52 protein-coding genes and 1 tRNA gene are annotated in these 56,855 nt (G+C 63.9%); 21 read left to right on the forward strand and 32 right to left on the reverse strand.

The genetic code is table 11. The features are described 5' to 3' along the window. Positions 1–148: 148 nt before the first annotated feature. Entirely contained in the window at positions 149–529 is a 381-nt protein-coding gene (locus ACIPY2_RS13770; RefSeq protein WP_400266949.1) for a thioredoxin family protein, read from the reverse strand. A gap of 160 nt (positions 530–689) precedes the next feature. Beyond that, positions 690–2,423, reverse strand: coding sequence for a GDSL-type esterase/lipase family protein (locus tag ACIPY2_RS13775; protein WP_400266950.1), 1,734 nt, complete (start codon positions 2,421–2,423; stop codon positions 690–692). 249 nt (positions 2,424–2,672) lie between these two features. Between ACIPY2_RS13775 and ACIPY2_RS13780 the strand changes: the two genes are divergently transcribed. The 3 genes from ACIPY2_RS13780 to ACIPY2_RS13790 are packed head-to-tail and all read left to right on the forward strand — an operon-like array spanning position 2,673 to position 5,158. Beyond that, positions 2,673–3,383, forward strand: a complete 711-nt coding sequence (locus ACIPY2_RS13780; RefSeq protein ID WP_400266951.1) for a TetR family transcriptional regulator — start codon at positions 2,673–2,675, stop codon at positions 3,381–3,383. Then, complete coding sequence (locus ACIPY2_RS13785) at positions 3,349–4,365, forward strand: ABC transporter ATP-binding protein (protein WP_400266952.1); 1,017 nt, start codon at positions 3,349–3,351, stop codon at positions 4,363–4,365. Before ACIPY2_RS13780 ends, ACIPY2_RS13785 begins: the two co-directional genes overlap by 35 nt. Continuing rightward, the gene (locus ACIPY2_RS13790) at positions 4,358–5,158 is read left to right on the forward strand and encodes an ABC transporter permease subunit (protein ID WP_400266953.1); all 801 of its coding nucleotides are present in this window, start codon (positions 4,358–4,360) and stop codon (positions 5,156–5,158) included. Before ACIPY2_RS13785 ends, ACIPY2_RS13790 begins: the two co-directional genes overlap by 8 nt. A 25-nt stretch (positions 5,159–5,183) precedes the next feature. Here the strand turns inward: ACIPY2_RS13790 and ACIPY2_RS13795 are convergent, their stop codons facing one another. Continuing rightward, positions 5,184–5,729, reverse strand: a complete 546-nt coding sequence (locus ACIPY2_RS13795) for an acyl-CoA thioesterase (RefSeq protein WP_400266954.1) — start codon at positions 5,727–5,729, stop codon at positions 5,184–5,186. A 156-nt stretch (positions 5,730–5,885) separates the two neighbouring features. Here ACIPY2_RS13795 and ACIPY2_RS13800 point away from each other — a divergent pair, with 156 nt between their 5' ends. Further along, complete coding sequence (locus ACIPY2_RS13800) at positions 5,886–6,122, forward strand: hypothetical protein (protein WP_400266955.1); 237 nt, start codon at positions 5,886–5,888, stop codon at positions 6,120–6,122. A 34-nt stretch (positions 6,123–6,156) separates the two neighbouring features. Further along, complete coding sequence (locus ACIPY2_RS13805; RefSeq protein WP_400266956.1) at positions 6,157–6,924, forward strand: potassium channel family protein; 768 nt, start codon at positions 6,157–6,159, stop codon at positions 6,922–6,924. A 72-nt stretch (positions 6,925–6,996) separates the two neighbouring features. On the opposite strand, the gene ACIPY2_RS13810 is transcribed toward ACIPY2_RS13805, so the two are convergent. Together ACIPY2_RS13810 and ACIPY2_RS13815 are read right to left on the reverse strand one after the other, a co-directional pair. Further along, a tRNA-Tyr gene (locus ACIPY2_RS13810) sits at positions 6,997–7,078 on the reverse strand. Positions 7,079–7,207: 129 nt separating this feature from the next. Then, entirely contained in the window at positions 7,208–7,474 is a 267-nt protein-coding gene (locus ACIPY2_RS13815; RefSeq protein ID WP_400266957.1) for a hypothetical protein, read from the reverse strand. A 178-nt stretch (positions 7,475–7,652) separates the two neighbouring features. On the opposite strand from ACIPY2_RS13815, the gene ACIPY2_RS13820 reads away from it, so the two are divergent. The 4 genes from ACIPY2_RS13820 to efeB all read left to right on the forward strand — a co-directional run bounded on the left by ACIPY2_RS13820 (position 7,653) and on the right by efeB (position 11,973). Further along, positions 7,653–8,144 carry a YajQ family cyclic di-GMP-binding protein gene (locus ACIPY2_RS13820; RefSeq protein WP_400266958.1) on the forward strand — a complete coding sequence of 164 codons (492 nt, stop codon included), beginning with the start codon at positions 7,653–7,655 and terminating at the stop codon, positions 8,142–8,144. A gap of 325 nt (positions 8,145–8,469) precedes the next feature. Further along, positions 8,470–9,324, forward strand: a complete 855-nt coding sequence (gene efeU / locus ACIPY2_RS13825; RefSeq protein WP_400266959.1) for an iron uptake transporter permease EfeU — start codon at positions 8,470–8,472, stop codon at positions 9,322–9,324. A gap of 34 nt (positions 9,325–9,358) precedes the next feature. Then, positions 9,359–10,555, forward strand: a complete 1,197-nt coding sequence (efeO, locus tag ACIPY2_RS13830; RefSeq protein ID WP_400266960.1) for an iron uptake system protein EfeO — start codon at positions 9,359–9,361, stop codon at positions 10,553–10,555. Further along, positions 10,552–11,973 (forward strand): iron uptake transporter deferrochelatase/peroxidase subunit, encoded by a 1,422-nt coding sequence (gene efeB / locus ACIPY2_RS13835; RefSeq protein WP_400266961.1) that lies wholly within the window; start codon positions 10,552–10,554, stop codon positions 11,971–11,973. Before efeO ends, efeB begins: the two co-directional genes overlap by 4 nt. Positions 11,974–11,989: 16 nt before the next feature. Here efeB and htpX read toward each other — a convergent pair whose 3' ends face one another. After that, entirely contained in the window at positions 11,990–12,859 is an 870-nt protein-coding gene (gene htpX / locus ACIPY2_RS13840) for a zinc metalloprotease HtpX (RefSeq protein WP_400266962.1), read from the reverse strand. Positions 12,860–12,972: 113 nt separating this feature from the next. Then, on the reverse strand, positions 12,973–14,244 hold the full coding sequence (locus ACIPY2_RS13845; protein ID WP_400266963.1) for an MFS transporter: 1,272 nt from the start codon (positions 14,242–14,244) through the stop codon (positions 12,973–12,975). A gap of 86 nt (positions 14,245–14,330) precedes the next feature. Between ACIPY2_RS13845 and ACIPY2_RS13850 the strand changes: the two genes are divergently transcribed. From ACIPY2_RS13850 to ACIPY2_RS13865, 4 genes are all read left to right on the forward strand, one after another. Then, complete coding sequence (locus ACIPY2_RS13850) at positions 14,331–15,143, forward strand: hypothetical protein (RefSeq protein ID WP_400266964.1); 813 nt, start codon at positions 14,331–14,333, stop codon at positions 15,141–15,143. Positions 15,144–15,173: 30 nt separating this feature from the next. Next, positions 15,174–15,650 (forward strand): Fur family transcriptional regulator, encoded by a 477-nt coding sequence (locus ACIPY2_RS13855; RefSeq protein WP_400266965.1) that lies wholly within the window; start codon positions 15,174–15,176, stop codon positions 15,648–15,650. Between the two features lie 7 nt (positions 15,651–15,657). After that, the gene (locus tag ACIPY2_RS13860; RefSeq protein ID WP_400266966.1) at positions 15,658–17,139 is read left to right on the forward strand and encodes a catalase; all 1,482 of its coding nucleotides are present in this window, start codon (positions 15,658–15,660) and stop codon (positions 17,137–17,139) included. 117 nt (positions 17,140–17,256) lie between these two features. Continuing rightward, entirely contained in the window at positions 17,257–17,892 is a 636-nt protein-coding gene (locus tag ACIPY2_RS13865) for a DUF2461 domain-containing protein (RefSeq protein ID WP_400266967.1), read from the forward strand. An 81-nt stretch (positions 17,893–17,973) separates the two neighbouring features. Here ACIPY2_RS13865 and ACIPY2_RS13870 read toward each other — a convergent pair whose 3' ends face one another. The 6 genes from ACIPY2_RS13870 to ACIPY2_RS13895 form a co-directional block, all read right to left on the reverse strand. Continuing rightward, a complete protein-coding gene (locus ACIPY2_RS13870; protein ID WP_400266968.1) occupies positions 17,974–19,524 on the reverse strand; it encodes an amino acid permease in 1,551 nt (516 codons plus the stop codon). 241 nt (positions 19,525–19,765) lie between these two features. Next, positions 19,766–20,197 (reverse strand): DUF779 domain-containing protein, encoded by a 432-nt coding sequence (locus tag ACIPY2_RS13875; RefSeq protein WP_400266969.1) that lies wholly within the window; start codon positions 20,195–20,197, stop codon positions 19,766–19,768. Then, positions 20,197–21,219 carry an alcohol dehydrogenase AdhP gene (adhP, locus tag ACIPY2_RS13880; RefSeq protein WP_400266970.1) on the reverse strand — a complete coding sequence of 341 codons (1,023 nt, stop codon included), beginning with the start codon at positions 21,217–21,219 and terminating at the stop codon, positions 20,197–20,199. The genes ACIPY2_RS13875 and adhP overlap by 1 nt, the downstream gene beginning before the upstream one ends. A 94-nt stretch (positions 21,220–21,313) precedes the next feature. Next, positions 21,314–22,837, reverse strand: a complete 1,524-nt coding sequence (locus tag ACIPY2_RS13885) for an aldehyde dehydrogenase family protein (RefSeq protein WP_400266971.1) — start codon at positions 22,835–22,837, stop codon at positions 21,314–21,316. Positions 22,838–22,937: 100 nt separating this feature from the next. Continuing rightward, positions 22,938–24,308, reverse strand: coding sequence for a GAF domain-containing protein (locus ACIPY2_RS13890; protein WP_400266972.1), 1,371 nt, complete (start codon positions 24,306–24,308; stop codon positions 22,938–22,940). A gap of 109 nt (positions 24,309–24,417) precedes the next feature. Further along, complete coding sequence (locus ACIPY2_RS13895) at positions 24,418–25,848, reverse strand: FAD-dependent oxidoreductase (RefSeq protein ID WP_400266973.1); 1,431 nt, start codon at positions 25,846–25,848, stop codon at positions 24,418–24,420. Between the two features lie 129 nt (positions 25,849–25,977). Here ACIPY2_RS13895 and rarD point away from each other — a divergent pair, with 129 nt between their 5' ends. After that, the gene (gene rarD / locus ACIPY2_RS13900; protein ID WP_400266974.1) at positions 25,978–27,066 is read left to right on the forward strand and encodes an EamA family transporter RarD; all 1,089 of its coding nucleotides are present in this window, start codon (positions 25,978–25,980) and stop codon (positions 27,064–27,066) included. Between the two features lie 166 nt (positions 27,067–27,232). Here the strand turns inward: rarD and gabT are convergent, their stop codons facing one another. Further along, positions 27,233–28,588, reverse strand: coding sequence for a 4-aminobutyrate--2-oxoglutarate transaminase (gene gabT / locus ACIPY2_RS13905; RefSeq protein ID WP_400266975.1), 1,356 nt, complete (start codon positions 28,586–28,588; stop codon positions 27,233–27,235). Positions 28,589–28,621: 33 nt separating this feature from the next. Then, complete coding sequence (locus ACIPY2_RS13910) at positions 28,622–30,052, reverse strand: gamma-aminobutyraldehyde dehydrogenase (RefSeq protein WP_400266976.1); 1,431 nt, start codon at positions 30,050–30,052, stop codon at positions 28,622–28,624. Positions 30,053–30,199: 147 nt separating this feature from the next. Here ACIPY2_RS13910 and ACIPY2_RS13915 point away from each other — a divergent pair, with 147 nt between their 5' ends. From ACIPY2_RS13915 to ACIPY2_RS13925, 3 genes are all read left to right on the forward strand, one after another. Further along, a complete protein-coding gene (locus tag ACIPY2_RS13915; protein WP_400266977.1) occupies positions 30,200–31,642 on the forward strand; it encodes a PucR family transcriptional regulator in 1,443 nt (480 codons plus the stop codon). A gap of 124 nt (positions 31,643–31,766) precedes the next feature. Beyond that, the gene (locus ACIPY2_RS13920; protein ID WP_400266978.1) at positions 31,767–33,050 is read left to right on the forward strand and encodes an MFS transporter; all 1,284 of its coding nucleotides are present in this window, start codon (positions 31,767–31,769) and stop codon (positions 33,048–33,050) included. Further along, positions 33,047–33,733: a FadR/GntR family transcriptional regulator gene (locus ACIPY2_RS13925; RefSeq protein ID WP_400266979.1), complete on the forward strand. Its 687-nt coding sequence runs from the start codon at positions 33,047–33,049 to the stop codon at positions 33,731–33,733. The genes ACIPY2_RS13920 and ACIPY2_RS13925 overlap by 4 nt, the downstream gene beginning before the upstream one ends. Position 33,734: 1 nt before the next feature. Here ACIPY2_RS13925 and ACIPY2_RS13930 read toward each other — a convergent pair whose 3' ends face one another. The 5 genes from ACIPY2_RS13930 to ACIPY2_RS13950 form a co-directional block, all read right to left on the reverse strand. Beyond that, the gene (locus ACIPY2_RS13930; protein WP_400266980.1) at positions 33,735–35,099 is read right to left on the reverse strand and encodes a rhodanese-like domain-containing protein; all 1,365 of its coding nucleotides are present in this window, start codon (positions 35,097–35,099) and stop codon (positions 33,735–33,737) included. 79 nt (positions 35,100–35,178) lie between these two features. Further along, on the reverse strand, positions 35,179–36,645 hold the full coding sequence (locus tag ACIPY2_RS13935; protein ID WP_400266981.1) for an FAD-dependent oxidoreductase: 1,467 nt from the start codon (positions 36,643–36,645) through the stop codon (positions 35,179–35,181). 100 nt (positions 36,646–36,745) lie between these two features. Further along, on the reverse strand, positions 36,746–38,017 hold the full coding sequence (cobA, locus tag ACIPY2_RS13940) for a uroporphyrinogen-III C-methyltransferase (protein WP_400266982.1): 1,272 nt from the start codon (positions 38,015–38,017) through the stop codon (positions 36,746–36,748). Between the two features lie 103 nt (positions 38,018–38,120). Then, entirely contained in the window at positions 38,121–39,032 is a 912-nt protein-coding gene (locus ACIPY2_RS13945; protein ID WP_400266983.1) for a glutaminase, read from the reverse strand. Between the two features lie 137 nt (positions 39,033–39,169). Then, positions 39,170–40,213, reverse strand: a complete 1,044-nt coding sequence (locus ACIPY2_RS13950; RefSeq protein ID WP_400266984.1) for an LLM class flavin-dependent oxidoreductase — start codon at positions 40,211–40,213, stop codon at positions 39,170–39,172. 264 nt (positions 40,214–40,477) lie between these two features. Between ACIPY2_RS13950 and ACIPY2_RS13955 the strand changes: the two genes are divergently transcribed. Continuing rightward, on the forward strand, positions 40,478–41,035 hold the full coding sequence (locus ACIPY2_RS13955) for a dihydrofolate reductase family protein (protein ID WP_400266985.1): 558 nt from the start codon (positions 40,478–40,480) through the stop codon (positions 41,033–41,035). Positions 41,036–41,150: 115 nt separating this feature from the next. On the opposite strand, the gene ACIPY2_RS13960 is transcribed toward ACIPY2_RS13955, so the two are convergent. From ACIPY2_RS13960 to ACIPY2_RS14000, 9 genes are all read right to left on the reverse strand, one after another. Continuing rightward, entirely contained in the window at positions 41,151–42,089 is a 939-nt protein-coding gene (locus tag ACIPY2_RS13960; protein ID WP_400266986.1) for an ABC transporter permease, read from the reverse strand. After that, a complete protein-coding gene (locus ACIPY2_RS13965) occupies positions 42,079–42,810 on the reverse strand; it encodes an ABC transporter ATP-binding protein (protein WP_400266987.1) in 732 nt (243 codons plus the stop codon). Before ACIPY2_RS13965 ends, ACIPY2_RS13960 begins: the two co-directional genes overlap by 11 nt. A gap of 118 nt (positions 42,811–42,928) precedes the next feature. Further along, on the reverse strand, positions 42,929–44,086 hold the full coding sequence (locus tag ACIPY2_RS13970; protein ID WP_400266988.1) for an ABC transporter substrate-binding protein: 1,158 nt from the start codon (positions 44,084–44,086) through the stop codon (positions 42,929–42,931). Positions 44,087–44,239: 153 nt separating this feature from the next. Continuing rightward, complete coding sequence (gene mmuM / locus ACIPY2_RS13975; protein WP_400266989.1) at positions 44,240–45,193, reverse strand: homocysteine S-methyltransferase; 954 nt, start codon at positions 45,191–45,193, stop codon at positions 44,240–44,242. 97 nt (positions 45,194–45,290) lie between these two features. Then, positions 45,291–46,712 (reverse strand): sulfate adenylyltransferase subunit 1, encoded by a 1,422-nt coding sequence (locus tag ACIPY2_RS13980; RefSeq protein ID WP_400266990.1) that lies wholly within the window; start codon positions 46,710–46,712, stop codon positions 45,291–45,293. Next, positions 46,713–47,672, reverse strand: coding sequence for a sulfate adenylyltransferase subunit CysD (gene cysD, locus ACIPY2_RS13985; RefSeq protein WP_400266991.1), 960 nt, complete (start codon positions 47,670–47,672; stop codon positions 46,713–46,715). Then, a complete protein-coding gene (locus ACIPY2_RS13990; protein WP_400266992.1) occupies positions 47,669–48,382 on the reverse strand; it encodes a phosphoadenylyl-sulfate reductase in 714 nt (237 codons plus the stop codon). The genes cysD and ACIPY2_RS13990 overlap by 4 nt, the downstream gene beginning before the upstream one ends. Then, positions 48,379–50,121, reverse strand: coding sequence for a nitrite/sulfite reductase (locus ACIPY2_RS13995; protein WP_400266993.1), 1,743 nt, complete (start codon positions 50,119–50,121; stop codon positions 48,379–48,381). Before ACIPY2_RS13995 ends, ACIPY2_RS13990 begins: the two co-directional genes overlap by 4 nt. 151 nt (positions 50,122–50,272) lie before the next feature. Further along, the gene (locus ACIPY2_RS14000; protein ID WP_400266994.1) at positions 50,273–50,971 is read right to left on the reverse strand and encodes a sirohydrochlorin chelatase; all 699 of its coding nucleotides are present in this window, start codon (positions 50,969–50,971) and stop codon (positions 50,273–50,275) included. Between the two features lie 62 nt (positions 50,972–51,033). On the opposite strand from ACIPY2_RS14000, the gene ACIPY2_RS14005 reads away from it, so the two are divergent. The 3 genes from ACIPY2_RS14005 (at position 51,034) to ACIPY2_RS14015 (ending at position 53,477) form a co-directional block, all read left to right on the forward strand. Then, positions 51,034–51,693, forward strand: coding sequence for a trimeric intracellular cation channel family protein (locus ACIPY2_RS14005; RefSeq protein WP_400266995.1), 660 nt, complete (start codon positions 51,034–51,036; stop codon positions 51,691–51,693). A 13-nt stretch (positions 51,694–51,706) separates the two neighbouring features. Next, positions 51,707–52,129, forward strand: a complete 423-nt coding sequence (locus tag ACIPY2_RS14010; protein WP_400266996.1) for a hypothetical protein — start codon at positions 51,707–51,709, stop codon at positions 52,127–52,129. Positions 52,130–52,610: 481 nt separating this feature from the next. After that, entirely contained in the window at positions 52,611–53,477 is an 867-nt protein-coding gene (locus tag ACIPY2_RS14015; RefSeq protein WP_400266997.1) for a type IV toxin-antitoxin system AbiEi family antitoxin domain-containing protein, read from the forward strand. Between the two features lie 93 nt (positions 53,478–53,570). On the opposite strand, the gene ACIPY2_RS14020 is transcribed toward ACIPY2_RS14015, so the two are convergent. The 3 genes from ACIPY2_RS14020 to ACIPY2_RS14030 are packed head-to-tail and all read right to left on the reverse strand — an operon-like array spanning position 53,571 to position 56,809. Further along, positions 53,571–54,674, reverse strand: coding sequence for a polyprenyl synthetase family protein (locus tag ACIPY2_RS14020; protein WP_400266998.1), 1,104 nt, complete (start codon positions 54,672–54,674; stop codon positions 53,571–53,573). 9 nt (positions 54,675–54,683) lie between these two features. After that, positions 54,684–56,027, reverse strand: a complete 1,344-nt coding sequence (locus ACIPY2_RS14025; protein ID WP_400266999.1) for a geranylgeranyl reductase family protein — start codon at positions 56,025–56,027, stop codon at positions 54,684–54,686. An 11-nt stretch (positions 56,028–56,038) separates the two neighbouring features. Further along, positions 56,039–56,809 carry a demethylmenaquinone methyltransferase gene (locus ACIPY2_RS14030; RefSeq protein WP_400267000.1) on the reverse strand — a complete coding sequence of 257 codons (771 nt, stop codon included), beginning with the start codon at positions 56,807–56,809 and terminating at the stop codon, positions 56,039–56,041. Positions 56,810–56,855 lie beyond the last annotated feature (46 nt).

Consider the following 56,855-nt stretch of genomic DNA (forward strand, 5'->3'; position numbering starts at 1 on the left):
CCACCGCAGACCCACCGCGCCAGGAATACCACCCACCGCCGGAATCAACCACAGAAAAACCACCCAGCTGTCACAAACAGCTTGATATATACCGATTTTCCGGCGGCCTTGATACGTTTCCAGCGACCTCGTGGATCGCGGGAGAGGACTAGTTTTCTTCGGCCTGCGCTGCACGCTGCTTGGCGACGTGGGCGTGGACCTCTTCCATGTCCAGGCCCTTCACGGCCTCGATGACCTGCTCAAGCTGAGGGCCGTTGAGGGCTCCGGGCTGCGAGAAGACGAGGACCTTCTCGCGGAACGCCATGAGTGTGGGGATGGAGGTGATTCCGGCTTCGGCGGCAAGCTGCTGCTCGGCCTCGGTGTCCACCTTCGCGAAGAAGACGTCGGAGTGCTGGTCCGACGACGCCTGGTAGACGGGCGCAAACTGGCGGCACGGGCCGCACCATGCTGCCCAAAAGTCCACCAGGACAATGTCGTTGCCCTCGATGGTCGATGCGAACTGTTCTCCAGTGATGTCAACTGTAGCCATGTTTCCACGGTACGCGACCCTGCCCACGAAGTCCCGTGGAGAGCACTGCTGTTCGCTTCACGCGTCACCGGGAATAACCACGGAGTCCACTCCGTTGCGTGGCCTGCTTTGCGCGCCAAGAGTGCTTCTGAGCGCGCAAAGCAGGCCCCACAACCGCATGCTATTTGCCGAGCACGTACCTCAGCGCCGATGCGTAGAGGGGAGCCACCTTGTTGTGCCCGGCTTGGTTCATGTGGATGTTGTCCAGGTAGTTCCCGTCGGCTCCGGCGATGGTTGCCGTGCCGGCCATCGAGATGTGCGGCCAGCCACGGAGTGCCGCCTCACGCATCAACATGCCGTCAACCCATCGGCGCTGGAAGTGGCTGGAGTCGTAGCGCGACAACACCCCGTTCACCAGGATGGTGCTGCGCGGGTACTTGCGCCGGAGTTCATCCCACAGCTTGTTTGCTTGGGACAGGATCGCGGCGTCGGTCGCGAAGATCCTGGCATCGTTGCCGCCAAGGTTCACTACCACCAGGCCCGGGTTGCCTTGCGGCAGGAGGATCCGGTCAAGGAGCACCGCATCGGTCGCCGAGCCGACTGAGCTTCCGGAGACGTAGCCGATCCCGCCAATACTCCGGACCACCTGCCGCGGATAGCCAGCGGCCCGGGCTCCTTGCTCCACCCAGGAGTCCAGGTCCAGCTGCGAATCTCCGAGCAGCACCACGGTAGAGGCGTCGACTGTCTCGGCCGAATACAGCTCCTGGGTGGAGTCGTTCCAGATGGTTTCCAGCTTTTGGAATGCAACGTGGGCACCGCGGGCGTCCGTCCAGCTGTCTTTCAAGGGCCAGCCAAAGTCTCCGGGGTTGACGGACCACACTTTGTAGGTCGCATGCCCCACTATTTGCGTGCCGGTACCCGGCCCCCAGACCAGCCAACCATTGGCAAACTGCTGCACCGAACCCCCGGCACGCGGAAGCTTGTCCGTGAGCGGCAGTCCTAGCCGGCCGGCTGCGCCCCCAAGGGCTACATAGCGGTTGTGGATGTCGCCGTGGGTGGTGGAATGCGCCCCAGTAGCAGCCGACCAGTAGACCGTCCCGCCTTGGAACTGCTGGTAAACGAAGTTCGACTGGCGGTATTCCTCGCTGACGGGGTAGCCGAGGGCTCCGTCTTGACCGCCCGTGGAATTCCAATAGGTCCGGATGGCACCCGTCAGAGCCCGTGCTCCGCTCGCCGGCGACCACACGATGCTTCCATGTTGGTATTGCTGCGCCGAGCCTCCGTTCTTCAACCCCGGGGCTTCATCGCTGGTTGGGTATCCAAGTTCTCCGCTTTCAAGCCCCGATTGCCTCCAGCGTTCCCGGATGGCTCCCGTGGACGGGTGTGCTCCCGAGCCCGGCGACCACACGATAAAGCCGCGTTCGTACGCCTGGAAAGCGCCGCCGTCGGGCAGGCCGGCACGTTCCCCGGTGACGGGGTAGCCAAGGTAGCCGGACTCGGAGCCGGAGCGGAGCCACGCCAAGTGGATGGAACCGGTGGTTTGTTGGGTGCCGGTGGCGGGAGAGGAAATGATGGCCCCACGTTCGAACACCTGCTTGGTGCCACCGTTACGCAGTCCGCTCGCAGTGTCGGAGGTTGGGTAGCCGTGGGAGCCAAAGGGACCCCCTGCGTCCCACCAGGCCGTGCGAACCGCGCCATTGACCACTACCCGGGCGCCGGTCCGTGATGACCAGGCAATGTCTCCGCCGGCGAATTTCTGGACGCAACCGGTGACGGTGCACTGCTCGGATCCGGTAGGACGAAGCAGGACGCTGCGGGCCCATGTACTGGTGTTGTACAGCTGCCCAATGGCGCCGCTGACCGTGGGCGCCGGGACCTCCGTGACGGCCTGCCCCGCCTGCGCGGGCAGAATCATCAAGAATAGAGCGGCCGTTGCCGTGGCGATTTTGTGCCGGAATCCTCCGGTGACTGATCCTGTGGATCCCATACTGCTACCCCATAAAAATGCGGGCGGATTGCCCTGCCGCTGCTTCCCCGCCGGAAACACTCAGCCAAGTATCCGCGACGCCGGCACGCACCTGAACGGAGACGCGGCCATTGCTGCTACATCGTTATTTTCCGCAGCCTCTTGCCGTCCATTGAACAAGTGTTTAGTCTTTGAAACATGCGTTCAACCGCAGAAGATTTGACCACCCGGGCACGGATACGGGATGCAGCCATAGGCCTGTTCGGCCGTGAGGGATTCGCCCGCGCCACGGTACGTTCCGTTGCAGCTGAGGCCGGAGTGAGCCCCGCCCTGGTGATCCACCACTTCGGCAGCAAGGCCGGCCTGCGCGAGGTCTGCGATCACCATGTCCTCGCCCAAACAGCCAGCCAGGGCCACGAGAAGGCAGACCCGCGAGCCACCCGGCTCCTCATCCAGGACTATTTGAACAACCCGCGCCAGTACGCCGACGAAATCGCGTACATCCGCCGCGCCCTTGGGGACGAGTCCGACGCCGCTGACGCCTTCTTTGACGGAGTGGTCAGCCAAACCGAGGACATCATCCACACGGGCATCAAGGCCGGCACTATCCGGGCCTTCGACAATGTCCGGGCCACCGCCGTCGTCATTGCCTCCAACAGCCTGTCCATGCTGATGCTGGGGCGGCACGTTTCGCGCGCATTGGGCACTCCCGTATTAGAACCACACAGGATCGGCCCGGAACTGCTGAGGCACCTGACCCTCCCCGCGCTGGACATCTACACCAACGGTTTCTACACAGACTCGCGGTTCCTGGATGCAGCCCGCGAAGCCCTCCAACAACAACAACCAAGCACCACCGAAGGGAGCATGCCCCGTGACCCAGGCAATCGTCGTCGAGGGGTTGCGTAAGAAGTTCGGGCACCGCGAGGTCCTCCACGGACTGGACTTCAAAATCGAGGCCGGCACAGTGTTCGGCGTCATCGGGCCGAACGGCGCCGGCAAGACCACCACCATGCGCTGCCTTCTGGACATCATCAGGCCAAGCTCGGGCTCTATTTCAGTCCTGGGCCAGGACCCGCGGCATGGAGGTACCGCACTGCGCAGGCGGATCGGGTACCTGCCGGGGGAACTCCACCTGGAAAACCGGACCACCGGGCGCCGTGTGGTGGAACATTTCGAAGCCATCAGCGGACCCGTGGACCAAAGCCATGTGAAAGCCCTTGCCGAACGGCTGGACCTGGACCTGGACCGGCAGACGCGCAAGCTATCCAAAGGCAACAAGCAGAAGCTGGGCCTGCTCCAGGCCTTCATGCACCGGCCGGAACTGCTGGTGCTTGATGAGCCCACCAGCGGACTGGATCCCCTGGTCCAGCAGGAGTTCCATGCGATGGTCCGCGAAGCGGTGGAGGGCGGCGCCACCGTTTTCCTCAGCTCCCACGTCCTGAGCGAAGTCCAGCAGGCCGCTGATTCCGTGGCGATCCTGCGCGACGGCGGCATCGTCACCATATCCACCGTGGAGGCGCTGCGTAACGCTGCCGTCCGGCAGTTGAAGTTCAACGCCACCGGAACGGAAGCGCACGACGTCGGCGCACTGCTGGCCGGGGTGCCGGGGGTGGCCAACGTGGTGCTGCGGGAACTCCCGGCCGAAGGCGCCTACGGCATCTCCGTGGAGGCGACAGCCACGTTGTCCGGTGCTGTCCAGCCCCTTGTCCAGGAGTTGGCTCGCCTGCAGCTCACGGACCTCGTCCTGGAGGAGCCCGACCTCGAAGAAGCCGTGCTGAAGCTGTACACCGGTTTCTATCCGGTCGGCAGCAACGGCCACCGCGCCAATGGTGCCGATGCAGCGCGGCGCAGCGTTTCCGCATCCAAGGAAGAAGCCCATCATGCCTAGGGTCCTGCCCCTCTTCACCAAAGCGCTGACCGACTCCTGGCGTTCAACCCTGGCCTGGGGCCTCGGGCTGACGGGAGCAACCATGCTCTACTTGCCGCTCTACCCTTCGATCGGCGGCAGTTCGCAGATGCAGCAAATGATCGATGCCCTGCCCCAGGGAATGACCAAGGCCTTGAACTACGACCAGATCGCTACGGGTACCGGCTACACGCAGGCCACCCTGTTCGGCCTGATCGGATTCCTGCTGATGTCCATGGCATCGGTTGGCTGGGGTGCCGCGTCCGTGGGCGGCGACGAGGAGTCCGGGCTCCTGGAACTGACCCTCGCCCACAGTGTGACCCGAATCCAAGTGGTCCTCGAGCGTGCCTTTGCGCTGGTTGTCCGGGTGGCAGCGCTCGCGCTCCTGGTCTTTGTCCTGGTGCTGGTACTGAACGGACCCGCCAAACTGCAGATCGACGTCGGACACCTCGCTGGAGCCGTGGTGCTGTTCGCCGGCTTGGCCCTGCTGAGCGGAACGGCCGCTTTGGCTGCAGGCGCCTTGACCGGCCGGAAGGTGTACGGCATCGCCGCAGGTGCAGCTGTGGCGGTCCTGGGCTATGTCTTCAATGCCGTGGGCCGGCAAAGCCCCAAAATGGACTGGCTGTTGAACCTCTCCCCATACCACTGGGCCTACGGGAATTCGCCCGTTACCAACGGCGCAGACTGGGGCGCCGCGATTGGCCTGCTGACCATCTCCGCTGCCTTGATAGCCGTGGCAGCTGTTGCCCTGCAGCGTCGTGACGTGGGGGTCTGACGAGGCAATCCGTCGGGCTTGGCGCTCAGCCCCAGACGTGCGGGGCTGGCCGCCGGGCCCCCGGGAGCGCATTGTTTTCGCGCCATTCATGGACCCACTCGGGGAGGATCAGGTCAGCCGGCGGAGCACCGAATTCCGCGATGATGTCCTCCTGGCTCACAGGCCGTCCCTTGCTCACCAGCCGGGTGGCAATGTGGGCACGGGCGTAAATCTCACCGTCCACCACCATGCGCTGCTCGAAGTAGATGGCCTTGGTGTCCAGCCCGATGATGCGGGTCTCCACCGTGTAGCGCTGCCATAGCTGGAGCGACTTGCGGAAGGCGATGGTCTCCCCCGCAGCCACGGGGGTCCAGCCGCGCTTGCGCATCTTCCGCCAGATCCCGCTGCGCACCATCAGGTCGAACCGCCCCAGGTCCATGAGGGAGAAATACATTCCGTTGTTGACGTGCATGGCGATATCAATGTCCGTGGGAAGGACACGCAAAGGGAGCGAGGACGTATCCCACGCACCCAGCGGCGAGCGCTTGGCCGACGTGAAGAGCAGCATAAGGGTCCGGAGAAGCAGGTGCATGGGCTAAATGTTACCCGTGGGTAACATTCCAGGGAACCGCTGGCCGCATGGCGGACTTTATGTCCAACGATTGCACAAACGTTTACCGCAGGTTCATGAAAAGCATGCACAATATCTGGAACTCGAGAACACAGAAGAACAAACAGGGGGACCCCTTTGAGCGCACTGAACACCATTACAGCCGGCGGCGACGTTTGGCCGGAACTCGCCATCAGCCAGGAAGTCGTCCTGGCCGATGTCCGCGGCAACCGCATCGAAGGAACCATCGATGGCATGACCAACGATCGCAGCACCCTCTGGGTTCAGCTCAAGGGCGGACTCGGCCGCCAACTCGTCCATCACCTCGACGGGTACTGGCTGGAAACACCCGCCGTGGAAACACCCGCCGCCTGATAAACACCGCCTCGGGGCTGGCTAGTATGCCCCTATGACGCAAGCGCGATACCGGGACCTTGTTGAGTGGCCCCTCATGGGCACCGCCCTGATCTTTCTCGCTGCCTACGCATGGCAGGTGATCGGGCGGGTGGAAGGTCCCGCAGCCCAGCCGTTCGAGACAGTCCTGTGGATCACCTGGGGCATCTTCGCCCTGGACTACGTGGCGAACCTCTGGCTGGCCGAAGACCGTAAACGCTGGTTCATCTGGAACCTGCATGAGCTCCTCATCGTGGTCCTCCCCTTCTTCAGGCCGCTCCGCCTCCTGAGGCTCGTGACACTCCTGTCCGTCCTGCACAGGACCGTGGGGGAAACCCTGCGCGGACGCATCGCAACCTACGTGGCCGGATCAGCCGCCATGCTGGTCCTGGTTGGGGCCCTCGCAGTGCTGGACGTCGAACAGAGTGCCCCAGATGCGAAGATCCAGAACTTTGGAGACGCCGCCTGGTGGGCCATTACCACCATCACCACCGTGGGCTACGGCGACCTCTACCCGGTCACCCCCATCGGTCGGGTGGTGGCAGCCGCCCTGATGATGAGCGGCATCGCCGTACTGGGTATTGTCACAGCCTCGATCGCTTCCTGGCTGGTGCAGCGGATCGAGGAGAATGCCGAGGACGTGGCCGCGGCTGCCGGCGACAAGGCAATCGCAGCTGAAGCACCGTTGCGGGCCGAGATCGCCGGGCTCCTCGCCGAGATCTCCGCCCTGCGCCAGGAAGTGACCCACTTGCGCGAAGCCATCTCACGGGACCCGCAGCATTGAGCACGAATCACCTGCCCTCTTGATACACAAAAAATCCCCGGAACCAGTGGTTCCGGGGATTTTCCGATTGAGTGGCAGATGAGGGATTCGAACCCCCGTAGGCAGTGCCAGCTGATTTACAGTCAGCCCCCTTTGGCCGCTCGGGTAATCTGCCGAACTTCAAAAGAAGATCACTTCCGGAAGACCGTTTCTTTCGATCCGGCAACCGAAGGCAGAGACAACCTTACAGAACTTCCGGCCAAGAATCTAATCGAGGCAATTTGGCCCGAACCAGCCCGGAATTTCAGGCTTCTCCGAGGATCCGGCCCGCAAGTTTGGCCTCGAACCTGGCAGCCTGCTCGGCGGTGATCTGGTTGAGCTCCACGGCACGCTGGAGGTCTGCGTGCACGCCGTCCATTCGGGCCTCCGCATTGGGTACCGGGCTCAGTACCACCGACGCTGCGACGGCAGCTGCGGCCACTGCGCTTGCCGCGGCTGCCGCTGCAGTTCCGATGGACCCGGCAGCAGCTGACGCGGACTTGCTGACATAGTGGACGGCCTTGTTGCTCATGCTTACCTCCGAGGTGGCTTTTCCAACAGGTACAACTCTCGGATGCCCGTCTCGGTTCCAACCATGCGTGTGCTGTGAGCGAACTGTGAAAGGTAACTCCGGCCCCATCGAGGCGCTTCCGTATTAGGCTTGATGCCAGACAAACCGCCCTTACCGGGCCCCCAAACCAAGGAGAGTCATGGCAGGCGAATCAACATTCGACGTCGTAAGCAAGGTAGACAAGCAAGAGGTCGCCAACGCCCTCAACCAGTCGCAGAAGGAAATCGCGCAGCGGTACGACTTCAAGGGCGTCGGCGCGGAAATCGACTTCAGCGGCGAGAAGATCCTCATGAAGGCCAACTCCGAGGACCGCGTACTGGCCGTCCTGGACGTCTTCCAGTCCAAGCTGATCAAGCGTGGCATCTCGCTTAAGTCCCTTGACCAGGGCGAGCCGTTCCCCTCAGGCAAGGAATTCCGCCTTGAGTGCACCATCAAGGAAGGCATCGCCCAGGACATCGCCAAGAAGATCAACAAGATCATCCGCGACGAAGCACCCAAGTCCGTCAAGTCCCAGATCCAGGGCGACGAACTTCGCGTGACCTCCAAGTCCCGCGACGACCTCCAGGCCACCATGGCGATCCTCAAGAACTTCGAGGAAGCGGATCTGCAGTTCGTGAACTTCCGCAGCTAAGTACGCACCTTCACGCGAAATTGAGGACCGCAGCGATCATTCTGATCCTGCGGTCCTCGCTTTAATCTGGACCGACCGCAGATAGGCCACGAAACGAAGCCCCACTTGGGATGCCAACCCACCTGCCCCCCGGAGGATGAGGAGTACGTTGCGCAGCTTACTGAGACGAGGCACTGCACCCCGGCTTCTTCATGCACGTAAGTCCATCGACCGCCGTAATGGAGGGAACTATTTAGGGCACAAAGGTTTTGCGTAATCGCCAGCGGCCAGTATTCTTCTTGCTTAGGCGAGCCTAACTAAGGCTTCCTGAACGAAAGAAACCCTTATGACCGCCAACTTCCTGATCGGCCTGCGCGAAGGCCTTGAGGCCTCACTCGTCGTGGTCCTCCTCATGGCCTATCTCATCAAGACCGGCAGGAGTTCGCTGCTGCCTAAGTTATGGGCCGGCGTCGGCCTGGCCGTGGCAATCTCGCTCGGCTTCGGGGCCCTGTTGACCTTCGGGCCGCGCGGCCTCACCTTCGAAGCCCAGGAAGCAATCGGCGGCGGGCTCTCGATCGTTGCGGTTGGCCTGGTCACCTGGATGGTCTTCTGGATGGCCCGGACGGCGCGCAGCCTCGGCAGCGAACTCCGTTCGCACGTGGACAAAGCGGCCGACGGCGCCGCATGGGGCCTGGTGCTTGTGGCGGCGCTGGCCGTTGGCCGCGAAGGACTCGAAACCGCCCTGTTCATCTGGGCCGCGGCACAGGCCACCGGCGAAACCACTCTTCCGCTGCTTGGCGCCCTCCTGGGCCTGCTGGCCGCAGCCGGACTGGGCTACCTGCTGCACCGTGGCGTCCTCAAGGTCAACCTTGGCAAATTCTTTACGTGGACCGGTGTTGGGCTCATCGTCATCGCTGCCGGTGTGCTTGCCTACGGCGTCCACGATCTCCAGGAAGCGGGAATCCTCCCCGGCCTGCACAACCTCGCGTTCGACGTCTCAGCGGCCATCCCGCCGTCGTCCTGGTACGGCACTTTGCTGAAAGGCACGCTGAACTTCTCCCCCGCCACCACGTGGCTGGAAGCAACTGCGTGGCTCCTCTACGTCATCCCGGTGCTCTTCCTTTACATCAGGGCCAACCGCTCCGCGAAGCCCAAAGTGTCCAGCGCCAACCCTGCTCCTGCTGTCACGGCACACCCGTAACCGCCAACAGCCTCCCCCAACAAAGGACATCCCCATGCCCGGCATATCCCTGCGCCCAAGCGCTTCATCTGCCTACCGCAAAACGCTCGCCGTTATTGGCGCCGCCGCCGCCGTTCCACTGGTTCTCAGTGGCTGCACGGACAATGCAAAGCCGTCGGCCGCTTCCGCCGATGGGCCCATCCAGGTCAGCAGCACCTCAAGCGAATGCAAGGTTTCTTCGGCAACGGCGCCGAGCGGCAACCTGACCTTCCAGGTAAAGAACGACGGCAACGAAGTCACCGAGTTCTACCTCCTGGCTGAGGACGGCCTGCGGATCATCGGTGAAGTGGAGAACATCGGACCGGGCATTTCACGCAACCTGGTGGTTACGGCTCCCGCCGGAAAGTACACCACGGCCTGCAAGCCGGGCATGCAGGGCGACGGAATCCGCGCCTCGTTCGAAGTCAAGGAATCCGGAAACAAGTCCAGCGTCGACGCAGATTTCCAGAAACTCCTGGACACGGGGACCCGGCAGTACGCCGCCTACGTGAAGGACCAGGCCGAGCAGCTCGTCACGGGCACCAAGGCGTTCGCCGACGCCTTTGCGGCCGGAGACGCAGCCAAGGCACGCGATTTGTACGCGGCCACGCGAATGCACTGGGAACGAATCGAACCCGTTGCGGAGTCTTTCGGCGACCTCGATCCCAAGCTCGATGCACGTGAAGCTGACCTGGAGCCCGGCCAGGAATGGACCGGCTGGCACCGTGCGGAGAAAGACCTCTTTCCGCCGGCCGGCTACAAAGCCCTCACCGAGGCCGAGCGCAGCGCCATAGCCAAGCAGCTCGTCGCCGATACCGAGGACCTCAGCCAGCGCACGCGCAGTGTGGAACTCACCGCAGACAAGCTGGGCAACGGCGCCAAGGAACTCCTGGACGAGGTTGCGACCGGCAAGGTCACGGGCGAAGAAGAGATCTGGTCCCACACCGACCTTTGGGATTTCCAAGCCAACGTGGACGGAGCCCGCATCGCGTTTGAGAGCCTCAAGCCTGCCCTCCAACAAAAAGACGCCGAGCTGTCCAAGTCCCTCGATGATAAGTTCACCGCACTGCAGGCTGAATTGAAGAAGCACGCCAAGGGCGATGGCTTCGTGTACTACAACGAGCTCAGCCCTGAACAGGTCCAGGCTTTGGCCTCGCTGGTCGACTCGCTGGGTGAGCCCCTGTCCAAGCTCACCTCAGCCGTGGTCCTGTGAGCGGCTGCCCCTTCGGGCACACCGGCGAGTCGGCGCGCCCCGGGCAGCTGAATGCGGCCACCCCTGCGGGTGACGCTGCCGCCGTCGTGCCCCCTGCAGAGGCCGGTAACGGCAAGACGCCCGACGGCGGTGCTGCCGCAGAGGGCCGCAGTCGGCTATCGAGGCGTGGGCTGCTGTCCCTCGCCGGAGTCGGTGGCGCCGGAGCAGTTGCAGGGCTTGCCGCAGGGTTCCTTGGGCACGATGCCGTGACCGCGAACGCCGCAGTTCCTGCCGCTTCGCCCGTGATTCCGTTCTTTGGCGAGCACCAGGCAGGCATCACCACGCCGGCCCAGGACCGGTTGCACATGGCCGCCTTCGATGTGACCACTGAGGACCGCAAAGAGCTGATCAAGCTCCTGAAGGACTGGACCGCAGCGGCAGAAGCGATGACGGCCGGCCGCGCCACGGGTGAGACGGGCGCCGTCGACGGCCCTTATGATGCCCCGCCCGAAGACACGGGCGAGGCACTGGACCTCGAGGCAGCCAAACTGACGTTGACTTTCGGCTTTGGGCCGGGCCTGTTCGAAAAGGACGGCAAGGTCCGCTTTGGCCTGGACGGCAGGCGGCCCGAAGCCCTGATCGACCTCCCGCATTTCCCCGGCGACGACCTGCAGGCTGCGCGAACCGGCGGTGACCTGGTGGTGCAGGCGTGCGCCGATGACCCGCAGGTTGCTGTCCACGCGATCCGCAACCTTGCCCGGATCGGTTTTGGGAAGGTCCGGGTGCGCTGGTCGCAACTCGGCTTTGGCCGGACATCCTCCACGTCCCGGGCGCAGGTCACGCCGCGAAACCTGTTCGGTTTCAAGGACGGTACCAACAACCTCAAGGTTGAGGACAACTCCCTGCTGGACGAGCATGTGTGGGTACCGGCAGGCGGCAGGCCCCAGGAAAACTGGATGAGCGGCGGCAGCTACCTCGTGGCACGCCGCATCCAAATGCACATCGAGATCTGGGACCGCACCTCTCTGCGCGACCAGGAAGGGCTGATCGGCCGCACCAAGGGCGCCGGCGCTCCGTTGTCCGGTGGCGACGAGTTCACGGCTCCGGACTTCAAGCTCGCGGGGCGCAACGGCGATCCGCTCATCCCCCTGGACTCGCACGTCCGGTTGGCGCATCCGGAACAAAACGGCGGCGTCCGGATGCTGCGGCGTGGCTACAACTTCACGGACGGCTCGGACGGATTGGGACACCTGGATGCGGGCTTGTTCTTTATCGCTTTCGTCAAGGATCCGCGGACGCACTACGTGCCCATGCAACTGGCCCTCGCGAAGAACGACGCCCTCTCCGTCGAGTATTTGAAGCACACGGGCTCGGGGCTGTTCGCCGTGCCACCGGGCGTCAAGAAGGGCGGATTCATCGGCGAGGGGCTCTTCGCCTAGCACGCTTTTGGCAGGCTTACGAGAGCGGCCGGCCGGCCATCTGTTCGAGCCGCCTGATCCTGTCCGCCATGGGCGGGTGGGTGGAGAACATCCGCCGCATCCCGCCGCCGCGGAACGGGTTGGCGATCATGAGGTGCGAAGCGTTGACCAGGCGCTGGTCCGGCGGCAAGGGCAGCTGTGAGACACCTGACTCGATCTTGCGCAGCGCTGAGGCGAGCGCCAGCGGGTCACCGGTCAGTTCGGCACCGTCCTCGTCGGCGTCGTACTCGCGGGTCCGTGAGATGGCCATCTGGATAAGCGAAGCCGCGAACGGCGCCAGCAGCGCCATGGCGATCATTGCGAGCGGGTTGGCGTTCCGCCGGTCCCCTCCTCCGAAGAACAGCAGCATCTGGCCGACGGACGTGATCACGCCGGCAACGGCCGCGGCTACTGAGGACGTCAGGATATCCCGGTTGTAGACGTGCATCAGCTCATGCCCCAGCACGCCGCGCAGTTCCCGGGCGTCAAGCAAGTGCAGGATGCCTTCCGTGCAGCACACGGCCGCGTTCTTGGGATTGCGGCCCGTGGCGAAGGCATTGGGCGTCATGGTGGGCGACACGTAGATCCGCGGCATCGGCTTGTTGGCCCGAACGGAGAGCTCACGGACGATCTGGTAGAGCTGGGGTGCCTGTGCCTCGGTCACAGGGTATGCGGCCATGGAACGGATGGCGATCTTGTCGCTGTTCCAGTAACCGTAAGCGGTAGTGCCCACACCGATCAGGGCCATGATCACAATGGGCGTGGAGCTGCGGGTACCGGCGCCGATGATGGCACCCAAACCCAACAGCACAGCCCACAGCACACCGAACAGGGCGGCGGTTTTGAGTCCATTGTTGTGTCTGTGCACGATGTCCTATCGCTTTCTACGGCTTTTGAGCTGGAGTTCTGTATGGATTAACGCCGACGGCGGTTCCCATGTTCCGCCCTTCATCTCACCGCCCAGCGAGGATGGCTGGAGACCTACGGCAAGGGGTGTTTCGCGTCATACCGAGTGAACCCGGGCTGCATCCGTGATGCCACCCACGCGAGGACCACGCAGAGCATCCCGCCAAGGAGCAGCACCCCGCCCTCACTGAGGAATTGTGTCACTCCACCGGCCAGCAGGTCGCCCACCCTGGGTCCACCTGCCACCACCACGATGAACACTCCCTGCAGCCGGCCCCGCATGTGGTCAGGGGTTGCTGCTTGGAGGATGGTGGTGCGGAAGACGGCACTGATGGAATCTGATATCCCGGCGAGCGCACAGCAGGCGGCAGCCGGGACCAGCCAAAGGGTCACACCGTTCCGCCCGGAGTCCCCTGCCATCAGCACCACGGCACCAAACGCTGCGATCGACGCACCCCAGCCCACCACTGACAGGACCACCGCCGTGCCTTGGCGGCGAACACGGCCCAAGGGCCCGGAAAACAGCCCGGCCAGGAAGGCACCAACTGCGGTGGACGCGAGCAGCACACCCACTGTGGTTTCCCCGCCGCCGATCATCACGGCGCCAATGGCCGGCATGAGCGCGCGGGGTTGCGCGCAGATCATGGCAATGAGGTCGATGATGAAAGTCATCCGGACGTTGGGCCGGGTGCCGAGGAACCTGAACCCCTCCACCACCGACCGCAGCCCCGGACGCACTGCATCCTTGGAGGGCGGCAGCGGAGGAAGCTTGAGGAGTCCCCAGAGGGCGAACGTGAAGCTGACGACGTCGATGGTGTAGGTCCAGCCAAAACCGATCGTGGCGACGAGCACGCCCGCGAGGAGGGGTCCCGCCGTCATGGAAAGACCGAACGTCAGCATGTTCAACGCATTGGCCGCGGGCAGCAGGTCCTTGCGGACAAGCAGCGGGATGATGGCGCTGCGCGCCGGACCATTGATTCCCTGGGCTCCGCTCTGTACGGCCACCAAGGCGTAGAGCAGCCAAATGTTGCCAACCTCCAGCCATGCCTGCAGCGCGAGGCCCGCGGTGGTGGCCCACAGGACGAGCGACGCCACGAGGGCTACTTTCCGGCGGTCGTAAGCGTCCGAGACCGAGCCGCCATAAAGCCCCGCAATGACCAGGGGCACCAGGGCGAAGATGCCCAGGAGTCCCACGTAGAGGCTCTCCTGGGTGAGCCGGTACACCTCGAGGCTGACGGCCACCAGGGTCAGTTGGGTACCGACTGCAGCAACAGATGCTCCAAGCCAGAGACGACGGAAAGCGGGGCTTTCCCTGAGGGGAGTGATGTCTGCCAGGAGTCTTGCCACCCAGCAACCCTACCCAGTGGCCACGGCCTCCAAGTCTCCCGGCGTAACCACACCCTTGGTAGGCTCACCCCGGGGAAGGAGCAGACATGGTGATATCACGGCAGTTGTTGTTCCGTTCCGCCGTCTGGGAGATCGCCCGGCCACGCCATCCCCTGACTGCCGGCCACGTGCTCATTCGGCTGTCCGACCCCTCCACGGAATTTTCCGGTCCGTCCGCCGCGGACTGGCTCCGGTGCCACAACCTCGCCCGTGCCGCCCTCCGGGACGTGCTCGGCGCCGCCAAGGCTGTGGTGATGTTCGCTCATCGCTGGCACCCCCTCGGCGCGGCCCTCGGCGAGCCAGTTGCCGAGTCCTCAACCCCCACCTTCCATCTGTTTGCCCGCTGGGCGGATGAAACCACGACGCCGGGCCGCCAGCTGGCGCTTCCGGCCCACCGCCGCCTTGCGGTGCCTGAACCGGTCCTCGGGGACCTCGACGAGGAACTCCGCGAATCGCTTCGATTCTTCGCCGACGGCCCGTTGGCGGACGTCGCGCCGGAAGCCGGGCATTTCGATCAGGCGGGCTTCCAGCGTGGGCCGGCAACCGGCGTCGTACCTTTTACGGTGGAGGCGCCGCTTCAGGTTGGACTTCATGCTCCCGGCCGCCACTGCTTGATAAGGCCTGCAAGCGGCGCCGGTTCCATCGCCGCTTTGCGTCCGGACGAGCTGCTGGGGATCGCCGACGCTTTGGCTGGTCTGCCCATGCCCGGCGGGGTCAGCGGTCTCAGTTGCGTCGCCGTGGAAGCAGAATCTTCGGGAGAGGCCCTAAGCATCCATGCGGTGGGGCGATCAGGCGCCGAACCGGCGAGTCCCCTGTTGGATTTGTTCCGTTTGCCGGAAGTTAGCGTCGCCTTATTGTGAACTTATCAAAATAAGTGCTTCAATGGATGCATGACCGATCACACAGCCGACCAGGACGCATGGGCCGCTGCCCTGCGCGCCCATGGACGGCGCGTGACCAAGCAGCGGCTGGCAGTATTGGCTGCGGTCCAGCATCATCCGCATTCTCCGGCAGAGGGTATTCTCGCTGCCGCCCGGGAGGAACTGCCTGAACTGACGGCGCAGTCGGTTTATGTAGTGCTCAGCGACCTCACGGACCTGCAGATGCTGCGGCGCTTCGAACCTCCGCACTCCCCGGCACTCTATGAAACCAGGGTGGGCGACAACCACCACCACGCCGTGTGCATCAGTTGCGGCAGAGTGGAAGACGTGGACTGCGCAGTGGGACACGCACCGTGCCTCACACCGCATTGGGATGAAAATTCCAAGCCAATGACCATCCAGATCGCAGACGTCCTCTACCAAGGCATCTGCCAGGACTGCCAAGCCAAACAACAGCTTCCCGTACTACCCGCAACCCAGAAATAGGAGAACAATGACTGCCATTTCCACAACACAGTCAGGTGCCCCCGTAACGTCGGACGCGCACTCCAAGTCCGTCGGCGCCGACGGTGCCATCATCCTCACCGACCACTACCTGGTTGAAAAACTCGCGCAGTTCAACCGCGAGCGCGTTCCGGAGCGCGTCGTCCACGCAAAGGGTGGCGGCGCATTCGGTACCTTCAAGACCACCTCGGACGTCTCCAAGTACACCAAGGCCGCTTTCCTGCAGCCGGGTGCCGAGACGGACATGCTGATCCGCTTCTCCTCCGTGGCCGGCGAGAACGGTTCCCCCGATACCTGGCGCGATCCCCGTGGTTTCGCAGTCAAGTTCTACACCACCGAGGGCAACTACGACCTCGTGGGCAACAACACCCCGGTCTTCTTCATCCGCGACGGCATCAAGTTCCCGGACTTCATCCACTCCCAGAAGCGCCTTCCGGGCACCCACCTGCGCGACGCCGACATGCAGTGGGACTTCTGGACCCTGTCCCCCGAGTCCGCACACCAGGTCACCTGGCTCATGGGCGACCGCGGCCTGCCGGCTTCCTGGCGTGAAATGCAGGGCTACGGCTCGCACACTTACCAGTGGATCAACGCCGAAGGCGAGCGATTCTGGGTGAAGTACCACTTCAAGTCCAACCAGGGCGTCAACTCCATCACCGGCGAGCAGGCTGAGGCCCTGGCCGGTTCGGATGCCGACTACTACATCCGCGACCTCCACGAGAACATCGAGGCCGGCAACTTCCCGTCGTGGGAACTGCACGTCCAGGTCATGCCTTACGAGGATGCCAAGACCTACCGCTTCAACCCGTTCGACCTCACCAAGGTGTGGCCGCACGCTGACTACCCGCTGATCCACGTGGGCACCATGGAGCTGAACAAGAACCCGGAGAACTACTTCGCGCAGATCGAGCAGGCCACCTTCGCGCCGTCGAACTTCGTACCGGGTATCGCTGCTTCGCCGGACAAGATGCTGCAGGCCCGTATCTTCTCCTACGCAGACGCACACCGCTACCGCGTAGGCACCAACCACGCCCAGATCCCCGTGAACCAGCCCAAGAGCCCGGTCCACAACTACAGCCAGGATGGCCAGGGACGTTACCTGTTCAACTCCCCGTCCACTCCGGTCTACGCACCGAACACCGTTGGCGGTCCGGCTGCCGTTGAGCCGGCTTCCCCGGCCGGTGGCTGGGAGAACGACGGCGAGCTCACGCTCTCCGCACACTCCCTGCACGCTGAGGACGACGACTTCGGCCAGGCCGGTGCCCTGTACCGCGAGGTCTACGACGAGGCCGCCAAGGCCCGCTTCCTCGACACCATCACCGGTGCCGTCGGCGGCGTGAAGAGCGCCGACATCAAGGAACGCGCCATCCAGTACTGGACCAACGTTGACGCCGAACTCGGCGCCAAGCTGCGCGCCAACCTCGGCGCCGGCGAAGGCTCCTCCGACGCAGAAGCAGCCAACAAGCTCTAAGCGTCAGCCTTGATGGGAACACCCCGCTGCGGATCGTCTCCGCGGCGGGGTGTTTTCTTTCCACATAGGCTTTTCCGGCTATGGCTTCCCTTGGTGCGGCGTCCCTAGGATCCTTGCATGAGCACATTCGAAGGGATTCCCACGGCCGCGTTCCGTTTCTACGAGGAACTGGAAGAAAACAACAACCGTGAGTGGTGGCTGGAGCATAAAAAGACGTACGACGCCGAGGTACGGGAACCGCTGACAGCCCTCCTTGCGGAGCTGGAACCGGAGTTCGGGCCGGCCAAGATTTTCCGGCCCAACAGGGATGTGCGGTTCTCCCAGGACAAGTCGCCATACAAGACGGCCCAAGGCGCCTTCGCCACGAGCAAGGAAGGCGTAGGTTTCTACGTACAGATCAGCGCCGACGGACTGCTCATCGGGGGCGGCTACCATTCCCACACTCCTGCCCAGCTGGCCAGGTTCCGTGCGGCTGTCGACGCCCCCGCAAGCGGTGAAGAGTTGCAGCAGATCGTGGACGCCGTGGCTGCTTCAGGGTTCGCTATTGAAGGTGAAAAGCTCAAGACCGTCCCGCGCGGCTTCGATAAGGACCATCCACGTGCCGAGCTCCTGAAGCACAAGTCCTTGTCTGCCGGCGTCGAAGTGGGTGAGCCGGACTGGCTGTCCACACCTGCAGCCCGCGAGGAGATCGCCGCGCGCTGGGAGACTTTGCGGCCCTTGGTGGAGTGGGTCAGCGAACACGCTGCCCCCTAGCGTCACAGCTCCATTGCCGGGCAGACGCAAAGCGCCCGGAAACCTGTGGTTCCCGGGCGCTTTTGCTTGCCTTGATCGAACTTAGACCTTGGTGAAGGTGTCCTCGTCCGCGTCACCCTTCGGCTCGCCGCCAGGGGTGTTCACTGCAGCCCTGGCTTCGGCGAACTTCTCATTCAGCCGGGAGTGGCGCTGGCCGTAGGCGAAGTAAATGGCCATGCCCACTACCAGCCAGATGCCGAAGAAGATCCACGTCTGGACAGCCAGGTTGGTCATCAAGTAGAGGCAGAGGATCGCCGAAACCCACGGCAGGACCTTGCCGAACGGGACTCGGAAGGCAGGCTTCAGGTCCGGGCGCTTCTTGCGCAGCACCAGGATGCCCAAGCTCACCATGACGAACGCGGACAACGTGCCGATGTTGATCATTTCTTCGAGCAGGTCCACGGCCGTCAAGCCTGCCACGAGGGCCACTGCCGCGCCGCAAATGATCTGCAGGCGGGCCGGAGTGGCACGCTTCTCGCTGGTCTTGGACAAGGCGCGGGGCAGCAGTCCGTCGCGGCTCATGGCCAGCACCACGCGGGCAAGGCCCATGAGGAGCACCATGATCACGGTTGTGAGGCCCACCAAGGACCCGAAGGCGATGACCTTGGCGGCATCGTTGTTGCCCACCGCTTCGAAAGCCGTGGTCAGCGTCGGGGCCTTTTCGGCCGCCAGCGTGGTGTAGGAAACCATGCCGGTCAGGGCCAGCGAGACCAGGATGTAAAGGATGGTCACCAGGGCCAGGCCACCGAAGATGCCACGGGGCAGGGTCTTCTGCGGGTTCTTGACCTCTTCGGCGGACGTGGCCACAACGTCAAAGCCAATGAAGGCGAAGAACACCAGGGCAGCACCTGCGAAGATGCCAAGCGTGCCGTACTGCGCAGGGACAGCGCCGGTCAGGAAGCCAAAGAAGGACTGCTTCATGACGTCTTCCACCCCACTGCCGGCGGTCGGCTGGGACGCGGGAACGAACGGGGTGTAGTTGGAGAACTTCACGTAGGTGAAGCCAACCACGATCACGAACAGCACTACGCCGATCTTGATCAGCGTGAAGATGTTGCCGACTCGGGCGGACAACTTTGTCCCCAGCACCAGCAGCACCGTAAAGATAGCGACAATGAGGAACGCACCCCAGTAGAGGTCAACACCCCCGATGCTGAGGGCCGGCGGCAGATCCACACCCATAAGCCCGAAGACCTTGCTCAAGTAGATGCCCCAGTACTTGGCGATCACGGCCGCAGCAGTAAAGAGTTCGAGGATGAGGTTCCAACCAATGATCCACGCCAGCACCTCGCCCATGGTGGCGTAGGTAAAGACGTAAGCGGAGCCCGCCACTGGAATGGCCGTCGCGAATTCGGCGTAGCACATGATGGCAAGCGCACAGGTGACGGCGGCGACCACGAAGGAGATGGTGACGGCAGGGCCGGCGAAGTTCGCGGCAGCCTTTGCACCAACGGAGAAGATGCCGGCGCCGACGGCAACGGCGACGCCCATGATCATCAGGTCCCAGGTGCTCAGGCTTCGTTTGAGCTTGCGACCGGGCTCATCGGCGTCGGCGATCGACTGCTCGATTGATTTGGTCCTGAAAATGTTCATAAATGTGCCACATTCTGGATGGGGGTGGTATGGGACCTATCAAGGATAGTGTCCGACCAATGGACGGCCATATTTGTCCCAAATAATGAGACGATCCCGGGGTCAGCGATACTGCTGTGGCGGATGTGATTCGCTCCGTTGCCTGCATCACATCCAGCGGAAAGGCCCCGTTCCGGTGTGAAACCACCGTTACGGGGCCTTCTGCCCGAATAATGGAATCGATCAACGGTTCCCGGCGCTGTCAGACACCCGGAACCGGCCAGTCCATGAGGGTGGAGCGGATCAGGAATCTTTTGCCTTCCGGCGCCTCGACCGAAAACCCGCTGCCCCGCCCCTGCACAACGTCCACTGTCAGATGGGTGTGGGACCAATACTCGAACTGTTCCCTGGACATCCAGAACTCGAGTGGCCTGGATTCTCCGTCCTGCGGGCCGATGTCGAAGCGGCCCAGGAGCACGTCCGAGTCTCCGGTGAGGAAGTCACCGGCCGGGTAGCACATGGGTGCCGACCCGTCACAGCAACCACCGGACTGGTGGAACATCAGGGGGCCGTGCTGTTCCCACAGCTTGCGCAGCAGCTCGAGGGAGGCCCGGGTGAGTGCCACCCGGGAGAAGTCCTCTCCCGGAACGGTGACAGATGCTTCCAGCAGGTCCGGGGCTGCGTGCGGATTCATCAGAACTTCAGGACCACTCGGCCGTCGATCTTGGCGTGCTTCATCTCGTCGAAGACAGCGTTGACCTCTGAGAGTTCGCGGGTGGAGACCGTTGGCTTGATCTTTCCCTGCGCATAGAACTCGAGGGCTTCCTGCAGGTCCTGGCGTGTGCCCACGATGGAGCCCCTGACGGTCAGTCCCTTCAGCACGATGTCGAAAATGGGAGCCGGGAAGTCTCCCGGAGGCAATCCATTGAAGACGATCGTTCCACCGCGCCTGGCCATGCCGATCGCCTGTCCGAAGGCCGAGGGGTGAACGGCAGTGACCAGGACACCATGGGAGCCGCCTGTTTCCCGCTGGATAACCTCGGCCGGGTCCTCGTGGAGGGCGTTGACCGTCAGTTCGGCGCCATGCTGCCGGGCAAGGACAAGTTTGTCGTCCGCGATGTCCACTGCAGCCACCCGGAGCCCCATGGCGACGGCATACTGCACCGCAATATGTCCCAGCCCGCCAATACCGGAAATGGTGACCCACTGGCCAGGCTTGGCTTCGGTCATCTTGAGGCCCTTGTAGACAGTGACTCCCGCACAGAGCACCGGGGCGACCTCCACCGGGTCCGAGCCCTCGGGAATCCGGGCAGCGAAGCGGGTGTCCACCAGCATGTACTCCCCAAACGACCCATCAATGCTGTAACCGCCATTCTTCTGGGCCTCGCATAGTGTCTCCCAACCAGTGCGGCAGTATTGGCAGTCTCCGCAGGCGGACCAGAGCCAGGCATTGCCAACGAGGTCTCCCACAGCAACGTCGGTTACGCCTTCGCCCAGTTCCACCACTTCGCCCACTCCCTCATGTCCGGGGACGAACGGGGGTGTTGGCTTCACCGGCCAGTCGCCTTCAGCGGCGTGCAGGTCGGTATGACAAACCCCCGACGTAAGGAGCCTGACCAACGCCTGGCCGGGACCCGGCGTCGGACGTTCAACCTCCATCACCTTCAGGTCGGTTCCAAATTCGGTTACTACTGCTGCTTGCATGGTCGTCGACATTGACGATCTCCCTTTTTGAAATGGACAACAGGATGGTTTGTGCACGGCAGCCGGCCGCGGCATCCCGCGGAGGGCGACTGCCGTGCACGGTTCTTTAGAAGAAGCCGAGTTTGTTCTCGTTGTAGCTAACCAGCAGGTTCTTGGTCTGCTGGTAGTGGTCCAGCATCATGGCGTGGTTCTCACGGCCGATGCCCGATGACTTGTAGCCGCCGAAGGCAGCGCCTGCCGGGTAGGCGTGGTAGTTGTTCACCCAAACACGGCCGGCCTGGATTTCGCGGCCGGCCCGGTAAGCGACGTTGCCGTTGCGGGACCAGACGCCGGCGCCGAGGCCGTAGAGGGTGTCGTTCGCGATGCCAATGGCGTCGTTGTAGTCGCTGAACTTGGTGACGGACACTACCGGGCCGAAGATTTCCTCTTGGAAGATGCGCATCCGGTTGTGGCCCTCGAAAATGGTCGGCTGCACGTAGTACCCGCCGGCCAGGTCCCCGGAGAGCTCAGCACGGCCTCCGCCGGTGAGGAGCTTGGCGCCCTCCTGCTTTCCGATGTCGATGTAGGACAGGATCTTCTCCAGCTGGTCATTGGAAGCCTGGGCGCCGATCTGGGTTTCGGTATCCAGCGGGTTGCCCTGGATGATCTTGTTGGTGCGGGCCACCACATCGGCCATGAAGGAGTCGTAGATACCTTCCTGGACGAGGGCCCGGGACGGGCACGTGCAGACCTCACCTTGGTTGAACGCAAACAGCGTGAAACCTTCCTGGGCTTTGTCATAGAACGCATCGTTCTGTGCGGCGACGTCGTCGAAGAAGATGTTGGGGCTCTTGCCGCCAAGCTCCAGCGTGACCGGGATGAGGTTGTTGGAGGCGTACTGGCTGATCAGGCGGCCGGTGGTGGTCTCGCCGGTGAAGGCAATCTTTCGGATGCGGGGGCTGGAGGCCAGGGGCTTGCCGGCCTCCACGCCGAAACCGTTGACCACGTTGACCACGCCGGCCGGAAGGAGGTCCCCGATGAGTTCCATGAGGACCAGGATCGAGGTGGGCGTCTGCTCCGCCGGCTTCAGGACGACGGCGTTTCCGGCAGCCAGCGCGGGAGCGAGCTTCCACACGGCCATGAGGATCGGGAAGTTCCACGGGATGATCTGCCCCACGACGCCGAGCGGTTCATGGAAGTGGTAGGCCGTGGTGTCATCGTCGAGCTGGGAAAGGTGGCCTTCCTGGGCGCGGATCGCCGAGGCGAAGTAGCGGAAGTGATCCGCAGCGAGCGGGATGTCGGCGTTGAGGGTTTCGCGGATCGGCTTGCCGTTGTCCCACGTTTCGACGACTGCGAGCAATTCAACGTTCTCGTCGATGCGGTCGGCGATCTTGTTCAGGATGGCCGCGCGTTCAGCTGCCGAGGTCTTGCCCCACGACGGCGCCGCCTTGTGTGCCGAGTCCAGTGCCAGCTCGATGTCCTCGGCCGTGCCGCGGGCAACCTCACAGAAAGCCTTGCCCGTGACGGGGGTGATGTTCTCGAAGTAGCCGCCCTTGACCGGGGCAACCCATTCCCCGCCGATCCAGTTCTCGTACCGGTCCTTGAAGGTGACCTTCGAACCCTCGGCACCCGGCTGTGCATAAACGGTCATTGCTAGCTCCTTTGCTGCGAATCACTGTGGCTGTCGCCATTGATCCGAGCCTAGGAGCGGGAAGGTTGCAGCTACGTTGCAACCATGTGAGTCACGTCACTCAAACGGCCAGTTCGTCTTCCAGCCTTTCCAGATCCGCGACGACGGCGGCCCGCTTGGGCGAGCGCGGCGGAAGCAGCTTCAGGATCGCAAGGCGGAGTTCGACGTCGAACCTTGCCTCCGGCAGCTCAGCGTACTTGAGGAGCGTGTCGGCGCTGCCGTCGCTCAACAGGGCCTCGCGCAACAGATGCGAAACCCGCTCGCGCAACTGAACGACGCCGGGCGCCTCCGAACGCGGCAGGACCGCGCCCTTGTAGATCTCCAGGGCGATGCGGTGCGCTCCGCGCTGCAGGCAAGTGAGCACTTGGCCCGCATCGGGAAGGAGCTCCACGGGCAGACGGTACGGCCGGGATTCCGGGACTGCCTCGGGACTGAGTTCCTGAATGACTTTGCGGAGCCTGACCATCTCGGCCCTGAGGGTTACTGCCGAGCCTTCGCCTGGATACAGCTGGGCGCACAGGTCATCGGCGCTGAGCCCGGACGGATGGCTTCCCAGGATCGCCAGGATTTCGCTGTGGCGTGCGGACAACGTGACGGTCCTGCCGTCGATACTTAGCAAGGCCTGGTCGCGGCCCAACAACTGGAGGCTGTTGCGGTAGAGGGAGTTCTTGTTTGGCGTCTCCCCTGAACTGCTGCCTGCGGCGGACGGTGAGCTCCGGCGTCGTGGTTTTGCTTTTGCTGCCGCCGCAAGTTGCAGGCGTTCAATACGCAACTGCGCCTGGGCCGCTGCGACCGTGGCCTCCACGAGCGAAACCGTATGCGGCGCCACAGCTGTCTCCGTGCCGGTGATGTCCACAACGCCCAGGAGGGCGCCGGAATCGGGATCATGGAACGGGACCGCCGTGCAGCTCCACGGGTGGACCGAGCGCTTGAAATGCTCGGCGCCGGAAATCTGGATGCTGCGGTCCAAGGCCAGAGCGGTACCGGGAGCGCTGGTCCCGACGGATGCCTCCGACCAATCCGCGCCCGCGACGAACATCATGCTTTCCGCACGGCGCTGCATGACGGGGTCACCGTCAACCCACAGCAAACGGCCGACGTCGTCCCCCACCGCGACCAGCAGGCCGCTGTCGTGGCTGGGCTGGACCAGGAGCTTGCGGATCACGGGCATGATCGTGGCGAGCGGGTGCTGGCGGCGGTAATCCTCAAGCTCGTCGCGGTCCATCGCCAGCGGCGCCTCGGCAACATCCGGGTTGGCCAGGAGCTGCGCAGACCGTTGCCAGGATTCGCGCACCAGGCTCCGGAGACCCAAAAGCTCTTCGCCATGGCGGGCGTGCAGGTTGTCCAGGTGTTCATGCCCCGCCAAGGCACGCCGCTGGATGAGCTTCGCGGCATCACTGCCGGAAAGCGAGGGGTGGATCGGGCTCTTCATCGAACTCCCTGGCTGCGGTCACGGGGCAACGCTGTCGGCGGGCGGTACGGGCCAGTCTAGTTCGGCGTCGGCGCTTTGTGTACAGCCCGGGCTGCCTCCTCCGCAGACCCTAGCCTCGGGAGATGCGGATCATTTCCTCGCGCGGGACCACCTTGATGCGTTCGCGGGAAACTGCCTCGCCGTTCCCCTCCGAGCTCCACGACTCGCCGAGGGCAAGCTCATGCGCGTCCAGGCGGTTCCAGCCCTCCCAAGTGGTGTATTCGATGCCGCGTTCTTCCAGCAGGTCGATGATGGCCTGCGGATCCGGGTTTTCCGCCGGAGGCAGGGCCAGCCGGTCCTCCAGCAGGCAGCCGATGGTTTCCAGCGCGTCACCCTTGGTGTGTCCGATCAGGCCGACGGGCCCGCGCTTGATCCAGCCCGTGGCATAGATTCCCGGCACGGGTTCGCCGTCGGCATCCAGGACGCGGCCGCCGTCGTTCGGAATGACACCGCGGCGGGCGTCGTACGGAAGCTCCTCAAGGGGCGAGCCGTGGTAGCCGATGGCCCGGTACACAGCCTGGACCTGGTACTCGATGAACTCACCGGTGCCCTTGGCGTTGCCGGTGCCGTCGAGTTCCATGCGCTCGAATTTGATCGCCGCTACCTTGCCGGGCCTTTCCGGAGAGTCGAGGATTTCCACGGGGCTGTGGAGGAAATGGAGGTGCAAGCGCCGGGAGGACGGCTGCTCGGACTCCGCGTGTTCCTCCACCAGCCAGTTGGTCAGGGTATTGACCATGGTCTTGATCTGGTTATTCGTGCGGATGGCCTCATCGGAGGCGTCGTCGAACTCGAAGTCTTCCGGATAAAGGACAATATCGACGTCCTTGCAGTGTGAGAGCTCGCGCAGCTCCAGCGGGGTGAACTTCACCTGGGCCGGGCCCCGGCGGCCAAACACGTGAACATCGGTGACCGGCGACTTCTTCAAGCCCTGATACACATTGTCCGGAATCTCGGTGACCAGAAGTTCCTCGGGGTGCTTGGCCAGCATGCGGGCCACATCCAGGGCCACGTTGCCGTTGCCGATGACTGCGATTTCCTTGGCTTCCAACGGCCAGTCCCTGGGCACATCCGGGTGGCCGTCGTACCAGGAGACGAAATCCGCCCCGCCGAAGGAGCCGTCCAGGTCAATGCCGGGAATGTTCAGGTCCGCATCCTTGATGGCTCCCGTGGAGAAGATGACGGCGTCATAGAAGGCGCGGAAGTCATGGAGGGTCAAATCCCGGCCATAGGTCACGTTGCCCAGGAAGCGGATGTCGCCACGGTCCAGCACCTTGTGGAGGGCGTTGACGATCCCCTTGATGCGCGGATGGTCCGGCGCGACGCCATAACGGATCAAGCCGTAGGGTGCAGGATATGCCTCGAAAAGGTCGATGCTGACCTCTACGTGCCCATCCTTCACCTCGTTCGACTTGGTCAAGATGTCGGCGGCATACACGCCGGCCGGACCTGCACCAACAATGGCAACGCGAAGCGGACGATTGGTTGCGGCTGAGTCAGACACCGTGGGCCCTTCCGAAGCAGTAAGCCACGCCCTTGGTGGGGCGCGCAGATTTCCAATTCTAGGTTGCGGCCCAGCAGCACGTGGCCCATATGGCACGACTCACACAATTTCCTAACCTCCGAGGGAATATTGCGGAATATTGCGTCCACTCGGGGTGTTGGCGCCTTTGTGTCGACACCCGAGCAAACCACCGCAGCCTCATCTGTTTCGAACCAGCCCACGACGGCGTCAGCCACGGGCGGCGGTGAAGGGGCGGTCGGTTCGCCTGCCCGGCCGGGGAAACCAGTGCGCAGTGAGACCACCACCGGCGTCCTTTTCGGCATCGGAGCCTACGGCCTGTGGGGCTTGCTGCCCTTGTACTTCTTTGTGCTGCAGCCGGCCGGAGCCGTCGAGATCGTGGCCAACCGGATTGTCTGGTCGCTGATTTTCTGCGCCCTGCTCATCACCATCACCCGCTCATGGGGCATGCTTGCGCGCGCAGTCAAGGACCGTTCCGTCATGGGTCCGCTGGCGCTTGCCGCAGGCCTCATCGCCGTCAACTGGCTGACCTACACGTTCGGTGTCACCACCGGGCATGCCGTGGAGACGTCCCTGGGCTACTTCATCAACCCCCTGGTTTCAGTGCTCCTGGGCGTCTTTGTCCTGAAGGAAAAGCTCCGACCGCTGCAGTGGGCCGCAGTGGGTATCGGCTTCTTCGCGGTGGGTGTCCTGACGTTCTCCTACGGGCAGCTGCCTTGGATCGCACTGCTCCTGGCCTTCAGCTTCGGCCTGTACGGCTTCGTTAAGAAAAGGGTTGGTCCCAAGGTGGACGCGCTGACCAGCCTTTCTGTCGAGACCATAGTGCTTGCACCTTTTGCTGCCATCACCATGGTGGTCCTCGGTGTGTCAGGGGTTGCCACCCTCACCACTCACGGGGCCGGACACTTCTGGCTGATCGTCGCCTCCGGCGTGATCACGGCCGTGCCGCTGCTTTTCTTTGGTGCATCCGCACGGCGCCTGCCCATGACCACCATTGGCCTGCTCCAGTATTTCGCCCCGGTTCTCCAGTTCATCGTGGCATTGACTGTCTTTAACGAAACCATGACCACGGCCCGCTGGATCGGCTTCTGCGTGGTCTGGCTTGCCTTGGTGCTCCTGACCATCGACATGCTCCGGACCGCGAGGAAGAACTCGGTGCTCCGGAAGCAGGCGAGGCTCGCCGCCGTCGTCGAGGCCTGATTCCCGACGCCGACTATGTTGCCACCGCGCGAAGTCGCGGGAACGCTGCCAAAACCCCCGGAACCTTCCCTGCGAATTGGCAGCATTCCCGCGAACCCGCACCGACGTGGCCAAACGAAAGAGGCGGGCCGGGGAAATTCCCCGGCCCGCCTCTTCTGTTAAGACGTTACGCGTTCGCCTTGATGGCCTTCGCCAGGACCTCCAGGCCGTCGAGCAGCAGTTCGTCGCTGATGACCAGCGGCGGGAGCAGGCGGATCACGTTGCCGTAGGTGCCACAGGTGAGGATGATGACACCTTCCTGGAGGCAAGCGGCTGCAACGGCCTTGGTGAGCTCGGCGTTGGGTTCCTTGGAACCGGCCTGGACCAGTTCGATGGCGAGCATGGCGCCACGGCCACGGACGTCGCCAACCACGGAAACTTCTTCGGCCAGTTCGCGGAGTTTGCCCAGGGCGAGCTCTTCGATGTGGCGGGCACGGCCGTTGAGGTCGTGCTGTTCCATGGTGTCGATCGCTGCCAGTGCTGCGGCGCAAGCAACCGGGTTGCCGCCGTAGGTGCCGCCGAGGCCGCCGGGGTGAACGGCGTCGAGCAGGTCGGCGCGGCCGGTGATCGCGGACAGCGGCATGCCGCCGGCGATGCCCTTGGCCATGGTGATGATGTCCGGGACAACACCTTCGTGATCGACGGCGAACCACTCACCGGTGCGGCAGAAGCCAGACTGGACCTCGTCGGCGATGAAGACAATGCCCTTTTCCTTGGCCCAGGCGGACAGCGCCGGGAGGAAGCCTTCGGCCGGAACAATGAAGCCACCTTCACCCTGGATGGGTTCGATGATGATCGCGGCAACCTGGTCGCCACCGATTTGCTTCTCGATCGCGGTGATGGCGCGCTTGGCAGCCTCGGCGCCGGTGATCTCCGGGTTCTCTTCACGGAACGGGTAGCTCATGGGCATGCGGTAGACCTCGGGCGCGAACGGGCCGAAGTTGGTCTTGTACGGCATGGCCTTGGCGGTCAGTGCCATGGTCAGGTTGGTGCGGCCGTGGTAGGCGTGGTCGAAAGCTACGACGGCGTCGCGGCCGGTGGCCAGGCGGGCAACCTTGATGGCATTCTCAACGGCTTCGGCGCCGGAGTTGAACAGCACGGTGCGCTTGGCGTGGTCGCCCGGGGTGAGGCGGTTGAGCTGCTCGGCAACTGCGACGTAGCCCTCGTACGGGGTCACCATGAAGCAGGTGTGCGTGAAGTGCGCGGCAGCTTCCTGGACAGCGGCGACGACGGCGGGATCGGACGCGCCGACGCTGGTCACGGCGATGCCCGAGCCGAGGTCGATGAAGGAGTTGCCGTCGACGTCGCGGATGATGCCGCCGTCGGCGTCTTCAACGTAAACGGGCACGCCCGAGGCGACACCGGCAGCAACGACGGCGGAGCGGCGCTCGGCCAGTGCCTGCGACTTGGGGCCGGGGAAGGTGCCGTTGATGTTGCGCTTCTGCTCAATGCGGTACGAGAGTTCGTTCGCGGTGGTGGTCATGAGGGGTTTGCCTTTCTAAAAACGGGGAAATTCTTAGGCGTCGAGCGCGGACATGACGTGCTTGATGCGCGTGTAGTCCTCGACGCCGTACATGGAGAGGTCCTTGCCGTAGCCGGACTGCTTGAAGCCACCGTGCGGCATCTCTGCCGTGAGGAGGATGTGGGTGTTGATCCAGACGGCACCGAAGTCCAGGTCGCGGCTCATGCGCATGGCCGTGCCGTGGTCGGTGGTCCAGACGCTGGACGCCAACGCGTATTCGACGTCGTTGGCCAGCTCAAGCGCTTCGGCTTCCGTGCTGAACTTCTGGACCGTGATGACCGGGCCGAAGGTTTCCTTCTGCACGATGTCGTCGCTCTGCTTGGCGCCGGTGATGATGGTGGGTTCGAAGAAGAAGCCCTTCTCGCCAGCGCGGTGACCGCCGGTGACGATCTTGCAGTCCTCCGGCAGGTTCTCCACCACCGAGGTGACCGCGTTGAAGTGGTTCACGTTGTTGAGCGGGCCGAAGTAGTTGTCTTCGTCGTTCTGCGAACCGGTCTGCAGGGTCTTGGTGTGCTCCACCATGGCCGCCACAACGTCGTCGTGGACCGATTCCTCAATGAGGACGCGGGTAATGGCCGTGCAGTCCTGGCCTGCGTTGAAGAAGGCAAACTCGGCGATGGCCGCAGCGCTCTTCTTGATGTCCGCGTCCTTGAAGACGATCGCGGGAGCCTTGCCGCCGAGTTCCAGGTGTGCGCGCTTGAGGCCCTTGGCTGCGCCGCTGGCAACCGCGATGCCTGCACGGACGGAACCGGTGATGGACACCAGGCCGGGGACCTTGTGCTCCACCATCAGCGAGCCGGTTTCGCCGGTACCCAGGACAACGTTGAGGACTCCGGCGGGGAAGATCTCGCCTGCCAGGCGGGCCAGGACCAGGGTGGATTCAGGGGTGGTGTCCGAGGGCTTCAGGACAACGGTGTTGCCGGCGGCCAAGGCGGGGCCGATCTTCCAGATGGCCATGAGGAACGGGTAGTTCCACGGGGCAACCTGCGCTACGACGCCGATCGGTTCGCGGCGCACGTAGGAGGTGTGGCCCTCGAAGTATTCACCGGCGGACTTGCCTTCAAGGAGGCGTGCGGCACCGGCGAAGAAGCGGAGCTGGTCGGCGCCGGCGGCAATTTCCTCGGATGCGATGAGGGAACGGACCTGGCCCGTGTTGCGGTGCTGGGCTTCAACGAGCTCGTCGCTGTTGGCCTCGACGGCGTCGGCAAGCTTGAGCAGCATGAGCTGGCGCTGGCCGGGCGTGACGTGCTTCCAGGTCTTGAAGGCTTCCTTGGCTGCGGTCATGGCGGCGTCGACGTCTGCCTGCACCGAAATGGGTGATTTGGCGACGATCTCCCCGTTGGTGGGATTCACGACATCCAGGAGACCCGTACCTGACGGCGTAACGAACTCGCCGTTGATGAAGTTCTGCAAGGTTTGAACCACGGTGTGCAACCCTCTTTCGGTGTGTTGGCATGGGCTGGTTAGCTGATCAGAGCCTATGCCAGCAGGGTGTCCCAAGGAATAGTCAGCTGCACACTCCCAGACCCGGCTCTTAGTGCGCTTGCCCAGTGCCGGGTTACCCTTGTATCCATGGCCATGTCCCTCGCTTCGCTCCTTGCTGTCCCCTCCCTGAAACTCCGGAAAACGGGGGCGGCGGAGACTACATGGAACCAGGACATCAGCTGGGTCGCCGTGACCGAACTTGAGGATCCGCAGCGGTTCCTCAGCGGCGGCGAACTGGTACTCACCACGGGCCTGCGCCTCAAGAGTGCCGCCGACCAGCGACGATTCGTCCGCCAGGTCCAGCGGGCAGGCGCCGTGGGGATTGGCTTCGGCATAGGCCTCACCCACGAATCCGTTCCGGAAGCCTTGATCGCCGAGGCCAACCGGTGGGGACTTCCCTTGGTTGAGGTGCCCTACGAGATTCCGTTCATCGCCATCGGAAAGCTCGTTGCAGAGTCCCATTCCGCGGACCACTATTCCAACCTGGAACGCCTCCTGGCCGGCCACCAGATCCTTGCCCGTTCGCTCCTCACCGGTGGCGGCCTGGCCGAACTCCTCAAGCAACTGGGCAGCATGCTCCGCACGGACGTGGTGCTCACCCAGTTCAGCGCGCAGCTCTACAACAGCGTTCCCGGAAAGCCGGCCCCGACGGCGGAAGGCTGGGCTTCGTACCCGATTCCCACCGGTCGCCGCGACGCCTGCACGCTGTGGTTGCGGCAACCCTTCATCGACTCCGGGATCGTCAGCTACGCGCAAAACCTCATCAGCGTCGAGCTCAACAACATGGTCAAGCAGCGGCAGGCCCAGCGTGCCATGGCCGGCCAGGTGTTGGACGACGTCATCCACGGCACGCTGGAGACCATTGAGGCCGCCCGCCGTTTGGCCGGGGTGGGCATCAACAGCACCCGGAAGAACGTGGTGCTGGTTGCTGAATCCACAGCACACCACAAGCAACTGGTCAGCATCTCGCTGCCCCAAGCGCTGGAAGGTGGCGTGAGCGCCGTCGTCGGGAAGGATCTGGTCACCGTGGTGACCGACGACGGCAGCTCGGCCACCGCTCTTGCCAAGAGCCTCAGCGATCACTTGCAGGAGGCCGGCATCCACGCGGTGATCGGCATTGGCGGCGCCTACACCAAGCCGAACGGCCTGCGCTGGAGCTACTTCGAGGCCCGCGACGCCGTGGCCCATGGCCTGCCCGTCAATGAGCCTGAGCGCCTCAGCCTGACCTCGTTGCTGCTCGCGAGCGAGGACGTGCCCTTGGCGGATATGGCGAGCGAGTCGCTCACTCCCCTGCGCAAGTTCGACGCCGCCCACGGTGCCGAACTGGTGGCCACGCTGGAGAGCTACCTGAACCACAACGGCTCGGTCGCGGCTGTTGCGGAAGCACTCACGCTGCATAGGAACACCGTCCGCTACCGGCTGGCCCAGATCACCGAGCTCACCGGCTACGACCCCTCACAAACCCAGGACCGCGTCCAGTTATGGCTGGCTTTGGCGGTCCAGCGCCTGGGCTCCCGAAACCCGCGGTAAGCGTACGACGGCGGCCACCCCTCCGGGTGCCGCCGCTCACCGTTTGAGCGGCGTGAGTTGAGCGCCGCGGAGAGATTCGCCACAGAAGTGTAGACATTAGACGTCAAACGTCTAACCTTTAGATATGGCTACGACGACTCCACTAACGACGACAGGAAACATCCCTACGATCTCCCCCGGCGCTGCCGCGAGTGCAGCGAATACCGCCGCCAAGGCACCCAGGTCACGAGTCGTCGTCGTGGTTGGCATCATTGCCGTCGTCCTTATTGGCCTGAACCTTCGCGCCGGCATTACCAGCGCAGCTGCCCTCTTCCATGACCTGCAGCAGTTCCTCGGCTATGGCGCCCTGGTGGCCTCGATCCTGCCGTCCATTCCGTTGCTGTGTTTCGCGGTTGCCGGGCTGGGGACCTCCTGGCTGACGCGCCGGGTGGGCGTCGAGAAGGCCATCTTCATCGCACTGGCCCTCCTGGCCGCCGGGCTCCTGGTCCGCGGTGTTCCCGTGACCGGCGCACTCCTGGGCGGCACCGTCCTGGCCATGTCCGGGCTGGCGGTGTGCAACGTAGCCATGCCGTCGCTCATCCGTGAGCATTACTCGGACCGGACCTCCATGATGACCGGTGTCTACACCTTCACGATGTCCGGTGGTGCCACCTTCGCCGCGGCAGTCAGCGTGCCCCTCGCGCAGCAGCTTGGATCGCCATCCATGGGCCTGGCTGCTTGGGGCCTCCTGGGGGTCGCGGCCTTGCTCGGATTCCTCCCGGTAGTCCTGCACAGCCACAGGAACTCGGCCAAGTCCGACCGTCCCCGGGTTTCCATGTGGCCGCTCCTGAGGACCCGTTTGGGCCTCCTGATCACCGCGATCTTCACGTTCCAAGCCTTCCTTGCCTACGCCGTGATGAGCTGGTTCGCCTACATCCTCACATCGCAAGGACTCAGCGCTTCCGAAAGCGGCCTGCAGTTCGGCGTGATGCAGCTGGTATCCGTTGCGGCGGGCATGATCCTGTTGACGCTCGGCTCCCGCCCCGGCATGCTGCGGCCCGCTTTGTACCTGGCCAGCAGCTCCACGCTGGTGGCCATCGGCACCATGCTGTGGCTGCCGACGTCGCTCGCATTCATACCGGCAGTGCTGTTCGGCTTCGGCCTGGGCATCTTCCCGCTGGTCCTGGTGATCATCAGCCGCAGCGGAGGTTCGACGGCGGAAACCACCGCGCTCTCCACCATCGCCCAATCGCTGGGATACTTGATTGCGGCCATCGGCCCCTTTGGCATGGGGCTGCTACACAGCGCCACCGGCGGCTGGGTGTTGCCGTTGAGCCTGCTGTCCGTCGTGGCCGTGGCGCTCATGGTCACCTGCCACCTGCTCACCAGCAAGCGCACTGCATCCAAGACCCAACCGAGGACGGCATGACCCTGACCCCTTCGCATCGCCCGGTCCTTGCCGAGGAGATCACCGCCAAGCTGCGGGACATGATCAAGACCGGCGAGTGGCCGCTGCAGGAACGTATCCCGGCAGAGCCTGAGCTCATGGCCTCCCTGGGTGTTTCGCGGGGAACGCTGCGCGAAGCCATCAAGGCCCTGGCGCACTCCGGCATGCTGGAAGTCCGCCGCGGCGACGGTACGTACGTCCGGGCCAACAGCGAGATCTCCGGTGCAGCCCAGCGCATGTACAAGGAGCACACGCAGGAACACATCGTCGAGGTACGGCTGGGGCTCGACACCCAGGCCGCCCGGCTGGCAACGAAGCATGCCACCGTTGAGGACATCGCCGAGATGCGGCGGCTCCTGGCGCTTCGCCACGATGCCTGGTTCGCCCAGGACTACCCCGCCTGGGCCACCGCGGATTGGGAGTTCCACGAACGCGTGGCGTTGGCCTCAGGTAATCCCCTGCTGCACCAGCTCTACGTTTCGTTCGGCGGTGTCTTCCACAACGATCTCCTCCGCCAGCAGCGCAAGGACGGCTTCAACGGCATCCCGCGCGAAGGCCACGACGAACTCGTTGATGCGTTGGAGGCCCACAACCCCGAGGCCGCCGTTTCCAGCGTGTACCGGAACCTGGATTTCTGCGCCGACAAGACGCCGCTGCAGTTCTGAGCTATGGGGCGAGCTTGATGCCCGCCCCGGCTGCATCCTTGAAGCGGGCATCGATGAGCACTGCGTCCCGGCCTGCCCTATCCAAGAGACTCGCAGCAACACTGGCCCGGTAGCCCGTGGCGCAGTGCACCCAGATCCTGGTCTCCGGCAGCTCAGTGATCCTGGTGGGGAGCTCATAGACGGGGATATTCACGGCATCCTGTACGTGCGAGGCCTTGAATTCCTCCCGCCTCCGGACATCCAGCACCACATCGTCCTGAGCCCTCTCCTTCAGCAGCAGACTCCAGTCGCCATGGGGGTAACTGGATCGTGGCGCCCGCGGCGCCAACATTCCGGGCGAAAGCCCGACGGCGGCATCCGGGCTTTCGATCCCGATCCTCGCCAGGTCACGGATCGCCTTTTCCACGTCAGCGTGTGAGCCGAGGAGCGTGAGCGGCTGGTTCCAAGGGATCACCCAGCCAAGATAACTGGTGAAGTTGGAACCGTTTCCGTACTCAAAGGCAACGCTGCCTTGCAGGTGATCCTCCGCGAAGGCAACCCGGTGCCGGAGATCCACCACCCACTCTCCCGCGTGCAGGCGACGTGACAATTCGGCAGCCTCCACGGATGCCGGAACGTCCAAGTGCACAGCAGCGGGACCGGCTGCGTTCAACGGGCTCATGTGGGCGTAGTACGCAGGATACGCCGTGATGTTCTCCAGCAACTCCGCCACGAAGTGCTCTTCACTCGGGTCAGTCAGGGCATGGTTATGCGCTGACTGTTCGGCCATCGTGGACGACTCCTGGTGGCTCGCAGGGCCGATGGAACAGAAGGAGCCGAAGCCGTGGGTCGGGTAGAGCGAGGCTTCCGGGGTTGCTGCGGCAACGAGTTTCCGGACCGAAGAATACTGCGCGTGGGCCAAGGCCTCGGTGTGGTCCGGAGCGACCAGGTCCGTCCTTCCAACCGACCCGTACAACAAGCTGCCGCCGGAAAACACGGCCTCCGTGCCGCCGTCGTCCACTGCGTCACGGACCACGTACGCCAGGTGCGTGTGGGTATGACCCGGTGTCGCCACCACCCGCACCGATAGGCGTCCCACAAGAAAAGCGTCCCCGTCCGAGACAGGTGTGCGCGCAAAAGAGACGTGGTCCGCCGCGTTGACCAGGTAGGCGGCTCCGTGCTTTTCAGCGAGGGCCAGGCCGCCGGTGACGTAGTCATTGTGGAGGTGCGTTTCCGCGACATGTGTGATCCGAACACCCGCAGCAGCCGCGGCGGCTTCCACCCGGTCGATGTCCCGCTGGGGGTCGATCACCAGCGCCAGGGAGCCGTCGTGGACCAGGTAGCTGCGGTCTCCCAATTGCGGTGTTTCAATGACAACAACGTCCATGACTCAGATTACCGCCGGCCCGGAGCCCTTAAACAGCAGCGGGGCCACCCATCATGAGTGGCCCCGCCGTGCGGTAAAACTAGACCTGCGCGGATACACCGTCACGGGAGATGTTGACCATGTCCTCGCGCGGCACAACCTTGATGCGCTCACGGGTCACCTCGACGCCGTGCGAACCGCCGGCTTCGGTGGCCGCTGCGCCAAGGGCGAGTTCGTGGGCATCCAGTGCCAGCCAGCCTTCCCAGCTGGTGAACTTCACGCCGCGGGAATCCAACAGATCCACGACGGCGTCTGCCGAAGGAACCTCTGCGAACGGCAGGTTCTCGCGGTCCTCCAGCAGGTAGGTGACCGTTTCGAGGGCATCGCCCTTGGTGTGGCCGATGAGGCCGACGGGACCGCGCTTGATCCAGCCCGTGGCGTAGAGGCCCGGGACGTGCTGGCCGTCGGCATCCAGGACGCGGCCGCCGTCGTTGGTTACCACGCCCTTCTTGTGGTCGAACTCGACGTCCGGCAGGGCAGAGCCAAAGTAGCCGATGGCGCGGTACACGGCCTGGACCGGGTAGTCGATGAACTCGCCGGTGCCGCGGGCGTTGCCCGTGCCGTCCAGTTCCGTGCGCTCGAACTTGATGCCGGCAACCTTGCCCGGGGTCTCCGGGGAATCGACGATCTCCACCGGGCTGTGCAGGAAGTGCAGGTGCAGGCGGCGGGAAGCCTTGAGCTCGGAGAGGTCCTCGGGCTGCTCGGCGATCCAGTTGGTCAGCGTGCCGACCATGGTCTTGGTCTGGTTGTTGCTCTGCACCTGGCGGTCGGACTCTTCGTCGAACTCGAAGTCCTCGGCGTAGAGGATGATGTCAACGTCCTTGGAGTGCGAGAGTTCACGCAGTTCCAGCGGGGTGAACTTCACCTGGGCCGGGCCACGGCGACCAAAGACGTGCACGTCCGTGACCGGGGAGTTCTTCAGGCCGGCGTAGACGTTGTCAGGGATTTCGGTAACCAGGAGGTCATCGGCGTGCTTGGACAGGACACGGGCCACGTCGAGTGCCACGTTGCCGTTGCCCAGGACCGCGATTTCCTTGGCATCCAGCGGCCACTCGCGCGGCACATCCGGGTGTCCGTCGTACCAGGAAACGAAGTCCGCGCCGCCAAAGGAACCCTCCAGCTCGATGCCGGGGATGTTCAGGTCGGCGTCCTTGATGGCGCCGGTGGCGAAGATCACGGCGTCGTAGTGCTTGCGGAGGTCCTCGATGGAGATGTCCGTGCCGTAGTCCACGTTGCCGAAAAAGCGGATGTCGCCGCGGTCCAGCACCTTGTGCAGGGCGTTGACGATGCCCTTGATGCGGGGGTGGTCCGGGGCAACGCCGTAGCGGATCAGGCCGTACGGCGCAGGGTAGCGGTCGAAGAGGTCGATGCTGACGTTGAGTTCGCCGCTCTTGACGGCCTCGCTCTTGGTCAGGATGTCAGCTGCGTACACGCCGGCCGGGCCGGAGCCGATGACGGCGACGCGAAGCGGACGGTCCGCAGAACCTACGGGGGTGCTAATTGACACGGCTGTGTTCCTTCTTCTTTTCGGGCCTCCCAACTGAGTCGCAAGTGTGCGCGTTTGAAGGCTCAAAGCGCGCTCTACTGCTGCCTGGTTGGGCCGGGGGCTAGTTGGTGCGGACGCGGGGACGGTTGGGGGTAATGGTGCTGTAGTCAGCGGTCTTGAAATGTTCCGGGGCGAAAGGGCTGACGCGGACGACATCTCCGATCACAATCACCGCTGGATTGGCCACGCCCACGGCTTCCGCTTGGTCCGCAATGCTTCCCAAGGTGCCGATTGTGACGCGCTGATCCGGCAAATACCCGTTCTCTACGATACCTACTGGAGTGTCCAAAGGCAGACCCGAGCCTGCCAGCGCAGCCGCGGAGTCACGCAATTGCGCCACTCCCATGAGCAACACCACAGTGTGGTCGGGGCGTGCGGGAACCTCGGACAACTCCTCATGGCCGGTGACCACGCTGAAGCCCTTGGCCAGTCCTCGATGCGTTACCGGGATACCGGCGGCAGCGGGAACAGAGATCGCAGACGTCACGCCGGACACCACTTCAACCTCGACGCCGTTTTGCCGGCAGTATTCTGCTTCCTCGCCGCCGCGGCCAAGGACATAGGGGTCGCCGCCTTTGAGGCGTACCACCCGGTTGCCCTGAAGGGCCTCCTCCACGAGGATGCGGTTGATCTCAAGCTGCGGTACAGGGTGGTGGCCGGGGGTCTTGCCCACCTCGATGATGCGGACGTCGGGGCCCAGCTCTTTGAGCAGCTCGCGCGGACCAAGACGGTCGGCAACCACGACGTCGGCCTGGCCCAGCAGGCGGCGACCGCGGACGGTGATGAGCCCGGCGTCGCCCGGTCCACCGCCGATGAGGGCGACGGAACCCGTGGAACCTGTGCTGTCCGCTTTCCGGTGGCGCCGCATCGGAAGGTCACCGGTTTCCAGTGCCGTCGCAACTGCGTCTCGGAGGGCCATGGCTCGGCGCGGGTCTCCCCCGGCGTTGATGGCGATCTTGACGTCGTCCACCTCGGCGACAGCGGGCGTCCAGGCAGCGGATGCTTCGTGATCGGAAGCGTTGACGCACCAGATGCGCTGCGCCTCGGCGTCGGCCGCTACCCGGGTGTCCACAGCGGCAGTGCCAGTCGCCGTTTGGACGAACCAGACGCCGTCGAGGTCTTCAGTGCGGTACTCCCGGGGCTCCCAAACGAGCAGCCCGGAGTCGACCAGGGCGAGGAGTTTTTCGGAGGCAACGGGAGCGACCACCGTAACTTTCGCACCGGCGTCGAGCAGCCCCTTGGCGCGGCGTGCGGCGACGGGTCCGCCGCCCACAACCAGCACCGGGCGGCCGAGAAGCCGCAGCGCGGTGGGGTAGATGTCCTGAATTGCCATGAAAAAACTGTAGGGCGGCGCCGTAACATGCTTCAAAGGCCCGGACACACCCGGTAACGCTGGGTAACGCGGCGTCACAAAAGGTTTCAAAACCGCCGTCTGGCTAAAAGACGGACCAGCCAGTGCGGGTTGTGAATTCGTCCAGCGCGGCAACGCCTGCCACCGAGTTTCCGGACCGTCCCAGCCCCGGGCTCCAGACACTGATGGCACACTTGCCGGGAACGACGGCGACGATGCCGCCCCCGACGCCGCTCTTCCCGGGCAGTCCTACCCGGTAGGCGAATTCGCCTGCGGCGTCGTAGGTACCGCAGGTGAGCATGACGGCGTTGATCCTCTTGGTTTGGGCCGGTGACAGCACCAGTTCTCCCCCGGCCCCCAGCCCATTTGACGCAAGGAAGCGGGCGGCAAGGGCAAGGTCTTCGCACGTCATGGCCAGGGCGCACTGCTGTGCGTAGGACTCCAGGACGTCTTCCACCGGGTTCTCCAGGTTGCCGCAGCTGGCCAGGAAATGCGCGAGCGAAGCGTTCCTGTGGCCACTGCCCAGTTCCGATGTCGCAACCCGTTGGTCCGTATCCACCAGGTTGTTTCCGGACTCTCGCCTCATCAGCTCCCGTACTGCTCCGGCGGCGTCCCCGGTCAGGCTCAGCAGCCTGTCGGTCACCACGATTGCCCCGGCGTTGATGAAGGGGTTGCGGGGTATTCCGTCTTCGCTTTCCAACTGGACCAGGGAATTAAAGGGGTTCCCCGACGGCTCCCGGAAGACGCGCTTCCAGATTCCGTCGCCGTCGCTGGAAAGGACCAGTGCCAGTGCGAAGACCTTGGAAATGCTTTGGATGGAAAATTCAACGTGGGCGTCGCCGGCGGAGTAGACCTCGCCGTCGCGCGTCACCAGGGAGATACCGAACTGGTAGGGATCCACGGCGCCGAGCTGTGGAATATAGGCGGCCACTTGTCCTTGGCCGACGTGTGGTTGAACAGCTCCTGCGATGTCTTCAAGTAGGTTCTGGATGTCCATCTTTACCTTTACTGGCTTCGTCAGCCCCCTCCTCATTGAAGGGGCTTACATGTGCGCCCGCGGTGTTCCCTCAGCGACGCACACAGCCAATAAGGGTACCGGCGTTTCAAGGCCTCCGTGGACGCCTGCCGGGGAGGTTACCCCACGCGCCCGGCGCTCCATCCGAACGCCGGGGCGATGTGCTGTGCCACGTTGCCCAGGAGCTTCGCGTTGTAATCGACGCCGAGCTGGTTCGGCACAGTCAGCAGCACCGTGTCTGCAGACTGGACTGCTGCATCCTTCGCCAACTCTTCTGCCAACTGGTCCGGTTCGCCGATGTAGCTCTTACCAAAACGCGACAACGCGCCGTCGAGAATTCCCACCTGGTCCTGGCTGTCCGCTTGGGCGCGGAGGCCGAAGTAGTGGTTATCGACGTCGTCCACGATCGGGATCACACTGCGGCTGACCGAAACCCTCGGTTCGAAGCCATGTCCGGCAGCGGCCCAGGCTTCCCGGAACATCCGGATCTGCTCGGCTTGGAGCTCGTCGAAGGGCACGCCGGTATCTTCGGTGAGGAGCGTCGAACTCATGAGGTTCATGCCCTGCTCAGCTGCCCACACCGCCGTCTTGCGGGTGCCGGCACCCCACCAGATCCGCTGCGTCAGGCCGGGCGATTGCGGCTGGATGGGGAGGAGGCCCGTGGCGCCGCCGGAATAGTGCGGGTCGGCCTCGGCCACGCCGTGTCCGGCGATGGCTTTGCGAAACAGCGCCGTGTGGCGCCGGGCCATGTCGCCCCCGTCCTCGCCATCGGCAGGGACGTATCCGAAATTCGCGGCACCGTTCCGTGCAGGCTCGGGCGAACCACGGCTCACGCCCAGTTGCAGCCTGCCGTCACTGATGAGATCCGTTGCTGCGGCTTCCTCGGCCATGTAGAGGGGGTTCTCGTAGCGCATGTCGATCACCCCGGTACCCATTTCGATGCGGCTGGTCCGGGCTGCGATCGCACTCAACAGCGGAAACGGCGAGGCCTGCTGGCGCGCGAAGTGGTGCACACGGAAGAAAGCGCCATCAATGCCCAGTTCCTCCGCGGCGACCGCGAGTTCAATCCCCTGCTTCAGGGCCTCACCGGCAGTTGGGACCAGGGAGCCTGGGACACGGGCCCAGTGGCCGAAGGAAAGGAAGCCGATCCGTTTGTTGTGCATGCCCGTCACAACGCCGGTGAATGCCTGCTCATTCCTCAGGAAGCGCCTTTTGTGCTGTGAACTGCTACACCACCAACCGCGGATGCTCTCTCACATCACGCCCCCTCCTGACCGTTCCTCTCTCACATCACGTCCCCTCCTGACCGTTCCTCGATCACCTCACGCCCCCCTCCTGACCGTTCCTCGATCACCTGATGAGCGAGGGTCCCGAAATAAGGGCGAACATCTGAGAGAGCGTTGGAATTGCGGAGCTAGAATCGGCCAATGGGGCTCCTAACCTTCAGCATCAATGTCACTCTGGACGGTTGCGTCGATCACCGGGAGGGGATCGCGGATGATGAAACGCATGCCTACTACACCCGGCTCTTGGAGGAGAACGGAGCCATGCTCTGGGGCCGAACCACGTACGAAATGATGGAAGCCTACTGGCCTGCGGTCGCGCGGGGCGAGGTCGAAGCGCCGCCGGCTCTGAGAGATTGGGCGGTGGCCCTTGAGGACAAGCCGAAGTACGTCGTCTCCGCAACGCGGACCAACTTTCCATGGACCAACAGCCACCATGTGACGGGTGATCTGCAAACGGCCGTGCAGGATCTCAAGGACTCTACCCCCGGCGGGGTCCTGGTGGGCAGCGGCAAACTCGCCTCGGAGCTGGACCGGCTGGACCTGATCGACGAGTACAGGTTTCTGGTCCACCCTATGATCACCGGTCATGGTCCAACCCTCTTTCACCAAGGGTTACCCAGTACCCGACGCCTTGAACTGGTTACGTCGCGGCCGCTCAGCAACGGGGTTGTCGCCGTGCACTACCGTCGGGCCGTTTAGGGGTACGTGAGAGAGGAACGGCCAGGAAACCGGCGTTACGTGAGGGAGAATCTGAACGCAAAAGCCCGACGGCGGGAGTCGCCGTCGGGCTTTTGCGTTTGCGTTCTTGAACGGGTCAGCGCGAGCTTCCCGCCAGCAGGCCGCGGCGCTGCAGGAGGCGCTTCTCGATGGGGCCGAACACGAGCAGTTCGATCAGGATGCCCACGAAAAGGATGAGCAGGATCGCGGACATGACGATCGCCATGTCGGACAACGCACGGCCCTGGTCCAGCAGCGAACCCAAACCGAAGCCGATGGTGCCACCGACTGCGATGATTTCGGCAGCCATCAGGGACCGCCACGAGAAGGCCCACCCCTGCTTCAAACCACCGATGTAGCCGGGAAGGGCCGCCGGGAGGACGATCTGCAGCGCCATCTGCAGCCGGTTCGCACCAAGCACCGTGCCGACGCTGCGGAACTGCGGCGGAATCTGGTCGACGCCGGAAATGAGGCCGTTGATGATCGACGGGATGGCACCCATGAGCACCACGAAGTACACGGTGGCGTCCGTCAACCCGAACCAGATAATGGCTGCAGGAACCCAAGCCACGGAGGGCAGGACCTGCAGACCGGAGATCAGCGGCCCAAAAGCACGCCGAAGAGGTGCAACCTGTGCCAGCAACAAGCCAATCGGCGTTGCCACCACGACGGAAATCAGGAAGCCGATCAAGCCGCGTTGCAGGGAAGTCCAGACCGATTCCTGGACCTTGCCTTCACTCCACAAGACGCCCAACTGGGTCAGTACATCCAACGGGCCCGGCACCTGGTCGCGCCGCTTGAACCCCAGCGAGACGTAGAACTGCCACGCGAGGACAAGGACAACCAGGGCCGCGATCGGGAGCAGGATGCGCTTCCATTCGATTCCCGCTTTCCGGCCGGTGTCCGACTGGAGGTTGTCCAGCCCGGCTTCAAGGTCGCGAAGCTCGGAGGGGTTGCCCTTGATGGACGGCGAGGTGATGTGGTTCTGGTCGCTCACAGGGAGGGTCCGCTCTTCGGTGGTCTGGTTACTTGGCATGGCGGCGGATCTCCTCGCGAAGTCGTCGGGTAATGACGCCGGTCAGCTCCCCTGCACGGCCGGCATCGGTGCGGTGTTCTTCAGTGACGTCCCATTCTGCGACGACCCGGCCGGGACGCGAGGACAGCAGCAGTACCCGCTGCCCCAGGCGCACGGCCTCGCGGACATTGTGGGTCACGAAAATGATGGTGCGCCCGGTTTCCTTCCAGATCCGCTCCAACTCATCGTGCAGAAGGTCGCGGGTGATGGCGTCGAGCGCAGCGAACGGCTCGTCCATGAGCAGCACCTGGCGGTCCTGGGCCAGCGACCGGGCAAGGGCCACGCGCTGGCGCATGCCGCCGGACAACTCGTGCGGACGCTTGTCCCCTGCACCACCAAGGTGGACGAGCTCCAGCAGCTCGGTTGCCCGGGAACGGCGGCTCGCCTTGCTGCTCGACTTGTCGGCCAGCTGCAGCGCCAGTTCGATGTTGCCGCGCGCGGTCAGCCACGGGAACAGCGCCGAGTCCTGGAACATGAACGCCGCACCGTCGCTGGGGACTTCCAAAGCGCCCGACGTCGGCTGCTCAAGTCCGGCGATGATGTTCAGCAGGGTGGACTTGCCGCAGCCGGACGCACCGAGGAGGGCGACAAACTCGCCCTGCCCGATGGTGGCATTGACGTCGTCCAGGACGGGAGCCCCGTCGCCGAAGCGTTTGCCCAGGTTCTCCAGTACGACTGGCATGGTCCCGTCCTTCGTTTGTTGTTCGTCAAGCTGGTACTGCGTGAGCCGCGACCGGAAGGGCCCGGATGCGGCCAATGGCCGGCCCGCCCCACGAGAGGGCGGACCAGCCTGTTACTGCTTAGTCCTGGCCGAGTCCGGCGGCGGAGGTCTTCTTGCCCTCCACCTCGTTCAAGGCGCGGAGGTCGAAGATGCCGTTGATGTCGGCCGTCTTGGTGGTGCCTGCGTCAACACCGTCCTGGAGGAGCTTCTTGTACGTTCCAGCCAGGGGGTCGGTGGTGAACTTGATGTTCTGCAGCGCGCGGTCGATCACGTTGGCCGGAAGCGGCTTGCCCGCGGTGTCCTTGAGGACTGCGTTGATGGTGGACGCCTTTTCCGAAGCCGAAGCGGAGTTCAGCCAGTTCACGGATTCGACGTGGCCCTTCAGGAGAGCCTTGACCGTCTCGGGGTGCTCGGCAGCGAACTTCTTGTTCACGATCAGGATGGTGGTGGTGAAGTCGCCCTTGTCCCACAGGTCCTTCTCGTCCACCAGGACCTTCGCACCGGCTTCGAGCACCAGGCGGGAGGCCCAAGGCTCAGGCAGCCACGCGCCGTCGAGCTTTCCGTCCTGGAAGAGCTTCAGGGTCTGGGCGTTTTCGGTCGGGTTGATGTTGACGTCGCCGCTGCCGTCGGGGTTGGTCTTGTAACCCTGGTGGCCGAGCCAGGCGCGGAGTGCCACGTCCTGGGTACCGCCGAGCTGCGGGGAAGCGAGGACCTTGCCCTTGAGGTCGGCTGCGGAGTTGATTTCCGGCTTGACCACCAGCTGGGCACCACCGGAAGCTGCGCCGGCGATGATGCTGATGGATTCGCCGTTGCTCTTGACGAAGGAGTTGATGGCCGGGTTCGGGCCGATGTACGTGGCGTCGATGGCTCCGGCGTTCAGGGCTTCGATCGCAGCGGGGCCTGCGTTGAAGATCTGCGTGCTGAGCTTGGTGCTGCCGAGCTCCTTCTGGATGAAGCCCTTGCTGGTGCCAACCAGGGCCGGGCCGTGGGTGACGTTGCTGAAATAACCGAGCTTGAGCTCTGCTGCCGGCGTGGTGGCCGGAGCCGGTGCCGCCTGGTTGCTGTTCGAAACAACGGAGGCGACTGCCGCACCTGCACCGATCAACAGGACCAGGCCAACGGCCAGTCCGATCTCGAGGGTGCGGCGGCGCTTGGGCTTGGCCGGGGTCTGGCCCGCGACGATGCGGGTGGTGCCGGAATCAGATCCGGGCTTGGGTGACTCGGGAGTATTCGACATGGGGAGGTCCTTAGGAGATTTTTGGATGCGAAGCGGGGCGAGATCGGGCCCCTAACATCGCCCGTCGAGGGCAAGGAAGGACCGTTCCGGAGTGGTCATGAGTTCACAGTAGGGACTGTCATATTTCGGCTTCAATCCCGTAGAAATCAAGGTTCATGAAGGGTCACTTTGCGTCATATTCGCTGCGAGGCCTTCAATGTCCCGCGGATTCGTGCGGCAGCAGCCACCCACCAAACGCGCTCCCAACTCCCGCCAGTCGGCAGTGTTTCCAGCCAGCGTCCCGCCGCCCCGGAGACCCTCCGAAGGAGCCCACGTCTTGGTCACGGCGTCGTAGATCTCCCCCGAGTTCGGATACGCCACCAAGGGAGCATCCGTGGCCTCGTGGAGGGTGCCGAGCACTGGAGTCACAAGATCCAGCGGCACGCAGTTAACCCCGACGGCGGCAACGCGCGGTTCCGCGCTGAGCAGCGCCGCCACGTCCGCAAGCGGCGTTCCGTCACTGATGCGGGCACCGTCCCGCAGCGTGAACGTGAACCAGGCTTCGACGTCGTACTCCCCCACGAGTCCAAGCAGCGCCTCCACTTCGGCGTACGAAGGCAGCGTCTCGCAGGCCAGGAAGTCTGCTCCCGCCTCAACCAGCGCGGCGATCCGCGGCCGGTGGAAGTCCCGGAATTCCGCGGCAGAAAGCGTGTAATCCCCGCGGTACTCGGAGCCGTCGGCGAGGTAGGCGCCGTACGGTCCCACCGAGCCGGCCACCAGCAAGGGCCCCGAACCGGGGTTGGCCGCGAGGTGCTCCTGCCTGGCTTCATCGGCGAGCCGGACACTCCGGGCCACCAATTCCAAGGACTCCTCCAGGGACAGCCCGCGCCGGGCGAAGCCAGCCGGTGTTGCCTGGTAGCTGGCCGTGATCGCCACGCTTGCTCCGGCGTCGAAGTAGTCCCGGTGGACCTGCTTGATCAGCTGCGGCTGCTCCAGGAGGACCTTGGCAGACCACAACGGATCCTCAAGGTCGCAACCGTGGGCTTCCAATTCCGTGGCCAGGGCTCCGTCCAGGACCAGGTTCTTCCCGGCGTCCAGGAGGGTGCTCAGGGTGGTGTTGCGGGGCATATGGCCTTCCCAAAAAGAAACCGCGGCTTGTTCGGACATCACGCTCCACAAGGGAGGGAGCAGCGAACAAGCCGCGGTTTTGTTGCTGTGTGTGTCCTTAGATGACGTAACGTTCGTCTTCGTGGTCACCCGGGTGGTCCTTGACCAGGCCTGCGGCAAGGGTGTTGCCGTCGATCGGGTCGATGACCAGGAACGCACCCGTGCGGCGGTGGCGCAGGTAGTTCTCCAGGGGCAGGGCTGCGGCGAGGCGAAGCTGGGCGTTTCCGATGTCATTGAGTTCCAGGCTCGACGCCGGCTCAACCTTGAACGACGCAAGGTCAAGCTTGCCGGACACGCTGCGGACCAGTGCCTGGACCGTGCGGGTACCGTGCTTTACCAGGACCTTCTGGCCTTCGCGCAACGGCTTCGGGGAAAGCCAGCACAGCGAGGAGTACAGGTCTGCGGAGGCCTCGCGTACCGTGCCGGCCGCAGCGATGGTGTCGCCGCGGGCAATGTCCAACTCGTCAGCCAGCCGCAGGGCCACCGATTGCGGAGCAGCGGCTTCCCCGAGCGAGCGGCCTGCGAAGTCGATGCCGACAACCGTGGTGTTGCGTGGTTCGTGGCCCGGCGTGAGCACCGTGACCTCCTCGCCGACCTTCACGGAGCCCTCCGTGATCTGGCCTGCGTATGCCCGGTAGTCACGGTAGGCTTCAACGTCCAGGCCACCTGCAACTGCATCGGGGGCCAGCGCGCCCTGCGGCCGGATAACCAGCTGGACAGGGAAGCGGAAGCTTTCCAGTTCGGCTTCGAGCTCATCGGCGGCTGGGAGGGTTTCGAGGACCTCTAGCAGGGCGGGACCGGTGTACCAGGGGGTGCGTTCGGAGCGGTCCACTACGTTGTCGCCATCCAGCGCCGAGACGGGCACCACCAGCAGATCGGCTACGCCATCCGATCCAAGTCCCAGTTCCCGGGCAACCTTCTGCACGTCCGCTTCGATGTCGCGGAACACCTGCTCGCTGAAGTCCACCAGGTCGATCTTGTTCACGGCCACGATCACGTGGGCCACGCGCAGCAACTGCAGCACGGACAGGTGGCGGCGGGTCTGTTCGAGGACACCCTTGCGGGCGTCAATGAGTACGACGACGGCATCCGCAGTAGACGCGCCCGTCACCGTGTTCTTGGTGTACTGAACGTGGCCGGGGCAGTCCGCCAGGATGAAGCTGCGGCGGTCCGTTGCGAAGTAGCGGTAGGCGACGTCGATAGTGATGCCCTGTTCACGCTCGGCACGCAGGCCGTCGGTCAAAAGGGCGAGGTCGATGCCGCCCTTTTCCCCGCCGAAGCCACGGTCCGCGGAGGTGCGGGCAACGGCGTCGAGCTGGTCGGCAAGGATCGCCTTGGAGTCGTGGAGGAGGCGGCCCACCAAGGTGGACTTGCCGTCGTCGACCGATCCGGCAGTAGCGAAACGGAAGAGCGTGGACGGCAGCGGAGCAGATTCCAGGCCGTCTGTGGCGGCGATGAGGGATGCGGTTTCGGTGCTCATTTAGAAGTAGCCGTCCTTCTTGCGGTCTTCCATGGCTGCCTCGGAGATGCGGTCATCTGCGCGGGTGGCGCCACGTTCGGTCAGGGTGGAGGCAGCGACTTCAACAACGACGTCGGCCACGGTGTACGCGTCGGACTCGACGGCACCGGTGCAGGACATGTCGCCCACCGTACGGTAGCGGACCGTCTTGGTGATGACTTCCTCATGCGGGAGCGGCTGGGAGACCTCGCCGACTGCACGCCACATACCGTCGCGGGCGAACACCTCGCGCTCGTGGGCGTAGTACAGGCCGGGCAGTTCGATGTTCTCGCGCTCGATGTAGCGCCAGATGTCCAGCTCGGTCCAGTTGCTGATCGGGAACGCGCGGACGTGCTGTCCCACCGTGTGGCGGCCGTTGTAGAGGTTCCACAGCTCCGGGCGCTGGTTCCGCGGATCCCACTGCCCGAACTCGTCGCGGAGGCTCAGGATGCGCTCCTTGGCGCGGGCCTTGTCCTCGTCACGGCGGCCGCCGCCGAAGACGGCGTCGAACTTGTTCTGCTGGATCGCGTCCAGGAGGGGGACGGTCTGCAGCGGGTTGCGGGTACCGTCGGCGCGCTCGGCGAGTTCGCCGCGGTCGATGAATTCCTGCACTGAGCCAACAACCAGCTTCAGGCCCAGTCGCTCAACGGTGCGGTCGCGGAAGTCCAGGACCTCCGGGAAGTTGTGTCCCGTGTCGACGTGCAGAACCGGGAAGGGAACCTTGCCCGGCCAAAACGCCTTGGTGGCCAGGTGCAGCATCACCACGGAGTCCTTGCCGCCGGAGAAGAGCAGCGCAGGCTTCTCGAACTCGGCGACTACCTCACGGATGATATGGATCGCTTCGGACTCGAGGGTGTCCAGTGAGCTGAGGCGCTCGACCGAGGGGGCGTCGACTGCCGCTGCAACTTCCACTGTGGACTCCTCTGTTGTGTACGTGCTCATGTGTGTAGTCCGCATTCTGTCTTGTCGGTACCTGCCCAGCGGCCGGCGCGGGGGTCTTCGCCCGGGGCCACTTTGCGCGTGCAGGGCTGGCATCCGATGGACGGGTAGCCCTGGCTCAGGAGGGGGTTGACGGGGAGGATGTTGTCCTCGGAGTACTCCACCAGCTGGTCAAAGCTCCAGTCGACCATCGGGTTCACCTTGACCAGGCCAAAGCCTTCATCCCAGGTGACCACGGGGGTGTTGGTGCGTGTGGGGCCCTCGTCACGGCGGACACCGGTGAACCACACTTCGTAGCCCGCCAGCGAACGGCGCAGCGGCTGGACCTTGCGGAGCGCGCAGCACTTGCCGGGGTCCCGTGCGAACAGGTCCTTGCCCAGCAGGCGGTCCTGCTGCTCAACGGTGTTCTCCGGCAGGACATCCACCACGTTGACCCGCAGGTTTGCCGCGACCTCGTCGCGCGTCTGGTAGGTCTCCTTGAAGTGGTAGCCCGTCTCAAGGAAGAGGACGTCGACGCCGGGAATCTGGTCGGCGACGAGGGCCGGCAGCACGGCGTCGGCCATGGAGCAGGCCACAGTGATAGCGGGCAGTTCGAAGTTCCGTGCCACCCACGCGATGATGTCTGCTGCGGGGGCGTTCCAGTCCAGCTCAGCGGCACCGGCTGCAGCCAGTGCCTTGAGTTCCTCGGTGGAGCGTTTAGTGGCTGTGGTCACTGCAAGTCTCCTTCATCTGCGGAGTGTGCCCACTCAGCGAAGGTCTGGCCCTCAGCGCCAATCTCGACGAACTTACGGACCACGCGCTCCACGTAATCGGGCAGGTCTTCCACCGTGACCTTGAGGCCGCGGACGGTACGTCCCAAACCTGCTTCCTCGCGCTCGTTGTTTGCCAGCCCGCCACCAAGGTGGACCTGGAAACCCGGGGTGGGGTCGCCGTCGGGCGTTGGCAACATCATGCCCTTGAGGCCGATGTCGGCAGTCTGGATGCGCGCGCACGAGTTCGGGCAGCCGTTGATGTGGAGGGACAGTGCCTGCGGCAGTTGCTTGGTCTCCACGAGGTCAGCCAGGCGGCGTTCCAGTTCGGCAATCGCGGTGGCGGCGGTGACCTTGGTTTCCACGATCGCGAGCTTGCAGAATTCAATGCCCGTGCAGGCGATGGTGCCGCGGCGGAACACGGACGGACGGGCGGAGAGGCCCAGGGTGTCCAGTTCGGCGATCAGCGGTTCCACCTGCTCTTTTGCAACGTCGAGGATGACGAGCTTCTGGTGCGGGGTGGTGCGGAGCCGGTAGGTGCCGTGCTGCTCCAGCGTGTCCGCGAGCTTCACGAGAGCTTCGCCGGAGGTACGGCCAACAGTAGGGGCAACACCAATGAAGAACTTGCCGTCCTTCTGCTCGTGGACGCCGATGTGATCGCCCGGTGCGTTTGGCTTCGGCGCGGCAGGTCCGTCCGGAAGCTTGAAACCGAGGTATTCGTCCTCAAGGATCTGGCGGAACTTGGCCGGGCCCCAGTCGTTCATGAGGAACTTCAGGCGGGCTTTGGTGCGCATGCGGCGGTAGCCGTAGTCACGGAAGATGCTGGTGACGCCGAGCCACACTTCGGCAGCAACGTCTGCGGAGACGAACACGCCGAGGCGTTCGGCAAGGCGCGGGTTGGTGGACAGGCCGCCACCCACCCAGAGGTCGTAACCGGCGCCGAGCTCGGGGTGGACAACGCCAACCAGGGCAAAGTCGTTGATTTCGTGCACCACGTCCTGGGACGGGTGGCCGGTGATGGCCGTCTTGTATTTGCGGGGCAGGTTTGCCAGTTCCGGGTCGCCGATGAAGCGCTCGGCGAGCTCGTGGATCAGCGGCGTCGGATCGATGATCTCGTCCTTGGCAATGCCGGCAACCGGGGAGCCCAGGATGACACGCGGAACGTCACCACAGGCCTCGGTGGTGGACAGGCCCACGGCTTCCAGGCGGCGCCAAATTTCAGGGACGTCTTCAACACGGATCCAGTGCAGCTGGATGTTCTGGCGGTCCGTGAGGTCGGCGGAGCCGCGGGCGAAGTCCACGGAAATCTGGCCGATCACGCGCAGCTGCTCAGTGGTCAGCGCACCGCCGTCGATGCGTACGCGCAGCATGAAGTACTTGTCTTCGAGCTCGTGCGGTTCAAGCGTTGCGGTCTTGCCGCCGTCGATCCCGGGCTTGCGCTGCGTGTAGAGGCCCCACCAACGGAAGCGGCCGTGCAGGTCGGTGCCGTCGATCGAGTCAAAGCCTTCTTTTGAGTAGACAGACTCAATGCGTTCGCGGACGTTAAGCCCGTTGTCTTCCTGCTTCCAGGTTTCGTTCGCGTTGAGGGGCGTGGTGCCGTCAACCTTCCACTGACCGTGGGGTTTGGCGGCCGGGCGGGTGCGTGCGGGGCGCTTTGAGGCTTCGGTGTCCGCGGGCGCACCGGCTACAGCTGTATCTGTCATATATCCAAGGTAGGGGCGGCCAGATTTCGCCAGCAAAGGTCCGGAAATGTTGAGTCACCTAAGGAAACACTTCGTCATGAACGGCCCCGCAGCCTTGTACTGACGGGCTTCTTATGCAGTCATTTCCCCCGTCATTTGAGGGCAAGGGCCTTCAGGAAAGGCTGTCCTTGATTGCGTCATATCTCTCCAGTGCGATCTCGGCCAGGACCTTCGAAGGCAGCAGCGGATCGGTCACAACGTCTGCTCCCGCCTTGAACAACTGGTCATGGAAATACCCGGTCGCCAAGAGATAGGACGCGACGAAAACCCGACCCCCGCTTGAACCGAGCTCCTCCCGCAAGGAGGCAACGCCGTCGGGCACGTTCGGCTGGGCACTGGCCCCGTAGGCGACACTCACCTTGTTGGGCAGCAGCCCGGCGAGCAGCCGCGCCTGCTCCTCGGAATCAATCGAGCCGTCCGGAAGTGATGAGCCGGCGGCAGCCAGCAGGACGCCGTCGTTCTCTTGGAGCCCGGCGGCGTGCAGGCGCGCCGCGAGCAGCTCCGCGAGCCGCGCATCCGGGCCGATCGGCTTGGCGGCAACAACCTCCGGCCGGCTCTTGATCGCCTTGGGCACGTCCACCTTGATGTGGAAACCTGTGGACAGCAAAAGCGGTACGACGACGGCGGCAGTCCCCTCAGGCAGCCCCTCCACCACCCCGGACAACTCAGGCTCCTGAACGTCCACGTAGGCCTCGAGGACCTGCAGCCCGGGCCGGAGTTCTTCGATTTCGGCCATGACCTGCCGGATGGCTGCCTGCCCTTCGGCGTTGCGGGTTCCGTGGGCGCAGGCGATCAAGACGGGGCTGTTCATGGGAGCTAGCGTAACGTTGAGCCAGCACCAGTTGAGAAGCACGTAAAGAAAGAACCGTCCACTTGATTTCCCTTGACACCGTTCTTTTGTGGCTCGACCTCATCGGCGTGTTCTTTTTCGCCGTCTCCGGCTCCCTCCTGGCTGCACGGAAGCAGTTCGACTTTGTCGGTTCCATACTGCTGGCCTCCATTGTTGCCCTGGGTGGCGGCGTCATCCGCGACATCATCATCAATGCCGCGCCGCCGGTAGCCTTCACCAACCCTGCGTACCTTGCCCCGCCGCTGCTTGCTGCGCTGCTGGTGTACTACTTGTTCTCGTCGGTCCAGCGCTTCACCTCCCTTTTGACGCTGTTCGACGCCGGCGGGCTGGCCTTGTTCTGCATCACCGGCACGCTGAAGGCCCTCTCAGCAGGGATGAACCCGGTGACCTGCATCCTGCTGGGCGTCACCACCGCCGTGGGCGGCGGTCTCTTGCGGGACATTACGGCCAACGAGATCCCCACCCTCTTCGACAACCGTGACATCTACGCCTTGCCGGCCTTCGTGGGTGCGGGCCTGACCACTCTGTTGTGGGACCTTGGACTCTTCAGCGGACTGACGGCCTGCGTCATAGCCGGCGTGGTTTTCGCCTTCCGCGTTACTGCTTGGCGGCGCGGTTGGTACGTGCCTTTGGCGGTCCGTGGATGGCACCGCGCGGGCGCAAATCCGGGGGTCCGGGATTAGCTAGGATAAGAGCATGACTGACATGTTCCTCGAGAAGTTCCGCGCGCTGGTCCCTAAGTATCTCGAGGATGAATGGCAGGAAGAAGACGGACTGACGCCTGGAGAACTCGACGACGCACTGTCCGAGCACTCCTTCACTATCCCGTTGGTCCTCCGCGAGTTCTATCTCGCCCTCGGCGGCTGTGAGGACCTCATGGAGGCTTACCACTACTTCTGGGACCCCGAGGAACTCGAAGTCGACGACGAAGGCTTCCTCATGTTCCTCGAGGACGAGGAAGAACAGTTCACCTGGGGCTTCCGTGTAGCCGACCTCAGCATCCCGGACCCCATCGTCTACCGCCGCAACAATGCGCGCGGGCAGTGGAAGAGCGAGGAAGGAACGTTCTCCGAGTTCGTTTTCGACATGTTCGAATGGGCCTTCAACGACGAGGACTAGGTTTTTGTCCGCAGCCCCCGTGCCGGCCGTTTTGGTTGGACGGGGGCTGTTTTTGTTGTAGGTGCCGTGGCTTCCTGACCCTCTTTCGGACCGCAGCGCGCCTTTAGCACCCCCTGTAGGTTGTCTTTTTCCTCCGACACCTCAAGAAAGGGTCAGGAGGCAACAGGGTCGACGGCGGCAGCGCGCCTCCCCCGGTTCAGGCGCTGGACTGTTGGCTTCTTAAAACCGGAATGGCCCCGGCTCACTGCAACGTTACGAGTCATACGCTGCACCGAACCGGGACCACAATCTCCGTTCGCATCAGACCCACCGGAGGCATTTAGTGGATCCGTGAATAGCTTATGACAATTCTGTCATATTTGCAACTACCTCAGTCAATGCAATTTGAGCAGCCGTGATCCTGTTTACTGAGTCCCGCAAGTTATCCACAAAACACTCAAACCCGGCTGATTTCTGAGTGCCTGCGACGGAATCATGAGTCATGGATCCAGAGGAATTTCTTCGTCGTCGGCTCGGAAGCGCCCGGACCGCAGCCCTGCGGAAGGCCGGCTTCTCTGAGCGGACCCTCGCAGCCGCCGTAGCCTCAGGAAAGCTCCGTAGGGTGCAGCGAGGGGTTTATGGACTCCCGGGCGCCGATGCCCATGTTCTTGCCGCATACCAGGCAAACGGACGATTGACATGCATCTCTGCCGCTCGCTTCTACAAGCTTTGGACGCTGAACAGCCCACCCGCCACTCCCCATATCAGTTGCGGAAACGGCATCCCCCGCAATGAAGTCGTTGACCACGCCGCCTGCAAACATCCGGCCCACTCTTTCCTCCCCGTTGCCGGAGTTGCGGATGTGCTGCTCCATGCGTTGCGATGCCTGTCCGAGCTAGAGGCCTTGGTCCTGGTCCAGAGCGCCATCAGCCAGGCCTTTCTGACCCAGGAGTTCCTGCGGTCAAAGTTGCCCGGCAAGCGCAACGGCAAAGCACGGGCTGTTCTTGACATGGTCATACCCCGCGCTGACTCGTTATTGGAGGTCCTCGCCCACGCGCATTTTGTCCGTGCAGGACTTACTGTCCGAATGCACGTACAACTTCCCGGTGTGGGTGAAGTCGACTGCCTCATCAACGGGTGCATCGTGGTCGAACTCGACGGGGGCACACACTTGGAGGGTCGGCAGGTCAAGAAGGATCAGTACCGGAACAACGCGAGCATCAGCGGCGGCCGCCTTGTCCTTCGCTATTACTATGCCGACGTCGTTCATTATCCTGAGCGGATGGTTGCACAGGTGCTTGCCGTGCTTAAGAAATGGGACGCCGGGAGTTTCGGGCCCAAGGGCCCGCGGCGTCCTGACCTTGTTTAGAAGCAGAATGGCCGGCTGCAACCTTTTGAGATTGCAGACCGGCCATCCAACGTCGAAACAAGGTCTGAAAGCCACACCTTAAAGGGCCAAAACCTAGCTGCTGCGGTCCACCACTGCGTGGGCAAAGTTGGTCAGGGAGGCCTTCACAACACCTTCCGGCAGGGGCTCCAAAGCGGCAATTGCCTGATCCGACCAATCACGGGCAATCTTCCAGGACTCCGCGGTGACGGGGTGTTCGCGCAGGCCGGCCACGGCTTCAGCCAAGGCCGAGTCGGAAGACAGATCGCCGTCCACCAGTTCCAGCAGCGAAACAGCAGAGGCATCACCGGCTGCGGCATCGCGGCGAAGCAGCAGCACGGGCAGCGTGGGCACACCCTCGCGGAGGTCGGTACCCGGGGACTTGCCGGACTTGACCTTCACACCCGTGACATCGATGACGTCGTCGGCAAGCTGGAAGGCCACGCCGACCTTTTCGCCGTATTCAACCAGCACGTCCTCGAACGCCTCATCAGCACCCGAGAAGATCGCACCGAGCTGGCCTGAAGCGGCAACCAGGGAGCCGGTCTTGTCCGCGATGACGGAGAGGTAGTGCTCAACGGCGTCCTCGTCTTCTCGGGGACCCACGGTTTCGTGGAGTTGGCCGAGGCACAGGCGCTCGAAGGTCCGGGCCTGGATACCCAGCGCACGCGAGCCCAGCTCGGAAACCAGGATGGAGGCACGGGCGAAGATGAGGTCGCCCGTCAGGATAGCCACGGAGTTGCCCCACACTTCGTGTGCCGTGGGGGCGCCGCGGCGGAAGGGTGCCGAGTCCATGACGTCGTCGTGGTACAGGGTGGCAAGGTGGGTGAGCTCCACAACCACCGCGGCCTGGACAACCTCGGGACGCGAAGCATCGCCGAGGTGTGCACAAAGCAGGGTGAGCAGCGGACGGATGCGCTTGCCGCCGGCTTCCACCAGGTGGCGCGACGTTGCGTCAGCCAGCGGGTCCGAGTTGGAGATGGCTTCGCGCAGCTTCTTCTCCACGCGTGCAAGGTTGGTGGTGATGGCAGGGCCGAGCTCGGCGTCGCCTGCGATGGCGGCGAAACCGGCGGGCAGCTGGAGACCCGTTGCGATCGCGGTGGTGTTGGGAGCAGGCTCGTTGGTGTCCCGCAGGCCGTGCCCGGCGTGGGTCCAGCTGTGTTCGGCAGAGTTCGTCACGGGTTAACCCTAACTAGTTGGTGCGGAAACCGCGGTCTCGGACCCTGCCGCCGTAAAAGAGCGGGCAGAGGAAGTATTTGATGTCGCGGGAACGAGGCTTTCCAGGACCCGGATCACCCGGTCTTCGAAGCCCTTCGCGGAGGGGTCTGTGAGGTTGGCCAACAACCGGACCACAAAGCGCATCAGCACGGGAATGGGCATGCCGGTCCGCAGCGCCAGCTTCATCACGGCAGGCTTGCCAATGAGGAAGGCAAATGCCCGGCCGAGGGTGAAGTGTGATCCCCACTGGTCCCGCACATAGTCCGCGTACCGGGACAGGTGCGCATCGGCGTCGTGCGTGTTCCATGCGGCAGAAGCCGAGCGGGCGGAGGCATCGATGATGAACTCAGCCGCGAAACGGGCCGACTCCATGGCGTAGGAGATGCCTTCACCGTTGAACGGGGAAACCATGCCGCCGGCGTCGCCCAAAAGGAGGAGCCCAGGCGAATAGTGCGGCGTGCGGTTGAAGCCCATGGGCAGCGCGGCGCCACGGATCTCCCCCACCTGGTTTTCGGGAGCGAAACCCCACTCGGCGGGCATGGCGGCGGTCCACTCGCGAAGGACCTGCTTGTAGTCGAGCTTGCCGAATTCCTTGGAGGAGTTGAGGATGCCGAGGCCCACGTTGGAGGTGCCGTCGCCGACGCCGAACACCCAGCCGTACCCGGGCAGCGGCTTGCCGGACTTGCCGGGCAGTTCCAGCCAGCCCTCCATCCAGTCGTCCTCGTGACGGGGCGAGGTGAAGTACGTGCGGACCGCAACGCCGAGCGGCCGGTCGTCGCGCTTCTGCATGCCCAGCGAAACTGCGGTCCGCGTCGAGTTGCCGTCCGCGGCCAGTACGACGTCGGCGAGGAAGTCGCGCGTTTCGCCCGTCTTGCGTCCGGACTCGTCGAGGATCGCGGCGCGGGCCCCGATGACGCGGCCGTCGTCGTCCTGTAGGGCGGTTGTGACGCTGTGGCGCTCAAGCACGACGGCGCCGGCGGCCTGCGCGTGCCGGGCCAGCGATTCGTCGAAGCCGAGGCGGGTGCGGATCAGCCCGTAGGTCGGGAAGTCGGAAACCTCGGGCCATGGGAGTTCAATGGTGCGGCCCCCGGCGATCAGGCGGAGTCCCTTGTTGCGCCGCCAGCCGTCTTCAACGGCATGCGGCAGCCCGAGCTTCTGGATCTCGCGGACGGCACGCGGAGTGAGGCCGTCCCCGCACACCTTTTCACGCGGGAAGGAAGTCTTCTCCAGCACCGTCACATCGATGCCGGCCTGGGCGAGGTAATACGCGGCGGTGGACCCTGCCGGGCCCGCGCCAACAATCAGTACTTTCACGATGTCCTAAGTCAGCCTGACTGTGCGCCCGTCCGGCGCGGCTTGATCTGTCGGCGCAGCTTGGCCACCGGAACACTTTCGCGGTGTTCTGCCGGCTTCTGTGCGCGGTGGACGGCAACAATGCCGCCGCTGAGGTTGCGGTAGGTGATGTCGGTCCAGCCGGCGTCGGCCAGCCACTGGGCCAGGTGGTCCTGGTCGGGCCACGCACGGATTGATTCCGCCAAGTACACGTAAGCATCCGGGTTGGAGGAAACCTTGGTGGCGATGGCCGGGAGTGCGCGCATGAGGTACTCGGTGTACATGGTGCGCCAGAGCGGAACAACGGGCTGGGAGAACTCGGCGATCACCAGGCGGCCACCGGGCTTGGTGACGCGAAGCATCTCCTCGAGGGCCTTGCGGGGTTCAACCACGTTCCGCAGGCCGAAGGAGATGGTGGAAGCATCAAAGCTGTTGTCCGCGAACGGAAGGTTGGTGGCGTCACCGGCAATGAAGTCGATGTCCGGGCGGCGGCGCTTTCCCACCTTGAGCATGCCCAGGGAGAAGTCGCAGGCCACAACATCCACGCCGGAATCGGCATAGGGTTCGCTCGATGTGCCCGTTCCGGCAGCGAGGTCCAGGACACGCTGGCCCGCCTTGACGTCCATGGCATCCACGACGATCCTGCGCCAGCGACGTGTCTGCCCCATGGAGAGGACGTCATTCACGACGTCGTATTTAGGGGCGACATCGTCAAACATCGTCGCAACTTCGTCCGGACGCTTTTCCAAGGATGCTCGGTTCACCCTGCAATTGTCTCAGACAATCAGCGAAGTTTGCTGCTCTGTAGAA

It is taken from the genome of Paenarthrobacter sp. NPDC089675 (assembly GCF_044749185.1).
In the GTDB taxonomy this organism is placed as follows: Bacteria; Actinomycetota; Actinomycetes; order Actinomycetales; family Micrococcaceae; genus Arthrobacter.

Coding starts and splice junctions, on each gene's coding strand:
- ACIPY2_RS13860 (WP_400266966.1), top strand. CDS start 15,658: ATGACTGCCATTTCCACAACACAGTCAGGTGCCCCCGTAACGTCGGAC.
- cobA (WP_400266982.1), bottom strand. CDS start 38,017: ATGGCAATTCAGGACATCTACCCCACCGCGCTGCGGCTTCTCGGCCGC.
- gabT (WP_400266975.1), bottom strand. CDS start 28,588: ATGACCACCACCGCGAACGAACTCTCGTACCGCATTGAGCAGAAGCGC.
- ACIPY2_RS13875 (WP_400266969.1), bottom strand. CDS start 20,197: ATGAATCCGCACGCAGCCCCGGACCTGCTGGAAGCATCTGTCACCGTT.
- ACIPY2_RS13795 (WP_400266954.1), bottom strand. CDS start 5,729: ATGCACCTGCTTCTCCGGACCCTTATGCTGCTCTTCACGTCGGCCAAG.
- ACIPY2_RS13775 (WP_400266950.1), bottom strand. CDS start 2,423: ATGATTCTGCCCGCGCAGGCGGGGCAGGCCGTCACGGAGGTCCCGGCG.
- ACIPY2_RS13925 (WP_400266979.1), top strand. CDS start 33,047: ATGACCCTGACCCCTTCGCATCGCCCGGTCCTTGCCGAGGAGATCACC.
- adhP (WP_400266970.1), bottom strand. CDS start 21,219: ATGTCGACGACCATGCAAGCAGCAGTAGTAACCGAATTTGGAACCGAC.
- ACIPY2_RS13890 (WP_400266972.1), bottom strand. CDS start 24,308: ATGAAGAGCCCGATCCACCCCTCGCTTTCCGGCAGTGATGCCGCGAAG.
- ACIPY2_RS13780 (WP_400266951.1), top strand. CDS start 2,673: ATGCGTTCAACCGCAGAAGATTTGACCACCCGGGCACGGATACGGGAT.
- ACIPY2_RS13805 (WP_400266956.1), top strand. CDS start 6,157: ATGACGCAAGCGCGATACCGGGACCTTGTTGAGTGGCCCCTCATGGGC.
- ACIPY2_RS13855 (WP_400266965.1), top strand. CDS start 15,174: ATGACCGATCACACAGCCGACCAGGACGCATGGGCCGCTGCCCTGCGC.
- ACIPY2_RS13885 (WP_400266971.1), bottom strand. CDS start 22,837: ATGACCGTTTATGCACAGCCGGGTGCCGAGGGTTCGAAGGTCACCTTC.
- ACIPY2_RS13920 (WP_400266978.1), top strand. CDS start 31,767: ATGGCTACGACGACTCCACTAACGACGACAGGAAACATCCCTACGATC.
- ACIPY2_RS13955 (WP_400266985.1), top strand. CDS start 40,478: ATGGGGCTCCTAACCTTCAGCATCAATGTCACTCTGGACGGTTGCGTC.
- mmuM (WP_400266989.1), bottom strand. CDS start 45,193: ATGCCCCGCAACACCACCCTGAGCACCCTCCTGGACGCCGGGAAGAAC.
- ACIPY2_RS13770 (WP_400266949.1), bottom strand. CDS start 529: ATGGCTACAGTTGACATCACTGGAGAACAGTTCGCATCGACCATCGAG.
- cysD (WP_400266991.1), bottom strand. CDS start 47,672: ATGAGCACGTACACAACAGAGGAGTCCACAGTGGAAGTTGCAGCGGCA.
- ACIPY2_RS13970 (WP_400266988.1), bottom strand. CDS start 44,086: ATGTCGAATACTCCCGAGTCACCCAAGCCCGGATCTGATTCCGGCACC.
- ACIPY2_RS13915 (WP_400266977.1), top strand. CDS start 30,200: ATGGCCATGTCCCTCGCTTCGCTCCTTGCTGTCCCCTCCCTGAAACTC.
- ACIPY2_RS13815 (WP_400266957.1), bottom strand. CDS start 7,474: ATGAGCAACAAGGCCGTCCACTATGTCAGCAAGTCCGCGTCAGCTGCT.
- ACIPY2_RS13870 (WP_400266968.1), bottom strand. CDS start 19,524: ATGAACATTTTCAGGACCAAATCAATCGAGCAGTCGATCGCCGACGCC.
- ACIPY2_RS14015 (WP_400266997.1), top strand. CDS start 52,611: ATGGATCCAGAGGAATTTCTTCGTCGTCGGCTCGGAAGCGCCCGGACC.
- efeU (WP_400266959.1), top strand. CDS start 8,470: ATGACCGCCAACTTCCTGATCGGCCTGCGCGAAGGCCTTGAGGCCTCA.
- ACIPY2_RS13865 (WP_400266967.1), top strand. CDS start 17,257: ATGAGCACATTCGAAGGGATTCCCACGGCCGCGTTCCGTTTCTACGAG.
- ACIPY2_RS13790 (WP_400266953.1), top strand. CDS start 4,358: ATGCCTAGGGTCCTGCCCCTCTTCACCAAAGCGCTGACCGACTCCTGG.
- ACIPY2_RS13950 (WP_400266984.1), bottom strand. CDS start 40,213: ATGCACAACAAACGGATCGGCTTCCTTTCCTTCGGCCACTGGGCCCGT.
- efeO (WP_400266960.1), top strand. CDS start 9,359: ATGCCCGGCATATCCCTGCGCCCAAGCGCTTCATCTGCCTACCGCAAA.
- ACIPY2_RS13965 (WP_400266987.1), bottom strand. CDS start 42,810: ATGCCAGTCGTACTGGAGAACCTGGGCAAACGCTTCGGCGACGGGGCT.
- ACIPY2_RS13945 (WP_400266983.1), bottom strand. CDS start 39,032: ATGGACATCCAGAACCTACTTGAAGACATCGCAGGAGCTGTTCAACCA.
- ACIPY2_RS13930 (WP_400266980.1), bottom strand. CDS start 35,099: ATGGACGTTGTTGTCATTGAAACACCGCAATTGGGAGACCGCAGCTAC.
- ACIPY2_RS14010 (WP_400266996.1), top strand. CDS start 51,707: ATGACTGACATGTTCCTCGAGAAGTTCCGCGCGCTGGTCCCTAAGTAT.
- ACIPY2_RS13820 (WP_400266958.1), top strand. CDS start 7,653: ATGGCAGGCGAATCAACATTCGACGTCGTAAGCAAGGTAGACAAGCAA.
- ACIPY2_RS13960 (WP_400266986.1), bottom strand. CDS start 42,089: ATGCCAAGTAACCAGACCACCGAAGAGCGGACCCTCCCTGTGAGCGAC.
- ACIPY2_RS14000 (WP_400266994.1), bottom strand. CDS start 50,971: ATGAACAGCCCCGTCTTGATCGCCTGCGCCCACGGAACCCGCAACGCC.
- ACIPY2_RS13850 (WP_400266964.1), top strand. CDS start 14,331: ATGGTGATATCACGGCAGTTGTTGTTCCGTTCCGCCGTCTGGGAGATC.
- ACIPY2_RS13980 (WP_400266990.1), bottom strand. CDS start 46,712: ATGAGCACCGAAACCGCATCCCTCATCGCCGCCACAGACGGCCTGGAA.
- ACIPY2_RS13995 (WP_400266993.1), bottom strand. CDS start 50,121: ATGACAGATACAGCTGTAGCCGGTGCGCCCGCGGACACCGAAGCCTCA.